At 74.3% G+C, this 56,302-nt stretch carries 52 protein-coding genes, 1 rRNA gene and 1 riboswitch (1 of these 54 cut by a window edge); of the genes, 16 read left to right on the top strand and 37 right to left on the bottom strand.

Annotation, left to right across the window (positions count from 1 at the left end; translation table 11 throughout):
* From IE106_RS25400 to IE106_RS25380, 5 genes are all read right to left on the bottom strand, one after another.
* Window positions 1-1,000: the 5' portion of a sugar ABC transporter permease gene (locus IE106_RS25400; RefSeq protein ID WP_189537543.1), read on the bottom strand. Its footprint begins 200 nt before the window's first position; only the first 1,000 of its 1,200 coding nucleotides appear in the window; its start codon is at window positions 998-1,000; its stop codon lies beyond the left edge, outside the window.
* On the bottom strand, window positions 997-1,779 hold the full coding sequence (locus IE106_RS25395; protein ID WP_189537542.1) for an ATP-binding cassette domain-containing protein: 783 nt from the start codon (window positions 1,777-1,779) through the stop codon (window positions 997-999). The genes IE106_RS25400 and IE106_RS25395 overlap by 4 nt, the downstream gene beginning before the upstream one ends.
* Window positions 1,780-1,805: 26 nt before the next feature.
* Window positions 1,806-2,930 carry a sugar ABC transporter substrate-binding protein gene (locus IE106_RS25390; protein WP_189537541.1) on the bottom strand — a complete coding sequence of 375 codons (1,125 nt, stop codon included), beginning with the start codon at window positions 2,928-2,930 and terminating at the stop codon, window positions 1,806-1,808.
* Between the two features lie 5 nt (window positions 2,931-2,935).
* Entirely contained in the window at window positions 2,936-5,563 is a 2,628-nt protein-coding gene (locus IE106_RS25385; protein WP_373295978.1) for a SpoIIE family protein phosphatase, read from the bottom strand.
* Between the two features lie 137 nt (window positions 5,564-5,700).
* Entirely contained in the window at window positions 5,701-6,444 is a 744-nt protein-coding gene (locus IE106_RS25380) for an acyltransferase (RefSeq protein WP_189537540.1), read from the bottom strand.
* Between the two features lie 141 nt (window positions 6,445-6,585).
* Between IE106_RS25380 and IE106_RS25375 the strand changes: the two genes are divergently transcribed.
* Complete coding sequence (locus tag IE106_RS25375) at window positions 6,586-7,122, top strand: gamma carbonic anhydrase family protein (protein WP_189537539.1); 537 nt, start codon at window positions 6,586-6,588, stop codon at window positions 7,120-7,122.
* A gap of 37 nt (window positions 7,123-7,159) precedes the next feature.
* On the opposite strand, the gene IE106_RS25370 is transcribed toward IE106_RS25375, so the two are convergent.
* Both IE106_RS25370 and IE106_RS25365 read right to left on the bottom strand, forming a co-directional pair.
* Window positions 7,160-7,843, bottom strand: a complete 684-nt coding sequence (locus IE106_RS25370; protein WP_189537538.1) for a DedA family protein — start codon at window positions 7,841-7,843, stop codon at window positions 7,160-7,162.
* A 171-nt stretch (window positions 7,844-8,014) separates the two neighbouring features.
* On the bottom strand, window positions 8,015-8,467 hold the full coding sequence (locus IE106_RS25365) for a DUF4442 domain-containing protein (protein WP_189537537.1): 453 nt from the start codon (window positions 8,465-8,467) through the stop codon (window positions 8,015-8,017).
* 93 nt (window positions 8,468-8,560) lie between these two features.
* On the opposite strand from IE106_RS25365, the gene IE106_RS25360 reads away from it, so the two are divergent.
* Window positions 8,561-9,595, top strand: coding sequence for a DUF8017 domain-containing protein (locus tag IE106_RS25360; RefSeq protein WP_189537536.1), 1,035 nt, complete (start codon window positions 8,561-8,563; stop codon window positions 9,593-9,595).
* Between the two features lie 85 nt (window positions 9,596-9,680).
* The gene (locus tag IE106_RS25355; RefSeq protein WP_229840763.1) at window positions 9,681-10,982 is read left to right on the top strand and encodes an MFS transporter; all 1,302 of its coding nucleotides are present in this window, start codon (window positions 9,681-9,683) and stop codon (window positions 10,980-10,982) included.
* 109 nt (window positions 10,983-11,091) lie between these two features.
* Here the strand turns inward: IE106_RS25355 and IE106_RS25350 are convergent, their stop codons facing one another.
* Together IE106_RS25350 and tuf are read right to left on the bottom strand one after the other, a co-directional pair.
* Window positions 11,092-11,937: a spermidine synthase gene (locus IE106_RS25350; RefSeq protein WP_189537534.1), complete on the bottom strand. Its 846-nt coding sequence runs from the start codon at window positions 11,935-11,937 to the stop codon at window positions 11,092-11,094.
* Between the two features lie 28 nt (window positions 11,938-11,965).
* Window positions 11,966-13,141 carry an elongation factor Tu gene (gene tuf / locus IE106_RS25345; RefSeq protein ID WP_189537533.1) on the bottom strand — a complete coding sequence of 392 codons (1,176 nt, stop codon included), beginning with the start codon at window positions 13,139-13,141 and terminating at the stop codon, window positions 11,966-11,968.
* A 310-nt stretch (window positions 13,142-13,451) separates the two neighbouring features.
* Here tuf and IE106_RS25340 point away from each other — a divergent pair, with 310 nt between their 5' ends.
* The 4 genes from IE106_RS25340 (at window position 13,452) to lnt (ending at window position 17,490) form a co-directional block, all read left to right on the top strand.
* Entirely contained in the window at window positions 13,452-14,168 is a 717-nt protein-coding gene (locus IE106_RS25340) for a TVP38/TMEM64 family protein (protein WP_189537532.1), read from the top strand.
* Between the two features lie 104 nt (window positions 14,169-14,272).
* Window positions 14,273-15,145: an undecaprenyl-diphosphate phosphatase gene (locus IE106_RS25335; protein ID WP_189537531.1), complete on the top strand. Its 873-nt coding sequence runs from the start codon at window positions 14,273-14,275 to the stop codon at window positions 15,143-15,145.
* 73 nt (window positions 15,146-15,218) lie between these two features.
* Entirely contained in the window at window positions 15,219-15,410 is a 192-nt protein-coding gene (locus IE106_RS25330; protein WP_189537530.1) for a hypothetical protein, read from the top strand.
* A gap of 472 nt (window positions 15,411-15,882) precedes the next feature.
* Window positions 15,883-17,490 (top strand): apolipoprotein N-acyltransferase, encoded by a 1,608-nt coding sequence (gene lnt, locus IE106_RS25325; RefSeq protein WP_189537529.1) that lies wholly within the window; start codon window positions 15,883-15,885, stop codon window positions 17,488-17,490.
* Here the strand turns inward: lnt and IE106_RS25320 are convergent.
* Window positions 17,411-18,319 (bottom strand): Gfo/Idh/MocA family protein, encoded by a 909-nt coding sequence (locus IE106_RS25320; RefSeq protein ID WP_189537528.1) that lies wholly within the window; start codon window positions 18,317-18,319, stop codon window positions 17,411-17,413. The genes lnt and IE106_RS25320 overlap by 80 nt on opposite strands.
* 122 nt (window positions 18,320-18,441) lie before the next feature.
* On the opposite strand from IE106_RS25320, the gene IE106_RS25315 reads away from it, so the two are divergent.
* Window positions 18,442-18,906: a hypothetical protein gene (locus IE106_RS25315; RefSeq protein WP_189537527.1), complete on the top strand. Its 465-nt coding sequence runs from the start codon at window positions 18,442-18,444 to the stop codon at window positions 18,904-18,906.
* A gap of 42 nt (window positions 18,907-18,948) precedes the next feature.
* On the opposite strand, the gene IE106_RS25310 is transcribed toward IE106_RS25315, so the two are convergent.
* The 8 genes from IE106_RS25310 to IE106_RS25275 form a co-directional block, all read right to left on the bottom strand.
* A complete protein-coding gene (locus IE106_RS25310; RefSeq protein ID WP_189537526.1) occupies window positions 18,949-19,476 on the bottom strand; it encodes a hypothetical protein in 528 nt (175 codons plus the stop codon).
* Between the two features lie 430 nt (window positions 19,477-19,906).
* Complete coding sequence (gene ung, locus IE106_RS25305) at window positions 19,907-20,590, bottom strand: uracil-DNA glycosylase (protein ID WP_189537525.1); 684 nt, start codon at window positions 20,588-20,590, stop codon at window positions 19,907-19,909.
* Between the two features lie 95 nt (window positions 20,591-20,685).
* A complete protein-coding gene (locus IE106_RS25300; RefSeq protein WP_189537693.1) occupies window positions 20,686-22,263 on the bottom strand; it encodes an ABC transporter substrate-binding protein in 1,578 nt (525 codons plus the stop codon).
* Between the two features lie 119 nt (window positions 22,264-22,382).
* Complete coding sequence (locus IE106_RS25295) at window positions 22,383-23,150, bottom strand: SDR family oxidoreductase (RefSeq protein ID WP_189537692.1); 768 nt, start codon at window positions 23,148-23,150, stop codon at window positions 22,383-22,385.
* 20 nt (window positions 23,151-23,170) lie between these two features.
* On the bottom strand, window positions 23,171-23,932 hold the full coding sequence (gene fabG / locus IE106_RS25290; RefSeq protein ID WP_189537524.1) for a 3-oxoacyl-ACP reductase FabG: 762 nt from the start codon (window positions 23,930-23,932) through the stop codon (window positions 23,171-23,173).
* A 157-nt stretch (window positions 23,933-24,089) separates the two neighbouring features.
* Entirely contained in the window at window positions 24,090-24,473 is a 384-nt protein-coding gene (locus IE106_RS25285; RefSeq protein ID WP_189537523.1) for a DUF3037 domain-containing protein, read from the bottom strand.
* Window positions 24,470-25,342: a HipA family kinase gene (locus IE106_RS25280; RefSeq protein WP_189537522.1), complete on the bottom strand. Its 873-nt coding sequence runs from the start codon at window positions 25,340-25,342 to the stop codon at window positions 24,470-24,472. The genes IE106_RS25285 and IE106_RS25280 overlap by 4 nt, the downstream gene beginning before the upstream one ends.
* A 292-nt stretch (window positions 25,343-25,634) precedes the next feature.
* Window positions 25,635-26,252 carry a hypothetical protein gene (locus tag IE106_RS25275; RefSeq protein WP_189537521.1) on the bottom strand — a complete coding sequence of 206 codons (618 nt, stop codon included), beginning with the start codon at window positions 26,250-26,252 and terminating at the stop codon, window positions 25,635-25,637.
* A gap of 307 nt (window positions 26,253-26,559) precedes the next feature.
* Between IE106_RS25275 and IE106_RS25270 the strand changes: the two genes are divergently transcribed.
* A complete protein-coding gene (locus tag IE106_RS25270; RefSeq protein WP_189537520.1) occupies window positions 26,560-28,743 on the top strand; it encodes a S9 family peptidase in 2,184 nt (727 codons plus the stop codon).
* A 135-nt stretch (window positions 28,744-28,878) separates the two neighbouring features.
* Here IE106_RS25270 and IE106_RS25265 read toward each other — a convergent pair whose 3' ends face one another.
* Window positions 28,879-29,784 (bottom strand): LysR family transcriptional regulator, encoded by a 906-nt coding sequence (locus IE106_RS25265; protein ID WP_189537519.1) that lies wholly within the window; start codon window positions 29,782-29,784, stop codon window positions 28,879-28,881.
* Window positions 29,785-29,858: 74 nt separating this feature from the next.
* Between IE106_RS25265 and IE106_RS25260 the strand changes: the two genes are divergently transcribed.
* Window positions 29,859-30,872 (top strand): DMT family transporter, encoded by a 1,014-nt coding sequence (locus IE106_RS25260; protein ID WP_189537518.1) that lies wholly within the window; start codon window positions 29,859-29,861, stop codon window positions 30,870-30,872.
* Here the strand turns inward: IE106_RS25260 and IE106_RS25255 are convergent.
* A complete protein-coding gene (locus tag IE106_RS25255) occupies window positions 30,863-32,197 on the bottom strand; it encodes an aminotransferase class I/II-fold pyridoxal phosphate-dependent enzyme (protein WP_189537517.1) in 1,335 nt (444 codons plus the stop codon). The genes IE106_RS25260 and IE106_RS25255 overlap by 10 nt on opposite strands.
* Before the next feature lie 35 nt (window positions 32,198-32,232).
* Between IE106_RS25255 and IE106_RS25250 the strand changes: the two genes are divergently transcribed.
* Window positions 32,233-32,937, top strand: coding sequence for a pyridoxamine 5'-phosphate oxidase family protein (locus IE106_RS25250; RefSeq protein WP_229840762.1), 705 nt, complete (start codon window positions 32,233-32,235; stop codon window positions 32,935-32,937).
* Between the two features lie 135 nt (window positions 32,938-33,072).
* On the opposite strand, the gene IE106_RS25245 is transcribed toward IE106_RS25250, so the two are convergent.
* The 3 genes from IE106_RS25245 to IE106_RS25235 form a co-directional block, all read right to left on the bottom strand.
* On the bottom strand, window positions 33,073-34,056 hold the full coding sequence (locus IE106_RS25245) for an EamA family transporter (RefSeq protein WP_189537515.1): 984 nt from the start codon (window positions 34,054-34,056) through the stop codon (window positions 33,073-33,075).
* A gap of 41 nt (window positions 34,057-34,097) precedes the next feature.
* Window positions 34,098-34,661 (bottom strand): Clp protease N-terminal domain-containing protein, encoded by a 564-nt coding sequence (locus tag IE106_RS25240; RefSeq protein ID WP_189537514.1) that lies wholly within the window; start codon window positions 34,659-34,661, stop codon window positions 34,098-34,100.
* Between the two features lie 441 nt (window positions 34,662-35,102).
* Entirely contained in the window at window positions 35,103-35,717 is a 615-nt protein-coding gene (locus tag IE106_RS25235) for a PadR family transcriptional regulator (RefSeq protein WP_189537513.1), read from the bottom strand.
* Between the two features lie 403 nt (window positions 35,718-36,120).
* Here IE106_RS25235 and IE106_RS25230 point away from each other — a divergent pair, with 403 nt between their 5' ends.
* Both IE106_RS25230 and IE106_RS25225 read left to right on the top strand, forming a co-directional pair.
* Entirely contained in the window at window positions 36,121-36,858 is a 738-nt protein-coding gene (locus IE106_RS25230; RefSeq protein WP_189537512.1) for a dienelactone hydrolase family protein, read from the top strand.
* 357 nt (window positions 36,859-37,215) lie between these two features.
* Window positions 37,216-38,025, top strand: a complete 810-nt coding sequence (locus IE106_RS25225; protein ID WP_189537511.1) for a PhzF family phenazine biosynthesis protein — start codon at window positions 37,216-37,218, stop codon at window positions 38,023-38,025.
* A 66-nt stretch (window positions 38,026-38,091) separates the two neighbouring features.
* On the opposite strand, the gene IE106_RS25220 is transcribed toward IE106_RS25225, so the two are convergent.
* Together IE106_RS25220 and IE106_RS25215 are read right to left on the bottom strand one after the other, a co-directional pair.
* On the bottom strand, window positions 38,092-38,862 hold the full coding sequence (locus tag IE106_RS25220; protein ID WP_189537691.1) for a CPBP family intramembrane glutamic endopeptidase: 771 nt from the start codon (window positions 38,860-38,862) through the stop codon (window positions 38,092-38,094).
* Window positions 38,863-38,993: 131 nt separating this feature from the next.
* Entirely contained in the window at window positions 38,994-40,514 is a 1,521-nt protein-coding gene (locus IE106_RS25215; RefSeq protein ID WP_189537510.1) for a glutamate-cysteine ligase family protein, read from the bottom strand.
* A gap of 482 nt (window positions 40,515-40,996) precedes the next feature.
* Here IE106_RS25215 and IE106_RS25210 point away from each other — a divergent pair, with 482 nt between their 5' ends.
* Window positions 40,997-41,590, top strand: a complete 594-nt coding sequence (locus IE106_RS25210; RefSeq protein ID WP_189537509.1) for a hypothetical protein — start codon at window positions 40,997-40,999, stop codon at window positions 41,588-41,590.
* A 313-nt stretch (window positions 41,591-41,903) separates the two neighbouring features.
* Window positions 41,904-42,110, top strand: coding sequence for a DUF5999 family protein (locus IE106_RS25205; RefSeq protein ID WP_308427902.1), 207 nt, complete (start codon window positions 41,904-41,906; stop codon window positions 42,108-42,110).
* A 116-nt stretch (window positions 42,111-42,226) separates the two neighbouring features.
* Here the strand turns inward: IE106_RS25205 and gcvP are convergent, their stop codons facing one another.
* Window positions 42,227-45,112, bottom strand: a complete 2,886-nt coding sequence (gene gcvP / locus IE106_RS25200; RefSeq protein ID WP_189537507.1) for an aminomethyl-transferring glycine dehydrogenase — start codon at window positions 45,110-45,112, stop codon at window positions 42,227-42,229.
* A 182-nt stretch (window positions 45,113-45,294) separates the two neighbouring features.
* A riboswitch (glycine riboswitch) is annotated at window positions 45,295-45,392 on the bottom strand.
* Window positions 45,393-45,505: 113 nt separating this feature from the next.
* Between gcvP and IE106_RS25195 the strand changes: the two genes are divergently transcribed.
* Window positions 45,506-45,871, top strand: coding sequence for a PRC-barrel domain-containing protein (locus IE106_RS25195; RefSeq protein WP_189537506.1), 366 nt, complete (start codon window positions 45,506-45,508; stop codon window positions 45,869-45,871).
* On the opposite strand, the gene IE106_RS25190 is transcribed toward IE106_RS25195, so the two are convergent.
* From IE106_RS25190 to rrf, 11 genes are all read right to left on the bottom strand, one after another.
* Window positions 45,799-47,277, bottom strand: a complete 1,479-nt coding sequence (locus IE106_RS25190) for a DNA polymerase IV (protein ID WP_189537505.1) — start codon at window positions 47,275-47,277, stop codon at window positions 45,799-45,801. The genes IE106_RS25195 and IE106_RS25190 overlap by 73 nt on opposite strands.
* A gap of 65 nt (window positions 47,278-47,342) precedes the next feature.
* Window positions 47,343-47,936 carry a MerR family transcriptional regulator gene (locus IE106_RS25185; protein ID WP_189537504.1) on the bottom strand — a complete coding sequence of 198 codons (594 nt, stop codon included), beginning with the start codon at window positions 47,934-47,936 and terminating at the stop codon, window positions 47,343-47,345.
* A 234-nt stretch (window positions 47,937-48,170) separates the two neighbouring features.
* Window positions 48,171-48,644, bottom strand: a complete 474-nt coding sequence (locus IE106_RS25180; RefSeq protein ID WP_058941224.1) for a bifunctional nuclease family protein — start codon at window positions 48,642-48,644, stop codon at window positions 48,171-48,173.
* Window positions 48,645-48,697: 53 nt separating this feature from the next.
* Window positions 48,698-49,447: a transcriptional regulator FtsR gene (ftsR, locus tag IE106_RS25175; RefSeq protein ID WP_189537503.1), complete on the bottom strand. Its 750-nt coding sequence runs from the start codon at window positions 49,445-49,447 to the stop codon at window positions 48,698-48,700.
* A 42-nt stretch (window positions 49,448-49,489) separates the two neighbouring features.
* Entirely contained in the window at window positions 49,490-50,404 is a 915-nt protein-coding gene (locus IE106_RS25170) for an FHA domain-containing protein (RefSeq protein ID WP_189537502.1), read from the bottom strand.
* Window positions 50,405-50,573: 169 nt separating this feature from the next.
* Entirely contained in the window at window positions 50,574-51,362 is a 789-nt protein-coding gene (locus tag IE106_RS25165) for a DUF881 domain-containing protein (protein ID WP_189537501.1), read from the bottom strand.
* A 5-nt stretch (window positions 51,363-51,367) separates the two neighbouring features.
* Window positions 51,368-51,700, bottom strand: coding sequence for a small basic family protein (locus IE106_RS25160; protein WP_010469069.1), 333 nt, complete (start codon window positions 51,698-51,700; stop codon window positions 51,368-51,370).
* Window positions 51,697-52,626: a DUF881 domain-containing protein gene (locus IE106_RS25155; RefSeq protein WP_189537500.1), complete on the bottom strand. Its 930-nt coding sequence runs from the start codon at window positions 52,624-52,626 to the stop codon at window positions 51,697-51,699. The genes IE106_RS25160 and IE106_RS25155 overlap by 4 nt, the downstream gene beginning before the upstream one ends.
* Window positions 52,627-52,725: 99 nt before the next feature.
* The gene (locus tag IE106_RS25150; RefSeq protein ID WP_189537499.1) at window positions 52,726-55,221 is read right to left on the bottom strand and encodes a mannose-1-phosphate guanyltransferase; all 2,496 of its coding nucleotides are present in this window, start codon (window positions 55,219-55,221) and stop codon (window positions 52,726-52,728) included.
* Between the two features lie 113 nt (window positions 55,222-55,334).
* Entirely contained in the window at window positions 55,335-55,943 is a 609-nt protein-coding gene (clsA, locus tag IE106_RS25145; protein ID WP_189537498.1) for a cardiolipin synthase ClsA, read from the bottom strand.
* 149 nt (window positions 55,944-56,092) lie between these two features.
* A 5S ribosomal RNA gene (gene rrf / locus IE106_RS25140) occupies window positions 56,093-56,209 on the bottom strand.
* Between the last annotated feature and the right edge of the window lie 93 nt (window positions 56,210-56,302).

Genomic DNA, 56,302 nt, shown 5'->3' with positions numbered 1-56,302 from the left:
CGCCGATCACGGCCGCGGCGATCACGTTCATCAGCAGCAGGCTCGACCCGGACGTCTGGCTCACCGACGTGATCCGTGAGGCGAGGAACAGCCCGCCGACCGCGGCCATGGTCCCGGACAGCATGAAGACGGACACCCGCACGCGGACGACGTCGATCCCGGCGCGCCGGGCCGGTTCGCCGCCGCCTCCGAGGGCGTACACCTTCCGCCCGTAGCGGGTGCGGCGCAGCACCAGGTCGAGGCCGCCGACGACGAGGAGGAAGGCGAGCAGGGCGAGCGGCAGGCCCTGGAACCGGTTGAGCACGTGCGCGGCGGAGAAGGCGACCAGCGCCACCGCGCCGGTGCGCACCGCGATCTCCGCGAGCGGCCGGTGCGACATGCCGGCCGCCCTGCGCCGGCGCCGGTCCCGGTAGTACACGAGGAAGCACAGGACCGAGCCGGCCGCCGCCAGGCCGTAGGCGGCGGCGACCTCGTGGAAGTAGTGGCCGGTCAGCTTGCCGATGAGGCTGTCCTCGTCGAGGTTGACCGTGCCGCCGGCGCCCAGGACGTACAGCATCAGGCCGTTCCAGCCGAGGAGCCCGGCGAGGGTGACGACGAAGGCCGGCGCGCCCACCCGGGCGATGAGGAAGCCGTGCAGGGAGCCGACCGCCGCGCCGGAGAGCACGGCGATCACGACGGCCAGCCACTCCGCCATGCCGTGCTGCACGTTGAGCACGGCGAACAGCGCCGCGGCGAGGCCGCTGACGGACCCGACCGACAGGTCGATCTCGCCGATCAGCAGGACGAAGACGACGCCGACGGCGATCATCCCGGCGCCGACGATGTCCACGCTGAGGTTGGACAGGTTCCGCGGCGCGAGGAAGTTGCCGTTGAGGATCTGGAAGACCGACCAGATCACGAGGACGCCGACGACGACGGGCAGGACGCCCGGCTCGCCGCCTCTCAGCCGCCGGCCGGCCGCCTCGGTGCCGCTCCTGAGGGCCCGCCGGAGGCCGTTCACCGCTCCCCCCGCCGTGCGTGCGCGGTGCGGCGGGTGGCGCCGGGGGGACTGGTGACGCCGGTGATGGAGGAGATGATCTGCTCCTGCGAGGCGGTGCTGACGTCGAAGAAACCGTTGTTGCGGCCGAGGTGGAGGACGGCGACGCGGTCCGCGACGGCCTTGATGTCACCCATGTTCTGGCTGATCAGGAGCACGCCGACGCCCCGGTCGCGGAGCATCTCGACGAGGTCGAGGAAACGGCTCGTCTGCTGGACGCCGAGGGCCGCGGTGGGCTCGTCGAGGAGCAGCAGCCGCGGTTCCCCGACGAGCGAGCGGGAGATCGCGACGGTCTGCCGCTGCCCGCCCGACAGGGTCGCCACCCGGGCCCGCAGGTCGGGCACGTGGATGGCGAGCGAACCCAGCAGGTCGCGGGTGCGGCGCTCCATCTCGACCTCGTCGAGGAGGCCCGCCCGGCGCAGCTCGCGGCCGAGGAACAGGTTGCCGACCACGTCGAGGTTGTCGCAGAGCGCCAGGTCCTGGAAGACCGTGGCGATGCCCAGGGCGTGGGCCTCGTGGGGGCGTCTCACCCGCACGGTGCGGCCCTCCCACCGGACGACCCCCTCGTCGGCGGGGCTGACCCCGGCGATCACCTTGACGAGGGTGGACTTCCCGGCGCCGTTGTCGCCCATCAGGGCGACGATCTCCCCGGCCCTGATCTCCAACTCCACGTCGGCCAGCGCCTCGACGGCACCGAAGCGCTTGCGGATGCCGCGCAGGGCCAGCAGGGGCGGGACCGGCACCGACGACCACCTCCTTCTCCGCCCGATTACACGGTGAGTCCGGCCTTCGCGCACGCCGACGCGTACTTCGGAGTACAGATCTGCGCGATCGTGTACATCCCGTCCCTGACGACGGTCTCGCGCACGGTGGCCGCGGTGACGGGCACCGGGGTGAAGCGGATCGCCGGCACGCCCCGTACGGTGGCCTCGCCGCCGCCCTGCGGGGGGATGGCGTTCGGCGGGTCCCCGCGGCCGAGCGCGACGGCCATCTCGGCGGCGGCCTCGGCCATCGGCTTGAACGGCTTGTACACCGTCATGTACTGCTCGCCGGCGATGATCCGCCGGATGGCGGTGAGGTCGGCGTCCTGCCCGGTGACCGGCGGCAGCGGTTCGACGAAGTTGGCCTTCAACGCGGCGATGACGCCGCCGGCGAGCCCGTCGTTGGCGGCGTACACGCCGTCGATGCTCCCGGCCCCGAGCGCGGCGATGGCGCCGGACATGTTGGCGTGGGCGGCCTCGGGGCGCCAGCGGTCGGTGTCGTACGCCTTGGCGATCCTCACCCTGCCGTTCAGGACCTCGAGCGCGCCCCGCTCCAGCGCGAGGGCGTTCGGGTCGGCCGGGTCGCCGTTCATCATCACGACCTGCCCGCCGTCCGCCTCGGCGCCCATGGCCCTGAGCAGCGCCTCGGCCTGGAGTCGGCCGGTCTTGCGGCCGTCGAAGGAGACGAAGCCGGAGACCGGGCCGTCGGCGAGGCGGTCGTACGAGACGACGGGGATGCCGGCGCCGGCGGCCTTGGCCACCGCGGGGCCCAGGGCCCGGGAGTCCACGGGGTTGAGGAGCAGGGCGTCGACGCCCGCGGTGATCATCGAGTCGACCTGCTGCTTCTGGACGGCGACGCCGCCCTGGGCGTTGGCGTAGTCCACGGTGCAGCCCGGGCAGACCTGGCGGATCTTCGCCTCGATCAGCGGCCGGTCGAAGGTCTCCCAGCGCGCGGTGTGGGTGTCGGGCAGCAGCAGCCCGATGCGGGGCGTGAACTCGGTGTGCGTGGGGCTCGGGCCGCTTTCCAGGTGCGCCTGTTCGGCGGTGCCGCATCCGGCGAGCGCGACGGCCAGCGCCGCCGCGGCCGCGGCCCTGCGCGGACGGCCCCGCCCACGGGGTTTCGCGCGAAGCACCCTCCTCACCTGCCTTCCCGTCCGAAGCCGTGCGGGACCGGGACGGCGGCCGGGGCGGCGGCGTCCGGTCCGGGGCCGCGGGTGACGACGAACTCGCTCCACACCTGCTTCCCGCCGCTGACCGGCACCGATCCCCACGACGCCGACATGGCCTCCACCAGGAACAGCCCGCGGCCCCCGGTGGACTCCCAGTCGGCCATCACGGGCTTGGCGGGGGCCCGCGGCGAGGCGTCGGTGACGGCGATGCGCATCCGGTCCCCGGCGAGCGTCAGGTCGAGGCGTACGGCCCCCTGGGTGTGGACCAGGGCGTTGGTGACGAGTTCGGAGACGACGAGCAGGGCCGCGTCCGCCTCCTCGGCGACGCCCCAGCCGCGCAGGGTGCGGGCGGTGAAGCGGCGGGCGTGCATGACGGCGTCGGGCAGCCGCCACACGGTCCACCCGGTGCGGATGGGCGGGACCCCCATCCCGTCGTAGCGCATGAGCAGCAGGGCGATGTCGTCGTCGCGGCGGGTGCCGTCGCCCAGGAGCTGGTCGGCCATGCGGCCGGCGTCGCCCGGGTCGGCGCCGGCGAGCAGGTCGCGCATCCGAAGCATGCCGTCCTCCAGGTGGAGGCTGGAGGACTCGACGAGGCCGTCCGTGAGCAGCGCGAGGACCGTGCCGGGGGCGAGGCCGACGGCGGTGATGGGGTAGTCCGCGTCCGCGAGGACGCCGAGGGGGAGGCCGCCCTCGGTGGCGACCTCCTCCGTCGTGCCGTCCGGGTGGCGCAGCAGCGGGGCGAGGTGGCCGGCGCGGACGAACCAGGTCTCGCCCTCCTCCATGTCGAGCTCGACGTAGCAGCAGGTGGCGAAGAGATCGGTCTCCATGCCGACGAGGAGCCGGTTGGCGTGCGAGACGACGACGTCGGGCGGGTGCCCCTCGACCGCGTACGCCCTGATGGCGGTGCGGATCTGGCCCATGATGGTGGCCGCTCCGGCGCTGTGGCCCTGGACGTCCCCGATGACGAGGGCGACGCGGCTCTCGGAGAGCGGGATCACGTCGTACCAGTCGCCGCCGACCTCCAGGCCGACCATCGCGGGCAGGTAGCGGGCGACGGCCACTCCCCCGGCCAGCGCGGGGAGCCTGCGCGGCAGCAGGCTGCGCTGGAGGGTGGTGGCCAGCTCGTGCTGGGCGTCGAAGGCGTGGGCGCGGCGCAGGGCCTGCCCGACCAGGCCGGCGGTGGCGGTCAGCAGGGACCGCTCCTCGGCGCCGAACTCGTGCGGCTCGTCCCAGCCGGCCAGGCAGGCGCCGATGACGCGGCCCTCGGCGGGGAGCGGCAGGAGGGCGAGGCCGCCGGGCCCGACCCCGGCGAGGGCCGCTTCGAGCTCCGCGCCGGCCGGGACCAGGCCGACGCGCACCTCCCGGAGCGCCGCCGCGAGCGTGGGCAGGGAGCGCAGCGGGGTGTCGGGCCACTCGGAGCGCCATTCGGAGCGCCAGATCTCGGGCCAGGCGGCGGGCTCGGGCGGGTCCAGGACGGTGACGACGAGCCGGTCGGCCTCCAGGCCGGCGACGGCGACGCGGTCGGCGCCGACGAGGGGGTCGCGCAGGGCGCCGACCACGACGCGGGCGACGTCGCGGGCGGTCATCGTGGCGGCGAGGGACGCGGACAGCCGTTGGACGAGGGACACCTCGTCGGTGTCGGGGCGCAGCGACGAGGCGTCGACGACGATGCCGAGGACGCGCTCGGGGCGTCCGGTGGGGTCGTTGAGGACGCGGGACCGCAGCCGCAGCCAGCGCAGGTCGCCGGTGGGCCGGCGGACGCGGAACTCCAGCTCCCGGCTGGCCGAGGTGGTCTTGCCCGGTTCGACCAGGGACATGAGGACGGGCAGGTCGTCGGGGACGGCGTGGGCCAGGAGCGTCTCGACCCGGCCGTCGAAGCCGGCGGGGTCGATGTCGACGAGTTCGAGCATCCGCGCGTCGGCGCTGATCCGCCCGGTGTGGAGTTCGAGGGTGAACGACCCGAGCCGTTCCGCGTCCAGCGCCTGCCCGGGCATCAGCTGGTACGCGACCTGCGAGCCCTCCCGGCGCGGCACCGATCCGGCCGGCACGACCCCGCCCGCGCCGCCCGCGACCGTGTAGGCCGTCCCCGGCTCGCCGCCCGCCTCGAGGCGGGCGGCGACCTGTTCGGCGTACAGCTCCATGAAGCCGCGCCGGTCGGTGTCGAAGCCCCGGCCGGTGCCGTCGACGACGACCAGGCAGCCGAGCCGCCGGTCGTCCGTGCCGACGGGCAGCACGCCCAGCGCCGCGTCGGGCGCCAGGGACGCGGGCACGGCCTCCCGGCGGGCGGTGAGCTCGGCGGCGGTGGGCCACAGGGCGCGGCCGCTGCGGAAGACGTCGGCGACGGCGGAGCGCCCGGACACGGCGTACCCGCCCGGCCAGCCGGGCAGGGCCCCGGAGTCCCCGGCCGGCCCGGCGAGGCGCAGTTCGCGGCCGCCCTCGCTGGGGACGTACACGGCGGCCAGGGCGGCCCCGGCGAACATCAGCGCGCGGCCGGGCGGCCGGGCGGCGTCGTGCGGCCGTGTGGCGCCGGGGGCCCCGCCTGCGAGGTCAGCCCGCAGTCCCGGAGCCCCAGCCGCGGCGCCGCCTTCGCTGGACACTTCGCCATCACACCTCACCCTCCATACTGGGCGTCCGCGCAGGACGGGGGCCAGTCAGGCGGTCCGGCGGGGTGGTGCGGGGCGGTGCCCCGGCCGTGGCCCGCGGTCGCGGCGGGCGCGGGGGCCGGTGGGCGCGGTCAGCGCCCTTCCCAGTGCGCCAGCGCGGCCAGCTGCGCGGCGGTGACGTGCTCGGGGATCGGGACGGGCGGGGGCGTGCGCAGCGGGGGCTGCCAGCCGTTGTCCCGGTCCCAGCGGCGTACGACGCGGGCCGGCGCCCCGGCGACGACCGCGTGGTCGGGCACCTCGCCCCGGACGACCGCCCCGGCGGCGACCACGACGTTCCGGCCGATCCGGGCACCGGGGAGGACCACCGCGCCGGTGCCGAGCCAGCAGCCGGGGCCGATCTCGACGGGCGCGGAGCGCGGCCACTGCCGGCCGATCGGCTCGTGCGGGTCGTCGTAGCTGTGGTTGGTCGAGGTGACGTAGACGTAGGGCCCGCAGAACGTGTTCGCGCCGATGGTCACCGGCGCGTCCGCCACGACGTGGCTGCCGCGCCCGAGGACGACGCCGTCGCCGAGGGTCACCACCGGGTCGGGGCCGAGGTCGAGGCCGGGCAGCATGCCGGCGCTGAGCGTCACCTGCTCGCCGATGATGCAGCAGTCGCCCAGTTCGATCCACGCCTCGCCGAAGACCGTGCCCTGCGGGAACGCGAGCCGGGTGCCGGCACCGATCCGGCGGAACCTCAGGGGCCCGGGGCGGTCGGCGGTGACGGACCCGGTCTCCTGCACCCAGCGCCAGCCGCGGTGGACCGCGGCGGAGAGCACGCGGCGGCGCCACGCGGCGAGCGGCGAAAAGGAGAACACGTTTCCGTTCCTGGGCACCCGGCCACGGTAGTGGGCGGGATCACCGCCGGTCAGGGAGCGGCGCTGTGATGTTCGCCCCACCGGCGAAGCGGCGCCCGGCGTGGCCTACGGTTCCCCCCGGGCGGGACGACCGGCCCCAGTGCACGAGGGAGCAGCGCGATGACGGAACGACCGTTGATCACCGCCGTGGGCGGCAAGGAGCCGGAGGTGGACCGGGCCGCGTTCGCCGCGCCCACCTCCGTCGTGGTCGGCGAGGTCACGATGGGCCCGGGGTCCAGCGTCTGGTACCACGCCGTGCTGCGCGCGGACTGCGGGCCGATCGTCCTCGGCGCGGACAGCAACATCCAGGACAACTGCACCGTGCACGTCGACCCCGGCTTCCCGGTGACGATCGGCGAGCGCGTGTCGGTCGGCCACAACGCCGTCCTGCACGGCTGCACCGTGGAGGACGACGTCCTGGTCGGGATGGGCGCGACCGTGCTCAACGGCGCGCACCTCGGCGCGGGCTCCCTGGTCGCCGCGCAGGCGCTCGTCCCGCAGGGCATGCGGGTCCCGCCCGGTTCGCTCGTGGCGGGTGTCCCCGCGAAGGTCAGGCGGCAGCTGACGGACGAGGAGCGCGAGGGCATCAAGGTGAACGCCGCGCTGTACCGGGACCTGGCCCGGGCCCACCGCGAGGCGCACGCCGCGGGGGCCTGACCGGTACCCCCGCGGCGTGCGCCCGGCGCCGTCCCCGTCAGTCGGCCGCGGCCGCGGCGGGGACGGCGTCCTGGTGCGGCCCGGCGGCCGCGGCGGCGCGCTCGGCCTCGGACTTCTCGGTCGCCTTGCGGGCGCGGTGCCTGAGGACGAGCATCGAGGTGAGGCCCACCGCCACCGCGAGGACGAGGCCCAGCCAGGAGAACCGCTTCAGCCACGCCTCGGCGACGACGCCCACGGAGTAGATCACCGCCGTGGTGCCGCCCGCCCAGAGGATGCCGCCGAAGACGTTGGCGACGAGGAACTTCCAGTACGGCATGCGCAGCACGCCCGCCAGCGGTCCGGCGAAGATCCGCAGCAGGGCCACGAACCGGCCGAAGAAGACGGCCCACATGCCCCACTTCTCGAAGGACCGCTCGGCCAGCGCGATGTTGGCCTCGCTGAAGTGCTTGGGGAACTTCCCACCGAGCCAGGCCAGCAGGGGCCGCCCTCCCTTGCGGCCGATGGCGTAGCCGATCGAGTCGCCGATGATCGCGCCCGCCGTGGCGCAGGCCCCCAGGACGTACGGGTCGATGTCCCCGTGCTGGGAGGCGAGGAGCGCGGAGCTGACGAGGACGATCTCGCCCGGCAGCGGGATGCCGAGGCTTTCCAGCCCGATCACCACACCCACCAGGATGTAGATGCTGACCGCGGGGACGGTCTCGAGCCACTCCTGGACGTGCAACGCCGGTTCCTCCGTATCGACGAGTGACCTCTGGGGCCAGGCAGCCTACCGGGTCACGGGGACAGGCCCCGGCTCGTGTGAGCCGGGGCACGGGAGGAGACGCCGGCGCGCCCGGCGGGGTTGCCCGCGCCGGGCGGCGGGCCGGCGCGGGGGGGGGCGGCGCGGGGCTGGTCAGGCGTGGGGGCGCAGGGTCCAGGTGATGGTCATCTCACCCGTGACGGCGCCGTCCTCGCGCGTGATCTCCACGAGGACCGGGAACTCGGGGCGCTGCCCGGCGTCCAGCTCGGCCACCACCTCGGCGCGGGGGCGGCCCAGGGTGGCGGTCGCGGTGACGACGCCCAGGGCGAGCTTCCGGTAGCCGATCTCCGCCTTGACGGCGAGCGGGACGGCGCGGCCCATCTGGTCCCCGAAGGCGCCGATGACGATGGCGCCGCTGGCCGACTCGCCGAGCGTGAACATCGCGCCGGCGTGGGGGCCGCCGACGTGGTTGTGGAAGCCCTCCTGGTCGGGCAGGCGCAGCACGGCGCGCTCGGCGGTCGCCTCGACGACCTCCAGGTTCAGGGTCCTGGCCATGGGGACGGTGGCCAGCAGCATCTCGCCGATGTTCGGCGTCGTGTCGGACATGCGCCCGAAGTTACCAGGCAGTAGTTTCGGCGTGAACCCTTCGCGGGGGCCGGGCGTGGCACCCGTCACTCCCCCCCTCTATGGTTACAGCCCATGTGGCCAGGACAGCAGCCGCCCGGGGGCGAGCAGAACCCGCAGGACCAGAACGCGCCGAACCCCTACCAGCAGCCGGGGTACCCGCAGCAGAATCCCTACCAGCAGCCCGGGTACCAGCAGCCCGGCTACCCGCAGCAGAACCCGTACCAGCAGCCGACCGTGCCGCAGTACGCGGTGCCCGGGCAGCCGCCCGGACCGCCGGTGCCGCCGGACGGCGACCGGAAGAAGACGACGGTCGTCGCGATCGCCGCGGCCCTCGTCGTGCTGGCCGCCGCCGGCGTGACCGGCTACCTGGTCCTCGGCGACGACGGGAAGCAGCAGACCGCCCAGGGCGGCTCGGCGCCGTCCCAGAGCGCGTCCGCGCCGTCGGCGCCGGTCGAGCCGCCCGCGCAGGCGCCCTCCGGCAACCCGCGTGACGGCTCGACGGCGCCCAAGCCGTCCGTCCCCGGCTGGAAGGTCGTCCACAACCCCAAGCGGGACACCCTCTTCGACATCCCGCCGGACTGGGAGGCGCTCGGCTCGGGCGTGGCCACCGGCTTCGAGGACGAGAAGGCCGGCGACGGCTCGCCCGTCGTCACCATGTCCGCGCCCGGCCGCTACAAGAGCGAGTGGTGCACGTACGACGACGACAAGGACGGCACCGCCGACAAGTGGAGCCTCGCCACGGCCGGCACGAAGGGCGGCCAGGGCGCGAAGGACACCGCCGAGGCCGCGTACAACGAGGCCGGCAGCTGGGTGTGGGCGGGGTACGCGCAGACCGAGCCCAAGGGCACCATCAAGATCACCAAGGCCGTGCCGTACACCACGAAGTCCGGCCTGAGCGGCCACGTCGCCACGGCGACCGCCCTCAACACCAAGCACGAGAACAAGTGCGACACGGACGGCAAGTCCATCGCGTTCTCCTTCAAGAACGCCAAGGGCGACTTCGTGTCCTGGGTCATGTACGCGAACACGGGCATCAAGGACGAGGTGCCGCAGGAGACGATCCAGAAGATCCTCAGCACCGTCCGGCTGGCCGAGACCGCTTCGTAGGGAACCGGCCGGATCCGTCGGGCGGCCCCGTTCCTGACGGTCAATCCGTTTGTCGGCGGGGGGCTCCACCGGAGATAGTCCGGATGTGAAGACCCCCGCCTCCTCCCGCCTCCGCCCCGGGTCCCGCCCGGAGTGGGCGGGGCGCAACTACGTCCTGCTGACCGCCGCCGCCGTCGTCACCAGCCTGGGTTCCCACGGCGCCCTGGTGGCGGCGGCGTTCGCGGTGCTGGACTCCGGTGGCGACGGTGGCGACGTGGGCCTGGTCGCCGCGGCCCGCACGCTGCCGCTCGTCCTCTTCCTCCTCGTCGGCGGAGCCGTCGCGGACCGGCTGCCGCGGCACCGCGTCATGGTCGCCGCCAACGCCCTCAACTGCGTCTCGCAGGCGGCCTTCGCGGTCCTCGTGCTCACGGACCGGGCGCAGCTGTGGCAGATGATGGTGCTGACCGCGCTGTGCGGCACGGGGCAGGCGTTCTTCAGCCCGGCCGCCGAGGGCATGCTGATGTCCAGCGTCGAGGGCGAGCAGGCAAGCCGCGCCTTCGCGCTGTTCCGCATGGCCATGAGCAGCGCCGCCATCGGCGGGGCGGCGCTCGGCGGGGCCCTGGTCGCCGCGTTCGGTCCGGGCTGGGTCCTCGCCGTCGACGCGGCGGCGTTCGCCCTGGCGGGCGCGCTGCGGGCGTTCCTGGACGTGAGCCACATCCCCGCGCGCGTCCCCGGGAGCGGGCTGCTCGCCGACCTGCGCGAGGGGTGGGACGAGTTCGTCAGCCGCCCCTGGCTGTGGGCGATCGTCGCGCAGTTCTCCGTCGTCGTCGCCGTCGTCGGCGCCGCCGAGTCCGTGTACGGGCCGCTGGTCGCGCGGGACGCGCTGGGCGGCGCGCGGCCATGGGGCCTGGCCCTGGCCGCGTTCGGCGTGGGGACGCTCGGCGGCGCGCTGCTGATGATGCGCTGGAAGCCCCGCCGGCTGCTGCTGATGGGCACGTTGTGCGTGTTCCCGCTGGCCCTGCCCTCGGCGGCGCTGGCCGTGCCGCTGCCGGTGGGCGGCCTGGCGGCGGTGATGTTCGTGTCCGGAGTGGCGATCGAGGTGTTCGGCGTGGCGTGGATGACCTCGCTGCACCAGGAGATCCCGGAGGAGAAGCTGTCCCGGGTCGCCGCGTACGACTGGTTCGGCTCGACCGCGATGCTGCCCCTGTCGACGGCGGCCGCGGGCCCGGTGGCGGACCTGTTCGGACGGTCGCGGGCCCTGTGGGGGTGCGCGGCGCTGATCGTGCTGGTGACGGCGCTGGTGCTGCTCGTCCCGGACGTGCGGAACCTGACGCGCCGTACGAAGCCGGTCGCGGCGGACCGGCCGGAGGAGCCCTCCGGGGCGCCGTCGGGGTCGGCGGCCGCCTAGGCACGAGACGGCGGGCCCGCCCCGGGGGCCGCGGGCTCGTGGGCACGGGCGACGGCGGTACCCGGCGCCCACCGTCAGCCGCCCGGCGCCCGCCGTCGGCCGTCCACCGTCAGCCGATGCCGAACGCGCCGCCGGGCGGCTCGGGCGACGGCACGGCGTCCACGTCCCGTACCACCGCCGCGCCGCCGGTGAGCCGCGCCAGGGCCGGGCCGTGCTCCACCCGCGCGGGGAACGCGTCGGCGGCCGCCCGCCGGGCCAGCCGGGCCGTGTCGACCGGCGCGTGCGAGGCGACCAGCACCACGTTGCCGAACCGCCGCCCCCGCAGCACCGCCGGCTCGGCGATCAGCGCCAGCTCCCCGAACACGGCCGCGAAGGTGGCCAGTTGGGAGCGGAGGAACCCGAACGGCGCCCCGTCCGCCAGGTTCGCCGCGTAGCAGCCGTCCGGCCGCAGGACGCGCTCCACCCCGCGCGCGTACTCGACGGACGTCAGGTGCGCGGGCACCCGCGAGCCGCCGAACACGTCCCCCACCACCAGGTCGGCCGAGCGCGCGGGCGCCGCCTCCAGCCACGCCCGCGCGTCCGCGCCGTGCACGGTGATCCCCGCCCCGTCCGGCACGGGCAGCCGCTCCGCGACCAGCGCGAGCAGTGCCCGGTCCGCCTCCACGACGTCCTGCCGGGAGCCGGGCCGGGTCGCCGCGACGTACCGGGGCAGGGTCAGCGCGCCGCCCCCGAGGTGGACGACGTCGAGCGGGGCGCCCTCGCCGGCGGCGGCGTCCACCACGTGGGCGAGGCGCCGTGCGTACTCGAACTCCAGGTGCGTCGGGTCGTCGAGGTCGACGTACGACTGCGGCGCGCCGTCGACGGTCAGCAGCCAGGCCCGCTCCCGGTCGATGTCCGGCATGAGCTTGGCGGTGCCGCCGTCGACGGCGCGGAGTACGGGTACGGGCTCGTTCACCGTCCCATTCTCCCCGTCGGGCCGCGGGCTAGAGCACCTCGCTCACGGTGCCCGCGCCGACCGTGCGGCCGCCCTCGCGGATCGCGAAGCCGAGGCCCGGCTCCAGCGGCACGTCACGCCCCAGCTCGACGGTCATGGTGACCGTGTCGCCGGGCCGGGCGACGCCCGCCTCGCCCAGGTCGACGTCGCCGACCACGTCCGCGGTGCGGATGTGGAACTGCGGCCGGTAGCCGGTCGACACGGGCGTGGTACGGCCGCCCTCGCGGGCCGACAGGACGTGCACCCGCGCGGTGAAGCGCCGCCTGGGCACGACGCTGCCCGGCTCGGCCACCACGTGGCCGCGGCGGACCGCGTCGCGCGGCACCCCGCGCAGGAGCAGCGCCACGTTGTCGCCGGCCTGCGCGGCGTCCATCGGCCTGCCGAACGTCTCCAGGCCGGTGACCACGGTCCGCGTGCCGGTGCCGAGCACCTCCACGCGGTCGCCGACGCGCACGGTGCCGCGCTCGACGGCCCCGGTGACGACGGTCCCCCGCCCGGTGATGGTGAGGACGTTCTCGACCGGCATCAGGAACGGCGCGTCCACGTACCGCACCGGCGTCGGCACGTACGTGTCGACCGCGTCGAGCAGCGCCTCGATCGACGCCGTCCAGCGCGGGTCGCCCTCCAGGGCCCTCAGCCCGGAGACGCGGACGACCGGTACGGAGTCGCCGCCGTAGCCGTGGGCGGTGAGCAGCTCGCGCACCTCCAGCTCGACGAGGTCGGTGAGCTCGTCGTCGCCCGCGTCCGCCTTGTTGAGGGCCACGACGATGTGGTCGACGCCGACCTGCCGGGCGAGCAGGACGTGCTCGGCGGTCTGCGGCATGATCCCGTCGAGCGCGGAGACGACGAGGACGGCCCCGTCGAGCTGGGCCGCGCCGGTCACCATGTTCTTGACGTAGTCGGCGTGGCCGGGCATGTCGACGTGGGCGTAGTGGCGGGTGTCGGTCTCGTACTCGACGTGCGCGAGGTCGATGGTGATGCCGCGCCGCGCCTCCTCGGGCGCCCGGTCGATCCGGTCGAACGCGACGTAGGAGGTGGCGCCACCGGAGCGCTCGCTGAGGACTTTGGTGATGGCCGCGGTGAGGGTGGTCTTGCCGTGGTCGACGTGACCCATGGTGCCGATGTTGAGGTGCGGCTTGGTGCGCACGTAGGCCGTCTTGGACATGACGGAGTGGTTCCTCTCCGGAACTCGAAGCGACGGGGACCCCTCGGCCTTGCCGACCCTCCCCCTGCGGGGTCCGCCGGACTGTCCGGGAAGGGTCAGCTTCGGGCGCCGTCCAGGACGATGGCGGCAGCCTTCGGCGCGTCCGCGACGGCGGACGGCGCTGCGAGGAAGGCGTACCGGAACATGTCCACGATCCTGTCGTGGCGGGCCGTGCGCGTCGAGTGGTTTTCCGCGGGCCTGCGGGCCGGGGGCGGGCGGAGTGCGGCGCCGGTCACGGTGGGCGCGCGGCGCCGTCGGTTACGCTCCCCGGATGCTCGAGCCCGCCGTCCGGCCCCAGACCGGTCTCGCCCCGCGCCGTTCCCGCGTCCTGTTCTCCCCCTGGTCGCGGCTGTCCCTGCTCGTCTGCCTGCTCGCGGGCGCCGGGGCGGTGGTCGTGGCGTACGAGCCGCACCGGCTCCTCGCGGGCGGGGGCTGGCCGCCGCAGGTGGGCGGTGCGGGCGCGGTCGTGCTGTTCGGGGTCGCGTACGGGCTGTGCACCGCCGCGTTCGTGCCGCGTCCCGTGCTGAACCTGGCGTCGGGCGCGCTCTTCGGTACGCAGGCGGGGCTCGCCGCGGCCGTCGCCGGGACCGTCCTCGGGGCGGGCATCGCGTTCGCGCTCGGCCGCGCCCTGGGCCGGGACGCGCTGCGCCCGCTGCTGCGGGGGCGCTGGGCGGAGGCCGCGGACGGGCAGCTCAGCCGGCACGGGTTCCGGTCGACGCTGGCGATCCGGCTGTTCCCGGGGGTGCCGTTCGCCGCGGCCAACTACGGCGCGGCGATCTCGCGCATGGGGTACGCGCCGTTCCTGCTGGGCACGGGGCTGGGCTGCGTACCGAACACGGCGGCGTACGTGGTCGCCGGGAGCCAGGCGGCGGCCCCGACCTCTCCGGCCTTCCTCCTGTCGGCCGGGTTCATCGTGGTCAGCGTCGCCGCCGGGGCGGTCGTGGCCTGGCGCAAGCGGCACCGGCTGCGGTCGGCGCCCGCGTCCTGACACCGCTCCACGACACCGGATGATCACCGTCCGTTCACCGTGAGGCGATACGCTGCACCGAATCCACCGACCGCACGCGTACATTTCGGGACGGCCCTGGCCCCATGAATTGGTTCGAATCGCTCATCCTCGGACTCGTCCAGGGGCTGACGGAGTTCCTCCCCATCTCCTCCAGTGCCCATCTGCGCCTCACCGCCGCCTTCGCGGGCTGGCAGGACCCGGGGGCCGCCTTCACGGCGATCACGCAGATCGGCACCGAGACGGCCGTCCTCATCTACTTCCGCAAGGACATCAGCCGCATCGTGTCGGCCTGGTTCCGGTCGCTGACGGACAAGTCGATGCGCTCCGACCACGACGCCCGGATGGGCTGGCTGGTGATCGTCGGATCGATACCGATCGGTGTGCTGGGCGTCACCCTGAAGGACCACATCGAGGGCCCCTTCCGCGACCTGCGGCTGATCGCCACGACCCTGATCGTGCTGGGCATCGTGCTGGGCGTGGCCGACCGGATGGCGGCACGCACCCAGGAGGGCGGCCGGCACCGGGCGGCGCAGGAGCGCAAGACGCTGCGGGACCTGGGCGTCAAGGACGGCCTGATCTTCGGCCTGTGCCAGGCGATGGCGCTGATCCCGGGCGTCTCCCGGTCGGGCGCGACCATCAGCGGCGGCCTGCTGATGAACTACACGCGTGAGGCGGCCGCCCGCTACTCCTTCCTGCTGGCCATCCCCGCCGTGCTGGCCTCGGGCGTGTTCGAGCTGAAGGCCGTGGGCGAGGGCCACGTGTCGTGGGGCCCGACCGTCTTCGCGACGGTCATCGCGTTCGGCGTGGGCTACGCGGTCATCGCGTGGTTCATGAAGTTCATCACCACCAAGAGCTTCATGCCGTTCGTGATCTACCGGATAGTGCTCGGCCTGGTGCTGTTCGCCCTGATCTGGCTGGGTGTCCTCACCCCCGACGCGGGTCAGCCGACGCACTGACGCCGCCGTGGCAATCGTCACGGTGCGTGGCGGGTCACAGCGGATCGTCCGATGTGCGCACTAGTCTGGTCGCATGTCCAAGCCCTCGTTCGACCCCTTCGACCCCGCCGTGCCCGTCCCCGACGCCGACGCCCTGAACCGGGCGATCCGCGAGTTGTGGGCGCGCTCGGACGGGCGCCTCTCGGCGGACGAGCAGCGGATCTACCAGGCCCTCGTCGTGAAGTGGGCCGCCGCGCAGCAGGGCGGTGTCGACACCGCCGCGTGACGCCCGCCGTCGCGTGACCCCCGCCGCCCCGGGGCGGCGCCCCGTACGGGCGCGCCCCCGCACCCGGACGGAAGGGGGGCCGCCGGCAGGGGGGGTTGGCCGGCGGCCCCTGGTCCCGGGGGTTCTCCTGCCCGGGCCCGTATGTACGACAGTGCCGCACCCCACACGCCCCAGGGGAGGGCGCGCGCCCGGCGTCCGCACGTGTCCCTTTCACACCCCGTGTGAAGCGCGCGCCGGATCCCCCGCCGGTCCCCCGGCGGCGCGGCCCCGTCCGCTTCCTCCGCCGCGCCCGCCCGCGCCGCACCCCCGGTAGCACCCGCCGACCGTCCCGGGCGGGCCCGGCCGTCGCCGGGGCGGGCCCCGGCCCCTCGCCACCGGGCCGAAAGGCATGGGGCGCGCGCCGGGCGCACTGTCCGTGGAGTGATCCCCTCCGTCACACTGGAGTTCCGGACCCCCGGGCGAGGAGGCGCGGATGCGGTTGCTGGCCGAGCACGGTGAGGTGGCCGCGCGCCTGCGGTCGTCCCGGTGGGGGCGCGGCGCGGCCGCCGTCCTCGCGGGTGCGCTGCCCGCCCTGGCGTTCCCGGCGCCGTCCCTGTGGTGGCTGGCGTACGTGGCGCTGGTGCCGTGGCTGCTGCTGCTGCGCGCCGCGCCGACCGGCCGCCGGGCGGCGCTCGACGGGTGGCTGGGCGGGACGGGCTTCATGCTGGCCGTGCACCACTGGCTGATGCCGAACCTGCACGTCTTCCTCCTGGTGCTGGCGGCGCTCCTGGGCCTGCTGTGGGCGCCGTGGGGATGGCTGGCGCGGGAGGCGCTGCGGGGGGCGCCGATGTCGTGGGGGCGGGCGGGCGCCGCGTGCGCGGTGGTGCCGTCGGGGTGGCTGATGGTCGAGGCCGTCCGCTCCTGGGAGGGGCTGGGCGGTCCGTGGGGGCTGCTGGGCGCCAGCCAGTGGCAGGTCGCGCCCGCGCTGCGGGTGGCGGCGCTGGGCGGGGTGTGGTCGGTGACGCTGCTGGTGGTGGCGGTCAACACGGCGGTGGCGCTGTTCGTGGCGGTCCCCCCGGCGCGCACGGCCGCGGTCGCGGCGCTGGCGGTGTGCGCGGTCACCACGGGGTCGGCGTGGGTGTGGCCGGCGCCGCCGGAGCCGGTGGGCACGGTACGGATCGGGGTCGTCCAGCCGGGGGTGATCGGCGGACCGGACGGTCCCGCGCTGCGGTTCTCCCGCGGCGAGGAGCTGACGCGTTCGCTGGCGGGCCGGGACGCGGACCTGGTCGTGTGGGGCGAGAGCAGCGTCGGCGCCGACCTGGCGACCCGGCCGGACCTCGCCGACCGGCTGGCGGAGCTGTCGCGGCACGTCGGCGCCGAAGTCCTGGTGAACGTCGACGCGCGCCGCTCGGACCTGCCGGGCATCTACAAGAGCAGCGTCCTCGTCGGCCCCGGCGGCCCGACCGGGGACCGGTACGACAAGATGCGGCTGGTGCCGTTCGGCGAGTACGTCCCGGCACGGGCCGTACTGGGGTGGGCGACGTCGGTGGGCCGGGCGGCGGACGAGGACCGGCGGCGCGGCACCGCGCAGGTCGTGATGACGGCCGGGGGCGGCGGGGAGCGGCCGCTGCTGGTGGGGCCGCTGGTGTGCTTCGAGTCGGCGTTCCCCGACATGAGCCGCCGGCTGGCGCGCGACGGCGCGCAGGTGCTGGTCGCCCAGTCGGCGACGTCGACGTTCCAGGACAGCTGGGCACCCGGGCAGCACGCGTCGCTGGCCGCGCTGCGCGCCGCCGAGACCGGCCGGCCGGTGGTGCACGCGACCCTGACCGGGGTGAGCGCCGTCTACGGGCCGGACGGCTCGCGCATCGGCGCCCCGCTCGGTACGGACCGCGGCGCCGCCGCCGTCTACGAGGTGCCGCTCGCCGGCACGACGACGCCGTACGTGCGGTTCGGCGACTGGCCCCTGTGGGCGGCACTCGCCGTCCTCGCGGGCGCGGCGGGCGCCGCCGGGGCGCGGGCGGTCAGACGGCCGCCTGCTCCAGGGACTCCCGCACGACCCGCTCGCACAGTTCGTGGGTCCGCAGGGCGTCCCGGGCGCTGAGCACCTCGCCCGCCCGCACGGCGTCGAGGAAGGCGAGGGTGACCTGCTCGATGCCGCGCTGCCGCGCGACGGGCACCCAGTCGCCGCGCCGCCGCACGGTCGGCTGGCCCCGGTGGTCGACCACCTCCGCCAGGTTGACGACCTGGCGCTTGGTGTCCTGCCCCGAGACCTCCAGGACCTCCTCGGTGGAGCCGCTCACGCGGTTCATCATCCCGATGGCCGTGAAGCCGTCCCCGGAGAGCTGGAGCACCACGTGGTGCATGAGCCCGTCGCGGACGCGCGCGCGGACGTCGGTGTGCTCCACCGGCCCCGGGAGCAGGAAGCGCAGGGTGTCGACGACGTGGACGAAGTCGTCGAGGACGAGGGTGCGGGGCGCCTCGGGGAGGCCGACGCGGTTCTTCTGCAGGAGGATCAGCTCGCGTGGGTGCTCCCGGCACTGCGCGTAGGCGGGCGCGTGGCGGCGGTTGAAGCCGACGGCGAGGGACACGCCGCGCCGCTCGGCGAGTTCCACGAGGCGGCGGGACTCGTCGAGCTCGTACGCGAGGGGCTTGTCGACGTACGTGGGGACGCCCGCCTCCAGCAACCGCGTCACGATCTCGGGGTGGACGCCCGTCGGGGCGTGCACGAACGCCGCGTCGAGCCCGGCGGCGAGCAGGCCGTCGAGGTCCGTGTGGCGGCGCCCCCCGGGAACGTGGTGGGCGTCCGCCACCCGCTCCAGGGTGGCGGGGGTGCGGGTGTGGAGGTGCAGTTCGACGCCGGGCCGGGTGGTGAGGACCGGAAGGTACGCCTTCTGCGCGATGTCGCCGAGCCCGATGCAGCCCACCTTCACGGGGGTCTCCTCTCACGTGGTGCCGTCCGCCCCGCAGCATACGTGTGGCGTGCTTCACCCGTGCGTGCGGTAACCGCCGGTACACGCGGTGCGGCGGGTGTCCCGGGCGGCACAGTGGGCCGGTGCGAGAAACAGCGAGGGGCAGGCTCGGCGGGAGCGGCGGGGCGCTGTGCGTCCTGATGGGTGTGGTGGCGGTGACGCTGTCGGGCTGTGTGTCGGTGGCGCCCGGCTCCGTCCCGGCGGAGCCCCCGGCGGCGGGGGCACCGACGCGCGCGCCGGTGCCGCAGGTGGCCGAGGCGCGGCCGCGCGAGGCGCTGGAGAGCGCCGCCCCCGCGCCGGCGCCGCCGCCCCGGCCCGCGGCGGCGCGGCAGCGGACGGACGAGGCCTCCGGGAAGTCGGCCGGGGCGCGGCCCCGGCCGCGCGCCACCGTACGCCCGGCCGCTCCGGCCCCGACCCCGGCCTCGGCACCGGTGCCGGCGCGGTCGGCGGCCGCCGTGCCGGACGTGTGCGGGCTGGTGGAGCGGCACAGCGCGTGGCGTCTGGGCGGCGCCGGGGGCCGTACGTGCCGGGAGGCGACGCGCCGCTGACGCGGGGCCGGTCCTTCGGGGGGCCGCCGGCGGCGGCGCGGTTCAGGCGCCGCTCTCGCGCAGGCGGCGGTCGAGCCGGTCGATGGCGGCCCGGACACCCGCGCCGTACCCGTCGTCGCCGAGGGCGGCGGAGGCGGCGCGGGCCCGGTCGAGGTGGGCGCGCGCGTCGTCCGGGCGGCGCAGGCCCAGGTAGTCGGCGGCGAGGTTCAGGTGGAGCGAGGGGTACAGGGCGCGCAGGGCGGCCGTGTCACGGCGGGCGGGCCGCTCCTCGCCGGGCTCCTCGCCGGGCTCTTCGCCGAACGCCCCGCCGAGCGCCTCGGCGGCGGTCAGCGCCCGCAGGTCCCAGGCGAGTTCGACGTCGGGGTCGTCCTGGGCGTCCGCCATGTAGTGGGCCAGGGTGCAGCGGTGCAGGGGGTCGCCGTCCGTCCCGATCCGCTCCCACAGCGCGTGGAACCGGTTGCGGGCCTCCTCGCGGTCTCCCCCGTGCAGCAGCATCGTCGCCTGGCCGATGCCGGTCATGACCTCGTCGTCGTCCGCGGTGCCGGTCGTGACCGCCTCGTCGTCCGCCATGTGCCGGCCTCCCTCGTCGTCGTACCCCGACGCTAGCCGCCGGGGCGGCGGATCTCGGGCAGACGCAGCCGACACCGCCGCGCGGAACCGCCCCGGGCCGCCGGGCCGCCAGGGAGGGGGCGTCCACCGGGCGGTGGCGTCGTGCGGTCCGGCCGGGGAAGCGGCGGGCGCGGCCCGCGGGCGCCGCGCCGTCGTCCGCGAAGGCGCCGCCACCCGGGGGAGCCAAGCCGGGGGCCCGGCCGGGGCGGCGGCGAGCCGGCCCTGACCGGCGCCGGGCCCGTCCGGCACCGCGGCCCGCTCGCCGGGCGGGCGGAGGGGCCGGGGCACCGTCCGCCGCCGGGCGCACCGCCGCGGCCCGGCGCTCCGGCCGGCTGGGCCGTACGCCGTTCGAGGACGGATCCACGGGCCGCCGGGGCCGGCGGCCCGCCGCTCAGCCGAGGTCGGGGATGCGCCAGTCGATCGGCTCGTGGCCCTGCCGGGCGATGGCCTCGTTGATCTGCGTGAAGGGACGGGAGCCGAAGAACTTCTTCGCGGACAGCGGCGACGGGTGGGCGCCCTTCACCACGGCGTGCCGCGACTCGTCGATGAGGGGCAGCTTCTTCTGCGCGTAGTTGCCCCACAGGACGAACACGGCGGGGTCGGGGCGGGAGGCGACGGCGCTGATGACGGCGTCGGTGAACTTCTCCCAGCCCTTGCCCTTGTGGGAGTTGGCCTCGCCGGCGCGGACGGTCAGCACGGCGTTGAGCAGCAGGACGCCCTGCTCGGCCCACGGCATGAGGTAGCCGTTGTCCGGGATCGGGTGGCCGAGCTCCTCGTGCATCTCCTTGTAGATGTTCCGCAGGGAGGGCGGGGTCCTGACGCCCGGCCGGACGGAGAAGCACAGACCGTGCCCCTGGCCCTCCCCGTGGTACGGGTCCTGGCCCAGGACGAGGACCTTGACCTTGTCGTACGGGGTGGCGGCGAGCGCGGCGAACACCTCGTCCCGCGGGGGGTAGACCGGCCCCTTGGCCCGCTCCTCCTCGACGAACTCGGTGAGCTGCTCGAAGTACGGCTTCTGCAGCTCGTCGCCGAGGACGCCGCGCCAGGACTCGGGCAGCATGGCGGTGTCGGTCACGTCAACAACCTCCGGTGTGGGATCGCTTGTCGATCACAGAACCTACCTGCGATCACTGACAACCGATCCCACCGGCCTTCCTCGGGCAGCCGTGTTCACCAGCTGGTCTTGCGGTGCAGCTCCCACAGCTGCATGACGGTCTGCGGGTCGAGGGCCCGCTCGCCGCCGCCGATCTCCTCGCTGGCCGCGACGTACAGCTTGCCCTGCCACAGGGGCAGCAGGCGGACGTCCTCGACGAGGATCTGCTGGGCCCGCTCGAACTGGTCGGTGACCGCGGCGCGGTCGCTCTTGCGGCGCGACTCGGGCAGCAGCTGGTCGGTGATCTCCGGCTGCTCGTACGGTGCGGCGTGGACGTTGTTCTTGCCGACGAACGGCGCGATGAAGTTGTCCGGGTCCGGGAAGTCGGGGAACCAGCCGCGGCCGAAGACCGGGTAGTCGCCCTTCTGGTAGGCCGTCTGGAAGTCCTTCCAGGGCTTGCCGACGAGGGTCACCTCGAACAGGCCGGAGGCGTCCAGCTGCCGCTTGATCTCGGCGAACTCGGCGGCCGTGGAGGAGCCGTACCGGTCGGTGGTGTAGCCGATGGTCAGCTTCACCGGCTTGTCGATGCCGGCCTTGCGCAGGATGCTCTTCGCCTTGGCGACGTCCGGGTCGCCGTAGTGGTCGAAGAACTTGGTGGTGTGCCCGGCGATGCCCTTCGGGACCATCGAGTACAGCGGCTCGGCGGTGCCCTGGTACGCCTTGGCGACGAGGGCGCCGCGGTCGATGACCTGCGCGACGGCCCGGCGGACGGCGGGCTTGCCGGCCTGCGGGTCGTCGGGGTTGAAGACCAGGTAGTGGATGGTCGCGCCGGTCGACTCGACGATCTGGAGGCCCTCGTTCTCGGGCTTCTTCTCGCTCAGGTCGACGACCTCCTCGGCGGTCAGGCCGCGGTAGGTGGCGTCGATCTCCTTGTTCTTCAGCGCGGTGACCATCGCCTCGGAGTCACCGAAGTAGCGGATGGTGACGGCGGTGTTCTTGCGGTCGGCGAACCCCTTGTACGTGGGGTTCTTGAGCAGCTCGGCCTCCGCGCCCTCGGTGTACTTGCCGAGGGTGTACGGGCCGGAGCCGACCAGCTTGCCGTCCTCGCGGAGCTTGTCCGCCGGGTACGAGGCGGGCTCGACGATCGACATGGCGGGCGTGGCGAGGACGAAGGGGAAGGTGGCGTCCGACTCCTTGAGCCGGAAGATCACCGTCTTGTCACCGCTCGTCTCGATCTTGTCGAGGGCCCCGAGGAGTCCGTTGGGGCCGCCCTCCGCGTTGATCGTGCGGATCCGCTCGATCGAGTGCTTGACGGCCTCGGCGTCGACCTTGGCGCCGGAGGAGAACTGCAGCCCGTCGTGCAGGTCGCACTGGAACACCCTGCTGGCGCCGTCGGTGAACTTGCAGTCCGCGGCGTCCGGCTGGGGTGTGGTGCTCCCGGTGGGGAAACTCAGCAGCGTCTGGAAGACATTCCGGTACAGCTCCCAGGAACTGTCCCACGCGGCCGCTGGGTCGAGGGTGGTCGGAGAACTCGTCGTGCCCACGACGATCTTGCTTTCCGCCTCGGCTTCATCACCTGCGAAGAGACTGCATCCCGCCAGCAGGGATATGGACGCAAGGGCTGCAGCTGCCTGCAGGCTGGTCCGGTTGAACACGTGCACACGCTCCTCGTTCAGCCATGGTCGGCCGACCATACCGCAGCACCCCGCCAGGTCAATCAGGGAGACCGGCGGGGCACTTGAGGCATTAGGCGGCCAATCAGGCGCAATCCACCTCAGCCGACTCCGGCATTGAGGAAAATTCCCCCATCGATCACCAGGGTCTGTCCGGTGATCCAGTCCGATTGGTCGGATGTGAGAAAAGCGGCGGCGCCCCCGATATCCGCGGGCACGCCGAGCCTGCCGAGCGGATAGGCGGCGGTCACCTCCGCCTCGCGGCCCTCGTAGAGCGCCTCCGCGAATTTCGTCTTCACGACAGCCGGGGCGATCGCATTGACTCGGACAATCGGGGCGAATTCATGGGCGAGCTGCAGCGTGAGGTTGATCATCGCCGCCTTGCTCATCCCGTACGCCCCCACGAAGGGGGAGGCGGCGACGCCGGCGACCGACGCGATGTTCACGATCGCGCCGCCGTTCTCCTTCTGCCAGGCCTTCCAGGTCTGCTGGGCGAAGCCGAGCGCCGAGATGACGTTGGTCTCGTAGACCTTGCGGGCCACGTTGAGGTCGAGGTCGGCCATCGGGCCGAAGACGGGGTTCGTCCCGGCGTTGTTGACCAGGTAGTCCACGCGGCCGAAGGCCTCCATGGTCCGCTCGACGGCGATCGCCTGGTGGGCCTCGTCGTGGGCCTTGCCGGCGACGTGGACGGCGCGGTCGGAGCCGAGCCGTTCGACGGCCTCCTTGAGGGCCTCCTCGCCGCGCCCGGTGATGCAGACCCGGTCGCCGCGCGCGACGAGGGCCTCGGCGATGCCGTAGCCGATGCCCCGGCTGCCGCCGGTGACGAGGGCGACCCGGCCGGTCGGCTCGGGCAGTTCGCTGGCGTTCATGTCGTCGTCCACCCGCCGCTTCAGTTGAGGGGTCCGCCGGCCACGTACAGGACCTGGCCGGAGACGAAGCCGGCGTCGTCGCCCGTGAAGAAGGCGATCGCGTTCGCGACGTCCTCGGGGCGGCCCACGCGCTGGACGGGGATCTGGGTGGCGGCGGCGGCCTGGAACTCCTCGAAGCCCATGCCCACGCGCGCGGCGGTCTGCGCGGTCATCTCGGTGACGATGAAGCCGGGCGCGACGGCGTTGGCGGTGATGCCGAACTTGCCGAGCTCCTTGGCGAGGGTCTTGGTGAGGCCCTGGAGGCCGGCCTTGACGGCGGAGTAGTTGGCCTGGCCGCGGTTGCCGAGGGCGGAGGACGAGGAGAGGCTGACGATCCGGCCGAAGCCCGCGTCGACCATGTGCTTCTGGCACGCCTTGGCCATCAGGAACGCGCCCTTGAGGTGCACGTCCACCACCGTGTCCCAGTCGGACTCGGACATCTTGAACAGCAGGTTGTCGCGGAGCACGCCCGCGTTGTTGACGAGGATGGTGGGGGCGCCGAGCTCGTCGGCGACGCGGGCGACCGCGGCCTCCACCCGGGCGCCGTCGGAGACGTCGCAGCCGACGGCGAGGGCGGTGCCGCCGGCCGCGGTGATGGTGTCGACGGTGTCCTTGCAGGCGGCCTCGTCGAGGTCGAGCACGGCGACGGCGCGGCCCTGGGCCGCGAGCCGTACGGCGGTCGCCGCGCCGATGCCGCGCGCCCCTCCGGTCACGACGGCCACGCGCTGCTGGGTGGTGGACATGCTGGTTCTCCTCGCCCTTGAGTCCCTGGGGCCGCCCGCCCCGCTCCTGCCGGAGTGGTGAGCGACCGCTTAGTACCTTCAGCAGGACGAGACGCTAGAAGCCCTGGCACCCGGTGTCAACGGCCCACGGACGGGGTGCCGGGGATCACGTGGGGCGTCAGCGGACCAGCAGGTCCAACAGCCGTTCGACCTCCGCCTCCGGATCCGCGGTGAGTCCGGTGTGCACCGGGCCGGGCTGGACGACGGTGGAGCGGGGCGCGACCAGCCAGCGGAACCGCCGCCCCGCGTCCTCGCGGCGGGCCTGTCCGGCGTCGCCGCCGCCGCGGCAGATCCCCTCCACGGCGCGCAGCGCGGCCCGTACGCCGGTGACGTCGGCCTGCGGGTCGAGCGCCGCCAGCTTCCCCTCGTCCAGGTGGGTCCGCGCGGCCACGAAGGCCTCGGCGCGGCAGTAGACCACCACGCCCGCGTTGAAGCACTCCCCGCGGTCGACGCGCGGGACGACGCGCAGCAGGGCGTATTCGAAGACGTTCCGCTCGGTCACTCGCCGCCGTCCTTCTGCTTGCTCTGTACGGTCGTGCCGCTCCCGGCGGTGCGGGGCCGGGGGGCGAGGCGGTCGGCCAGCCAGCCGGGGGCCCGCGAGGGCCTGCGCTCGGTGCGCTCCCCCACGGTGACGCGCTCGTGGATGGTCGCGGCGCGCGGCAGCAGCACCTCGACGTAGGCGCGCCGCACGGCGTCGGGCGCGTCGAAGCCGGGCTCGTCGGCCAGCCACGCGTCGGGCACGTCGGCGGTCACCTCGGTCAGCAGCTCCTCGGTGACGAGCGGGGCCAGTTCGGCGGCGGCCGCGGCCACGTCGGGGCCGTACGTGGCCAGGACGTGGTCCGAGGCGTCGTACGGCTTGGCGGCGGAGGCCGGGGCGCCGGGCCAGTTGTGGTGCCAGATCATGGTGGCGCCGTGGTCGATCAGCCAGGGGTCGCCGTGCCAGACCAGCATGTTGGGGTTGCGCCAGGACCGGTCGACGTTGTTGATCAGCGCGTCGAACCAGACCACCCGGCCCGCCTCGACCGGGTCCATCTCGTAGGCGAGGGGGTCGAAGCCGAGGGAGCCCGGCAGGTAGTCCATGCCCAGGTTCAGCCCGCCGCTGGCCTTGAGCAGCTCCTGCACCTCCTGGTCCGGCTCGCCCAGGCCGATGACCGGGTCCAGCTGGATGGTGACGAGGTCGGGCACGCGCAGGCCGAGGCGGCGGCCCAGCTGACCGCAGATCACCTCGGCGACGAGCGTCTTGCGGCCCTGGCCGGCGCCGGTGAACTTCATGACGTACGTACCGAGATCGTCGGCCTCGACGATGCCGGGGAGCGAGCCGCCCTCACGCAGGGGTGTGACATAGCGGGTCGCCGTGACCTCTTTCAGCATTTTCCCAGGTCGCCCATCTCTTCAACCTCGCACTCCACGGCCGGATTCGCCGGGGGCGCCGCAGCGGTGGTCACCTGCCGGCGACCCGGGGGGCGGTCGGCATGCCGATCCCCTCGCTCCCCCGGTGGTGCGCCGACGGCGGCGCGCGCCTTGCTGCCGGCCTCCGACATGAAGGGGCATAGTAACCGAGGGTGATCACGGACGAGGAGCGCCCGAGCCGCCGCGCCGGGCCGCGCCGGGACCTTCGGCCTCCGGCGCGATCGGGGCGCGGGCGGGGCGCGGGCGGGGCGCCTCACCTGCGGTGGGGTGCCCGGCCTTCACGGTCGCGCAGGGTGTACCCGCCGTCGACGACCTTCGCGTCGGCGGCGGGTGCCATGCACGCGGTGAGGAGCGGCTCGCCCTTCCCGGTGGCCCCGGAGAGCCCGATGCGGGCCTCGCCCTTCTCCGGGACGAGGAAGCTCACGCCCATGCGGGTGTGCGGGTCCAGCAGGGTGAGCCAGGGATGGCCGGGGCTGGCGCGGACCAGGCGGCCGGTGACGGTGGCGGTGGGGCCGCCGGTGGTCAGGCAGTCGACCTCGAACTCGCCCCAGTAGAGCGTGCCGCCCTGGGAGTGCGAGATGCGGAAGGTGCCCCAGGAACGCCGCGGGACACTGCCCGCGGCGTACGTGGAACGGGCGTCGACGGACACCCGCACCTCCTCGTCCGCGACGGGGTAGTCCATGCGCGCGTCCCCCTTGAGCGAGGAGACGGTGACGGCCTCCCGCGCGCGGGGCGGGGCCGGGGCGGCCGCCGCGGCGGCGGTCTTCCGCACGGAGGGCGGAGAGGGGGCGGGCGCCGCGGCGGCGGCGGGCGCGGCGACGGCGGCCGCGACGGCGAGGAGGAGGGTGGCGCGCAGGGTCCTGTGCGGCATGTGGGGCTCCGATCGAGGGGGGCCGGGGTACCCGTCGATCGTCGTCGGCGCCGGCACCGGCCGGCATCGCTCGCGGGGAGGGCCTCCCTCCGCCGCGCGGTGGAGGCGGGGGGTGCCGGGGAACACCGCCGCCCGGCGGAGACGGGTGCGCCGGCCGGCGGAAGGGGGGCCGGCGCCGCCCGCCTCGCCCCCGCCGGTGACACGGCCTCGGGGAGGCGCCGTGCCCGGCCGCCGGCGCGGCGGTCGCGTTCCCCGCGGGCGCGGCCTCTCCCCCGGCGGGGAGGCCCGGGCCTGTCATGCTCCGCCCATGACTCCTCCGGCTCCCCCGCCCGCCGCCCCCTTCCCCGGCCCGTCGCCGGTAGCAGCCGGCTTCCCCCGTCTCTTCGCGCGCACCCGGCGGTTCTCGCTGGGCGTGCCGGGCCGGTTCACCGTCTCGCCGGACGGGGCGCGGGTGCTGTTCGTGCGGACCGGGTCGGGCACCGACCCGGTGGGGCGGCTGTGGCTGTTCGGGGACGGCGCGGAGCGGCTCCTCGCCGACCCGGCCGCGCTGGGCGGTCCGGGCGACGACGGACTGCCGGAGGAGGAGAGGGTCCGGCGCGAACGGGCCCGCGTCACGTCCTCGGGGATCACGGGGTACGCGACGGACCGGGCGGTCCGGCTGGCGGTGTTCACGCTCGGCGGCGCCCTGTGGGCGGTGCGGACGGACGGCGGGGCGCCGTGGCGCGTGCCGACGGCCGGCCCGGCCGTGGACCCGCGGCCCTCCCCGGACGGCTCCCTCGTCGCGTACGTGACCGGCGGCGCCCTGCGCGTGGTCGGGACGGACGGGGCGGACGACCGGCCGCTGGCCGTGCCCGAGGCGCCGGACGTGGTGTACGGCCTGGCGGAGCACGCGGCGGCCGAGTCGATGGGCCGGCACCGCGGGTACTGGTGGTCGCCGGACGGGGACGCCCTCCTGGTCGCCCGCGTCGACCAGGCGCCCGTGGCCCGCTGGTACCTGGCCGACCCGGCGGACCCGGCCCGGCCGCCGCGCGTCCTGCGCTACCCGGTGGCGGGCACCGCGAACGCCGGGGTGACCGTCCACGTCGTGGCCCTCGACGGCCGGCGCACACCGGTGCGCACGCCGGCCGGGGCGGACGCCGAACGGCACCCGGAGGGCGCCTGGACGGACCGGCGCTTCGAGTACGTGACGGCGGCCGGCTGGGACGCGCACGGCCCGTACGTCCAGGTCCAGACCCGGGACCAGCGCACGGCCGCGGTGTTCGCCGTCGACCCGGCGACGGGCGCCGTACGCCCCCTGCACACGGCGCACGACGAGGCGTGGGTGGCCCTCGTCCCCGGGACGCCGCTGCGCACGGCCTCGGGCGCGGTGGTCGTGGCGGACGTCCGGGACGGGGTGCGCGCGGTGCGCGTCGGCGAGGCGGTCTCGCCGCCCGGCCTCCAGGTCCGGGAGGTGCTGGGCGCCGTCGGGGAGCGCGTCCACGTCACCGGCGGCGAGGATCCGACGGAGACCCACGTGTGGGTGTACGAGCCGGAGGGCGGCGCCCCGGGCGGCCCGGGGGCGTTTCGCCGGGTGAGCCGGGAGCCGGGGGTGCACACGGCCGCGGTCGGCGGGGACACGGTCGTGCTGGAGGGCCTGACCTTCCGGGGCCGCTCGGTGACGGTCCTGCGCGGCGGGGAGCCCGCGGGCCGGATCGCGGTCCTGGCCGAGTCCCCCGGGGTCCGGCCCCGCGCCGTCCCGCTGTCGCTGGGCGAGCGGGAGGTGCGCGCGCACCTGCACCTGCCGTCCTGGTACGACCCGGCGTCCCGGACGCGGCTGCCGGTGCTGCTCAGCCCGTACGGCGGGCCGGGGCTGCAGCTGGCGGTGCGGGCGTACGGCTGGTGGAGCGCCGTCGCCCAGTGGTTCGCCGAGCAGGGGTTCGCCGTGCTGCTCGCCGACGGGCGCGGCACGCCGGGGCGCGGCCGGGACTGGGAGGTCGCGGTGCGCGGCGACCGGCTGGGGCCCGCCCTGGAGGACCAGGTGGACGCGCTGCACGCGGCGGCGCGGCGGTACCCGGCCCTGGACCTGGGGCGGGTGGCGATACGGGGCTGGTCGTACGGCGGGTACCTGGCGATCGGGGCCGTCCTGCGCCGCCCCGACGTGTTCCACGCCGCGGTCGCGGGCGCCGCGCCCACGGACCGGCGGCTGTACGACACGCACTGGGAGGAGCGGTTCCTGGGCCACCCGGACGTGGAGCCGGAGAACTACACGCGGTCGTCGCTGCTGGGGCAGGCGCACCGGCTGGCCCGGCCCCTGATGCTGGTCCACGGGCTGGCGGACGACAACGTGGTGGCGGCCCACACCCTGCGGCTGTCCGCGGCGCTGCTCGCCGCGGGGAGGCCCCACACGGTGCTGCCGCTGCCGGGGGCGACGCACCTGGTCACGCGGGAGGAGGTGGCGGGCGGTCGACTGCGGCTGGAGGCGGAGTTCCTGAAGAGGGCGCTGCGGGGGTGAACGGCCCGCCGCCCCGGCCCGTACCCGCGGAAGGACGGACCCCGGGACGCGCGCCCCGGTGGACGCGGCCGGGTCGCCCACCGCGGAGGGGGCTCCGTCCTGCTCGGGTGACGTCCCCTCCGCGGGTACGGGGTCTCAGCCCTCGACGGCGGCGCCGGCCTCCCGCAGGGCCTCCACCGCCGCCCTGATGGACGGGCGCCGGTCCGCGTCCGTGCGCCACACGGCGTAGATGTGCCGGCGCATCTGCTGGCGTACGGGGACGAGGACGACGCCCTCGGGCACGGGTCCGCGGCCCAGCCGGGGCGTGACGCACACCCCGAGGCCGGCCTGGATCAGCGCCAGCTGCGTGTGGTGCTCGCCGGCCAGGTGGGTGATGCGCGGCTCGATGCCCTTGGAGCGCAGGGTGAACACGAGCCAGTCGTGGCAGAACTCGCCCTCCGGCCAGGAGACCCAGTCGTCGTCGGCGAGGTCCTCCAGGTCGACCTCCGTGCGCCCGGCGAGGGGGTGGCCGGCGGGCACGGCCACGTCGGCCGCGTCGTCCAGGAGGGCGGCCTGGGCGAGCCCGCCGGGCACGGGGAGGCGCTTGTTGCTCCAGTCCAGCACCACGGCGAGGTCCACGTCCCCCCTCAGGACGTGGCGGATGCCATGCTCGGGCTCCAGCTCGCTGCTGCGTACGCGCAGCTCGGGGTGGCCGGCCCGCAGCGTGGTGATGGCGCGGGGGAACAGGCCGCGTGCGGCGGTCGGGAACCCGGCCAGCCGCACCTCCCCCACCACCCGGCCGCGCTGGGCCTCGATGTCCGCCTGGGCGAGCGCCACCTGCGACAGGATGCGCGCCGCGTGGCCGGCGAGCAGCTGCCCGGCGTCGGTGAGGCGTACGCCCCGGCCGTTCTTCGCCACCAGCTGCTGGCCGACCTCGCGCTCCAGCTTGGCCAGCTGCTGCGAGACGGCCGAGGTCGTGACGTGCAGCCCTTCGGCGGCGCCGCTGACCGAGCCGTGCCGGGCGAGGGCGTCGAGGATGCGCAGGCGCTCCAGGTTCAACATGTAAGCAATGCTAATCGGATTATCAAAGAAAATCTCACTTGTTCTAAGAAGTCATGGGGTACAGGCTGGCCGCCATGAGCACCGCGACCCCGTCCCGCGCCCCTTCGCCGCCCTCCCCCGCCCCGGCGTCCGCCCCGGCCGGCGCCGCCACCCGCGCGCCGCGTGTCGGCTGGAGGGTGCGCTTCGCGGTGCTGGCCGTCGTGTGGGGCTTCAGCTTCCTGCTGATCAAGGTGGGCACGTCGGCGTACGCGCCGTTCCAGGTGACGTTCGGGCGGCTGCTGTTCGGCACGCTGGTGCTCGCCGCCGCCATGGCCGTCCGGCGGACGGGCCTGCCGCGCGGCGCCCGCACGTGGGCGCACCTGACGGTGGCGGCGTTCTTCCTCAACGCCCTGCCGTTCTCGCTGTTCGCCTTCGCGGAGCTGACGATCCCATCGACCCTGGCGGGCATCTGCAACGCCACCTCGCCGCTGTGGGGCATGGTCCTGTCGCTGGTCGCCCTCTCCGAGGACCGCCCGACGCGCCGCCGGGTCGCCGGTCTCGGCCTCGGTTTCCTCGGCGTCCTCACGGTGCTCGGCGCCTGGCAGGGCTTCTCCGGCGTGGACGGCGCGGGCACCGCCATGGCGCTGCTCGCCTCGCTGAGCTACCCGGTCGGCTGGATCTACGTGCGGCGCACGCTGGCCGGCCGCAGCGAGTCGCACCTGTCGCTGACCGGCGCGCAGCTGATGCTCGCGACGGCGCAACTGGCCGTCGTGACGCCGCTGTTCACCAGCATGCCGACGGCGTTCCCGCTGGTGCCGCTGCTGGCGGTGGTCGCGCTCGGCGCGCTGGGCACGGGCTTCGCGATGCTCGTCCAGTACGGGATCGTCTCCGAGGTCGGCCCGACCACGGGCCAGATGGTCACGTACTTCATCCCGGTCATCGCCACGGCCGCCGGGGTGACGCTGCTGGACGAGCCGCTCACCTGGAACACCCCGGTCGGCGCGCTCGTCGTGCTGGCGGGCGCGGCCCTCACGCAGAGCCGTGCCGGCGCCGCTCCCCGCACCCCCCGGCCCAGGCGGCGCGGGGAGCGGCGGCCGGCTCAGCGGTAGGAGCGCACCGGCCCCGGCGCCGTCGCCGCGGCCACGGCCTCGGCGAGGGGCCGGATGTCGGCGCCCGTCAGGTCGGACACGGTCAGCCGGATCCCGGGCGGCGACGCCAGCCGGAACCGCGCGCCCGGCGAGACCGCCCACCCGGCCTGCAGCAGCCGCGTCACCACGCCGGTCTCGTCGGCCACCGGCACCCAGACGTTCATCCCGCTGCGCCCGTGCGCCTCGACGCCGTGCTCCGCCAGCGCCCGGACCAGGGCGTCGCGCCGCTCCCCGTACGAGCGCGCCACGGCCTCCCGGTCGACGGCGCCGGTCTCCCAGAGGTGGACGACGGCGCGCTGGAGGAGCCCGCTCACCCAGCCGGGGCCCAGCCGCTGCCGGCCGAGGACCCGGTCGACGGTGACCTCGTCGCCGGTGAACGCGGCGACCCGCACGTCGGGCCCGTACGCCTTGGCGACCGACCGGACGAACGCCCACCGGTCGGTGACCCCGCCCAGCGGGTGGAGCGGCGCGTCGACGAAGCCGTGCCCGTGGTCGTCCTCGACGAGCAGCACGTCCCGGTGGCGGCCCAGCACCTCCCGGAGCCGTACGGCCCGTTCGGCGCCCACCGCGGCGCCGGTCGGGTTCTGCGCCCGGTCGGTCACGACGACCGCCCGCGCCCCGTCGTCCCGCAGCGCCCGCTCCACGTCGTCCGGCAGCGGCCCCTCGTCGTCGACCCCGACGGGGACGACCCGCAGTCCCAGCGCCGGCACGAGGTCGAACACGCTGCCCCAACCCGGGTCCTCGACCGCCACCGCGTCGCCGGGCCGCAGGTGCGCGGCAAGGACCCGCTCGATGGCGTCCAGCGCTCCGCTGGTCACGCCCACGGGCCCGGCCGGCACTCCGTCGGCGTCCAGCGCGGCGCGCGCGAGCCGGGCGAAGTCCGCGTCCACGGGCGGCTCCCCGTACATCACGTGCCGCGCGTCCTCGCGGCGCGCGGCGGCGGCCAGCGCCGGCCCGAGCGGCGGCAGCAGGGACGGGTCGGGGTTGCCCTTGCCCAGGTTCCGCACGCCCTCGGGCGCCTCGATCCGCACGGCGTCCCGCACGGTGGTGACCGGGCGGGGTCGCACCCGGCTCCCCCGCCGGCCGGCGGTCTCGATGACGCCCCGCTCGCGCAGGGTCCGGTACGCGGCCGCGACGGTGTTCGGATTGACCCCCAGCTCCACCGCCAGCTCCCGCATCGGCGGGAGGGGTTGGCCGGGTGGAAGGTCACCCGCGCCGACCCCGCGCTCGACGCTGGCCGCGATCTCCGATGCGCGGCGCCCACTGATCCGATACTCTCCTAGCACAAAGATAATTATGCACTAGTGCAATGGAGGCCGCAATGTCGGAGACCGCCACGTCCGCAGGCCCGGCGCCGGAGGCCCCCGGCGCGTACGGGCCGACGGACCTCACCGTCCCCACCCGCGGCCGCCCGAAGGCGTCGTACGACCGGGCGCTGGTCCACTCGATACTCGACGAGGCGTACGTCTGCCACCTGGGCTTCGTCCGCGACGGCCGCCCCGTCGTGCTGCCCACGCTGTACGGGCGCGTCGGCGAGCGCCTGTACGTCCACGGCTCGACGGGCTCGCGGCCCCTGCGCATGGCGGGCGGCGGCCCCGCGGCCGACCCGGGCCTGCCCGTGTGCCTGACGGTGACGCACGTCGACGGCCTGGTGCTGGCCCGCTCGGCGTTCCACCACTCGGTCAACTACCGGTCGGTCGTGGTGCACGGAACCGCCCGCCAGATCACGGACCCGGACGAGAAGCTGGCCGCGCTGGACGCCCTGGTCGACCACGTCGTGCCCGGCCGGTCGGCGGACTCGCGGCCCGCCGACGCCAAGGAGCTGGCCGCGACCGCCGTCCTCGCCCTCGACCTGGCGGAGGTGTCCGCGAAGGTCCGCACCGGCGGCGTCAACGAGGACCCCGACGACCTGCGGCTCCCCCACTGGGCCGGGGTGATCCCGCTGGTCACGCGGTACGGCACGGCGATCCCCGACAAGGACCTGGACCCGTCGGTCGCCCTGCCCGGTTACCTCGCCGCGCTCTGACCCCTCCGCCCACGGGGCGCGCGGGGCACGGTGAGGCCGAGTCGTGGGAGCCGCCCGTGCCCCGCCCCGGAAGCACGCGGCCACCGGCACGGCCGCTCGCGTACGCGCCCCCGCGCGGTGGCCCGGCCGGTGCCGCTACGCGGTGGCCCGGTCGACGGGCGAGCGCTCGCCGTCCACCGCGGGGCCGGAACCCGCCACGGGCTTCGAGGGGGCCCTGGGCGTGGACGACTGGGCGATGAAGGCGCCCACGAGGACGAGGGCGCCGCCCACGACCTGCGGCGCCGACAGGTGCTCGCCGAGCAGCACCCACGCGAGGACGGTCGCGATGACCGCCTCCAGGCAGGCCACGACCCCGGCGACCTGCGGGGAGAGCCGGCGCACGGAGACGACGCCGGTGACGTACGCGAGCACGGTCGCGACGAACACGATCCAGCCGAGCAACAGCCAGGCGGGCGCGGCCGTGCCGCCCAGGTCGGCGGTGCCGGCGAGGACGCCCCAGTCCATGCCCCAGGGGCGGGCCACGGCGGTGAGGACGGCGGCGCCGACCAGCAGCCCGTACGCGATGACGCCGAGCGGGTCGACGGGCCGGGCCTCGTCGCCGCCCTGGTCGGACAGGACGAAGTAGCCGACCTGGCAGCAGGCGGCGCCGAGCGCGAGGGCGAGCCCGAGCACGTCGAAGCCGAGCCCGGACCACACCTCGACCACGCAGGCGAGGCCGGTGACGGCGAGGACGACGCCGAGGGCGGCGGCCCGGGTCACCGGGCGGCGCTGCACGTACCGGACCCAGCCGAGGACGAGCGCGGGCGCGAGGTACTCGATGAGCAGGGCGACACCGACGGGGATGCGGGACAGGGCGGCGAAGTAGAACGCCTGGACGCCCGCGACGGCGAGGAGGCCGAAGCCCGCGAGGAGGGCCGGTTCGCGGCGCAGCAGGTCGCGGTGGCGCCAGGCGACGGGCAGCATGACGAGCGCGGCGCCCGTGACCCGTAGCCACACCACGTGCAGCGGGTCGAGCCCCGCCTCGATGAGCGGCTTGGCCGCGACACCTGATCCACCGAACGCGAACGCCGAGGCCAGGGCGAGTCCCAGGCCGGCGCTCCTCACCTGAGACGCGTGCATCGCCCCATGATGACAGGACCGTGTCAGGAGCGTAAAGGCGGTCACGCCTGTTGGGACGGATGCTCGATCCGGGCGGTCAGCCGGGCCCGGTCGACGCCCGCGCGGGCCAGCACCTGTACGGCACGGCAGTCGGGGACGGCGGTGAGTCCGGCGAGCAGGTCGCGCGGGTGCGCCCGCGGTTCGCCCCGCGTCCGCGCCCGGGCGAGGGCCGCCCCCAGCGCGGCGACCGCGGCGGGCGACCAGCCGGGCGGGTCGGCCGGCGCGGGCGGCGGGAGCGGGGCGGGCCGTGCCGGACCGGGGTCGAGGACCACGGCGCCGGAGTCCTCGACGGTGCCGTGCCAGCGCAGGCCGTAGCCGATGCTGCGCTGGACGAGGTAGGCGAGGACGCGGGCGGCCCGCGGTCCGCCGAGGGCGGCGCGGACGTCCGGGTCGGACTCGACGAGCGAGTGGAGGAGGTGGGCGGTGTCGATCTGCCGGTCACCGTCCCGCGCCGCCCTGCGCCGCGCGCCGGCGACGACGGCGGCCAGTTCGGCGGTGAGCCGGTCCTCCGGCCCGGGGCGGTGCCCGGGGGGCTGGGAGGGGAAACGCGAGGTGGAGCTCTGCACCCACCCACCTCATCAGGTGGGAGCCCTTCGGGGCATCCCCGTGAGGAAGCATGTCGCGTCCCACACAGGGTGGGGATCGGGCTCCTCCCCCTCGTCCTCAGGGAGGAGATCGGAGAAGTGGCCCCCGGGGGCGCGCGCCGCCTTGATCCACGCCCGGCGGGCGGTCCGGGCCGCGGCGGCTCGTCCGGCCTGCGGACCGCCCGCCCCACGGACGCCCCGGCTCGCGGCCGATGCGGCCCGCGGAGGCCCCTCCCCCGTACGTGTTCCGCCCCGTCCGCGCCGCTCGCCGCGGACGGACGGCGGCACACCGACCGGGGGTGTGTGCCGGGAGTACGCGCCGGGAGCGTACGCCGGGCGGTACGTTCCGGGCGACCCTCCCGCGCCCCCTCGGGGCCCGCCCGCGGAGGGCGGCGGGCCCCGACGCCCTCGGCCGCGCGGGCCTCAGTCCTCGTCGGCCAGGATGAGGTAGAGCTTCTTGCGGGCGTCGTTGATGACGCCGAGGGCCTTCTGCCGCTGTCCGGCCGAGCCCGTCTTCCACACCTGGCCGAACGCCTCCAGCAGCCCAAAGCCGGCCTGCCGGATCTCGTTCATGGCCTCCCAGTCGATGCCCTTGCCGGCCTCCTCCCAGGGGGCCTCGGGAGCGGACTCGGCCTCCTCGCGCCCGCTGTCGGTGAGCGCGAAGAGCTTCTTGCCGCCTTCGCTGCGGCTCTCGATCAGCCCCTCGTCCTCCAGCAGCTGGAGGGTGGGGTAGACGGAGCCGGGGCTCGGCTTCCAGGCGCCGCCGCTGCGCTCGGCGATCTCCCGGATCATCTCGTAGCCGTGCATGGGGCGGTCCTTCAGGAGCGCCAGGATCGAGGCCCGGACGTCCCCGCGCCGGGCCCTGCCGCCGCCGCGCCCCCGCCCGCCGAACGGCCCGCCGAACCCGGGGCCGCCGAAGCCCGGACCGAAGGGCCCGAAGGCGGCGCGCCGCCCCTCGAACTCCCCGTGGCCGTGCCGGCCGGGGCCGCAGTAGCCGTGTCCCCGGCCCTGCTCGTGCTCGTGTCCCTGTGAACGCATCACTGCACCCCTTCTATCGTTGATCCATCACGATGCTTCAACGATATATCGGAAGAAGTCGTTCGGCAATGCTCCCGGACGGATCTCCGGTGACCTGCGCAGGAAGTCCTGGCCGATCGCCGGGGAAGGCCGGTCACAGCCGGTTCGGGCCGGCGAAGGCCGGCCGCTCGGCCGTCCGTGCCGGACGAGGGCGACCGTCGTGGGGCTGTCGCCCCGCCGGGCCGGCCCGTCGAGCCGTTCGTCGGCGGCGTGTCGTTCCGCCGGGCGGGACCATCGACGAGCCGGCTGCCGGCGCTCCCCCGAGCGCCGGGCCCGCCCCGTCTTCCGGAGGGACGCCCGCGCCGTTCAGCCGGCGGCGGAACACCGGCCTAACCGGGCTGGACGATCACTACAGTCCGGCCCCATGACGACGATCACGACACGTACGGTCGAGTACCCGGCCGACGGCCTGACGATGGTCGGGCACCTCGCGCTCCCCGCCGGTGCCGACCGCCGGCCCGCGGTGCTGCTCGGACCGGAGGGCATGGGGCTCAGCGACGTCGAGCGCCGCCGGGCCGACGCTCTCGCCGAGCGGGGATACGTGGCGCTGGCCTTCGACCTTCACGGCGGGCGCTATCTGGGTGACCCCGAGGAGATGCTGGCCCGTTGCCTGCCACTGCTCGCCGATCCCGACCGGATGCGGCGCATCGGCCACGCGGCGCTCGACGTGCTCCGCGCCGAGCCGCGGACCGACCCCGACCGGATCGCCGCCGTCGGCTACGGCACCGGGGGCGCCGTCGCGCTGGAGCTCGGGCGCGACGGCGTCGACCTGCGCGCGATCGGGACGGTCAACGCGCTGACCACGGGCCGGCCGGGCGAGGCGGCGCGCATCCGCTGCCCGGTGTGGGCGGGAGTGGGGTCGGAGGACCCGATCATGCCGCCCGCGCAGCGGAACGCGTTCACCGCCGAGATGCAGGCAGCGGGCGTCGACTGGCGCCTCGCGGTCTACGGCGGCGCCCTGCACGCCTTCCACCACCCGCCGGTCGACCACCCCACCGTCCCCGGCGTCGGCTACCACCCGCGGCACGCGCAGCGCGCCTGGCGCGACGTCGTCGACCTGCTCGCCGAGTGCCTGCCCGTGACGGACGCCCCGGGGGCATGACCCGGGCGACCGGGCCGGCGCCAGGACCGGTCGGCGTCGCGCACGGACGGCCTCCCGCCCCACACCCCTACCGGGTGCGCATCCCCGCCAGACCCAAGCGATCGACGTACGAGCGTGCCGCTGACGGAAAAGGGCAGCTCGAAGGCCGCGAGGGCAGGCCCTTCGAACACACCGGCGGGTGCCCCGCCGCATCCCCCGCCCACCTGCACGCCGAAGGGCCGACCCGCGGTGGCACGAACGGGCGTCGACCGTCCCCCGGTGGCGGTCGGTCGACGACCACTGCCGCAGGTCATTCAGGTCCAGATCCCGCGCATTGGCCTTGGCCCGCGGCTTCGGCGGCCGTCTACGGTCGTGCCCATGCGGATTCGTATCGTCGACGCCTTCACCGACCGCCCCTTCTCCGGCAACCCGGCGGGCGTCCTGCTCCTCGACGCCTTCCCCGACGACCACTGGCTCCAGGAGGTCGCCGCGGAGGTCAACCTCTCCGAGACCGCCTTCGCGCACCCCCTCCCGCCCGGCGGCGACGCCGACTGGGCGCTGCGCTGGTTCACCCCGGCCGCCGAGGTCGACATGTGCGGGCACGCCACGCTGGCCACCGCCCACGTGCTGCACACCACCGGCCGGGCCACCGGCACGGTGCGCTTCGCCGCGCGCTGCGGCGTCCTCACCACGACGGTCGCCGCGGACGGCACGATCACGATGGACTTCCCCACCTCCACGCTCACCCCGACCGAGCCGCCGGCGGGCCTCGCCGACGCGCTCGGCGCGGAGGTCGTCTCGGTCCACGACACGGCCGCCCACATCGGGGACCTGCTGGTCGAGCTGCGGGACGAGGAGGCCGTGCGCGCCCTGGCACCGGACCTCCCGGCACTGGCCGGGCTGTCCGACCGGGGCGTCATCGTCACCGCCGCGGCCACGGACCCGGAGTGCGGCCACGACTTCGTGTCGCGCTGCTTCTTCCCGCGCCTGGGCATCGACGAGGACCCGGTCACGGGCAGCGCGCACACGGCGCTGGCCCCCTTCTGGTCGGCCCGCCTCGGCCGCGCCGAGCTGACCGGGCTGCAGGGCGGCGGCCGCACCGGGGTCGTCCGCACCGCGCTGCGCGGCGAGCGGACCCTGCTGACCGGTCAGGCGGTCACCGTCATCGAGGGCGACCTGCGCGTCTGAGGGCCGGCGGGCCGCACGGCGCCCGCCCCCGCGCGCCCCGGCCCCACGGCGCGGCCCCGCCCGGGATCACGCCGTGGGCAGCCACCCCACCCTGCCGGCGAGCAGCGCGTACCCGACGAAGGCCACCACGTCGAGCAGCGCGTGCGCCACGACCAGCGGCCCGACCCGCCCCCACCGCCGGTACAGCAGGACGAAGACGACGCCCATGACCAGGTTGCCGACGAACCCGCCGATGCCCTGGTACAGGTGGTACGAGCCGCGCAGCACCGAGCTGGCCGCGAGCGCCGCCGTCGGCGACCAGCCGAGCTGGTCGAGCCTGCGCAGCAGGTAGCCGACGACGATGACCTCCTCCACGACGGAGTTCTGGATCGCCGACAGGATCAGCACCGGGTGCTTCCACCACTCCCCCGGCAGCGACTCGGGCACCACCGTGAGGTTCATCCCGGCCGACCGCGCCACCAGGTAGAACGCCAGCCCGGCGCTGCCGATCACCGCCGCGACCAGCACTCCGCGCCCCAGGTCGGGCCAGGGCCTGCGGCGGTCGAAGCCGATCGCGCGCAGCCCGGCGCCCTCGCGCAGCAGCAGGTGCGCGACGAGGACGACCGGCACGAGCGCGGTGGCGAGGGAGAACAGCTGCCAGGCGAGGTCGAGCCACGGACGGCCCGGCGCGTACGAGCCGTTGAGCGTCGCCGCCTGGTCCTTCAGACCGCCCGGCTTCGTCAGCGACCCCACGAAGCTGATCAGGGACGAGACCGCGCTCGCGCCGAGTGACAGGGCCAGCACGATCAGCGTCTCGGACCGCAGGGTCCTGTGCCGCTCCCGTGCCGCCGGCGGCACGGCCGCGCCGGCCGTCCGCTCCTGTGCACCTGTCCGCACGCGCGCCTCCCCTCGTGGATCCCGCGCCGTCCAGCTTGCCCGACGGCCGCGCGGCGCGCGCGGAGGGGTCCCCCGCGAAGCCCCGGCGCCCCTCAGCCGGTCCGCTGCGGGTACGTTCCAGGGGAGCGCACGGGCCAGGTGTGGACCGGCTCGCCGGCCAGCGCCAGCTCGCGGTAGCGGCGCGCGGTGGCGGCCAGCGCCGCCTCCCGGTCGAGACCGGCCTCCTGGGCCAGGCGGAACGTTTCGACCTGCCACGAGGCGCCGTTGAAGCGCCGGCGGCAGCGCTCCTCGACGATGCCGAGGTAGCGGTCGCGGTCGGCGGGCTCGATGCCCCACGCGTCCAGCCCGGCGGCGGCGAGCGGCAGCAGCTCGTCCCGTACGAGCTTCACCGCGGGAACGGCGGCGGTGCCCCCGCGCCCGGGCCGGGGCCAGCGCAGCTCGGCGTCGATGCCGTGCCGGCAGGCGGCGTCGAAGTTGTCGGACGCCTCCGCGAAGGACATCCGCTTCCACACCGGCCGGGGGTCCTCGGCGAGGGAGCGCACGAGGCCGTAGTAGAAGGCGGCGTTGGCGACGACGTCGTCGACGGTGGGTCCGGCGGGCAGGACCCGGTTCTCGACGCGCAGGTGCGGGACGCCGTCCACCACGCCGTACACGGGCCGGTTCCAGCGGTACACGGTGCCGTTGTGGAGGACGAGCTCCTGCAGGGACGGCACGCCGCCGTCGCCGAGGACGCGCAGCGGGTCCTCGTCGTCGCAGAGCGGCAGCAGCGCGGGGAAGTAGCGGAGGTTCTCCTCGAACAGCTCGTACGCGGAGTCCACCCACCGCTCGCCGAACCAGGTGCGCGGCCGTACGCCCTGGGCCTGGAGCTCGGGCGGGCGGGTGTCCGTGGCCTGCTGGAACAGCGGCGGCCGGGTCTCGCGCCACAGTTCCCGGCCGAAGAGGAACGGCGAGTTGGCACCGGTCGCGATCTGCACGGCGGCGACCGCCTGCGCCGCGTTCCACACGTCGGCGAAGCGTGCCGGGGTGACCTGGAGGTGGAGCTGCACGGAGGTGCAGGCGGCCTCCGGGGTGATGGAGGCGGCCGTGCAGCCGAGGCGCTCCACGCCGTCGATCTCCAGCGTGAAGTCCTCGCCGCGGGCGGCGACGATCTGGTCGTTGAGGAGCATGTAGCGGTCGACGTCCGAGAGGTGGACGAGGTCCACGTCGTGGCGGGTGAGCGTGGGCAGGATGCCGATCATCATGACGCCGGCGCCCAGTTCCTCCGCCTTGCGGTGGGCGTATCCGAGACCCGTGCGCAGTTCCTCGGCGAGCTGTGAGAAAACATGCCCGGCGAGCCGGTGCGGAGCCACGTTCACTTCCAGGTTGAACATTCCGAGTTCCGTCTGGAAATCACTGCTGGCGATGCGCTCCAGTACCTGCGCGTTCATCATCCGGGGAAGCCCGTCGGCGCCCACGAGATTCAGCTCTATCTCAAGCCCCATCAGATTCCTGGGACGGTCGAAGCGCCCCTCCGCGAGCAGCCGCTCCAGTGCCTCCAGGCAGTCGCGGAGTTTCCTGCGGTACCTCTGCCGATCGGCCGGTCCGAACCCGGCTGCCACGACCTTCTCCCCCATCGAAGCGTCCCTCCTCGAGTGGGCGGCAGGTGGCACCGCCGCTCGGTCAGGGACGATGATGCCCCGCCCCGCCGATCCGTAACGCCCCCGCGGCGAGGGCTTTGCCACTAGGCTGGCCCGATCGGGCGCCCGGCACATTCCGGGGGCATGGCGTGGCTAGCAGATCCCGCCGGACGACGTGGTGGGAAAAGCCGACGAGATTCGGCCGTCCATGCGGTGGGCGACATTGCAGGCAGTGGCTTCGGCGCCGGGGATGATTCAGCGGAAATTACCACTTCCCCGAGACGCGTTGCGGCCTTGACGGGATTATCGGGAACGGTTAGCGGAAACACGGCGTGAACATTTGTCGTATAAACTCCGCCCACGAGGCTGAGACCCCGGCGCCCCGGCATGGCGTCCCGGCGCCCACGGCCCCGTCGCTGACAGCGCCGTCCGCACCCACGCACGCTCCCCCCTGTCTCTTGAGTGAGAGGCGACCCACCATGCCGCTCCACGTCTCCCAGGCGCCCGCGCCTGCTCTGCACAGCGTCCTCGCGGCCCTCGGCTCCCCCGCCCTCCGCGAGGCCAGCACTCCCGCACTGCGCTCCGCCGAGGGACCCCTCAGCGCGGAACTGCCGCTGCCCCTCCACGTCCTCGGCGTCACCGCGCCGGCGGACGGGCCCGCGGGCGCGCCCGCCACCCGGCTCGCGGGGTGGCGCTTCCTGATCCGCGGCGGGGAGGTGACCCTGGCGGCCGCGGACACCCTGCGCACGGCGGGCGGCTGGACCTTCTCGCACTTCTTCGAGGGCCCCTACCTCACCTCCACGGAACGGGCGCTGCGCCAGGCCGAGGCGTCGGGGTCGCCGTGGCAGCCGCGCCTGCTGTCGGTGCCCGAGCTGTACATGCTGACGCTGTGGCTGCACGGCGACCCGGACGCCGACCCCGCTTTGGGCGCGCCCGACCCGGCGGACGTACTGATCCCGCTGGCCCCCGCGCCGCCCGGGATCGCCGCGCACCGCCCGCACCGCGTCGCGGACCTGCTGCCGCGGCTCGCCGTACGGCTCGCGCCGCCGCCGCTGCTCGGCTCGACGGCCTGACGCCGCGTCACACACCGCGCGCGACGGTGCCCCGCGCCCCTCGGGGAGCGGGGCACCGTCGCGCGCGCCTCCTGGCCCACCCGGACTAGTCCACCGTGACCACACCGAACCACCCGAAGGGACAGGGGGGTTGTGTTGAACCATCCGTGCGGGTGATACGTCCTTTCCCAGTAGGAAGCGCTGCCGCGAAATCCCTGCGGAAACAGGCCCGTGGGGCAACACTGGGAACGGACCGATCGAAAGACGGGGGGCGGCCATGGACACCGCGTCGAGCCGCAGAGCAGACTCCACACCGCAGCGAAAGAACCCAGCCATGTGCCAGCACCAGCCACCCTGCCCGACCGCCGACTCACCCGACCGGGAGGCCGCCCGTGTCGTGGCGCACCACCCGGAGCAGGGCTGGAGCCTGCTGTGCAACGGCGTCCTGCTCTTCGAGGACACGGGCGAGCTGCTGCCGGACGGGCAGGTCATCGCCCCGCACCGGCCCCTGACGGCGGCGCGGATCGCGAGGGCCGCCTGACCGGAGCCGGCGCGGGGCGGCCGTACGGACGGGCGGCACGGCGCGACGTCGAGGGGCCGGTGCGGAGGCGACCGCCTCCGCACCGGCCCCGACGTCTACCGCGTCCGCCGCACCTCTCAGGCGTCGTACTCGTCCAGCGGCGGGCAGGAGCACACCAGGTTGCGGTCGCCGAAGGCGCCGTCGATCCGGCGCACCGGCGGCCAGTACTTGTCCGCGGCCGAGACGCCCGCCGGGAAGACGGCCACCTCGCGGCTGTAGGCGTGGTCCCACTCGCCGCCGAGCGCGGCCGCCGTGTGCGGGGCGTTGCGCAGCGGGTTGTCGTCGGCCGGCCACTCGCCGGACGCGACCTTCTCGATCTCGGCGCGGATCGCGATCATCGTGTCGCAGAACCGGTCGAGCTCCGTCAGGTCCTCGCTCTCGGTCGGCTCGATCATCAGCGTGCCGGCGACCGGGAAGGACATGGTCGGCGCGTGGAAGCCGTAGTCGATCAGACGCTTGGCGATGTCGTCGACGCTGACGCCGGTCGCCTTCGACAGCGGCCGCAGGTCGATGATGCACTCGTGCGCGACGAGGCCGCCCGGACCGGTGTACAGCACCGGGAAGTGCGGCTCCAGGCGCTTGGCCACGTAGTTCGCCGCGAGGACGGCGACCTGGGTGGCGCGCTTGAGGCCCTCGCCGCCCATGAGCCGTACGTACGCCCAGGAGATCGGCAGGATGCCGGCCGAGCCCCACGGCGCCGCCGAGATCGGGCCGACGCCGGTCTCCGGGCCGGCGGCCGGCTGGAGCGGGTGGTTGGGCAGGTACGGGGCGAGGTGGGAGCGGACCGCGACCGGGCCGACGCCGGGGCCGCCGCCGCCGTGCGGGATGCAGAACGTCTTGTGCAGGTTCAGGTGCGACACGTCGCCGCCGAACTCGCCGGGCTTCGCCAGGCCGACGAGCGCGTTGAGGTTGGCGCCGTCGACGTACACCTGACCGCCGGCCTCGTGGACCTGGGCGCAGATGTCGGCGACGTGCTCCTCGAAGACGCCGTGCGTCGACGGGTACGTGATCATCAGCACGGCGAGCTCGTCGCGGTACTGCTCGATCTTGGCGCGCAGGTCCGCGACGTCGATCTCGCCGTCGTCGGCGGTCTTGACGACGACGACCTTCATGCCGGCCATGACGGCGGACGCGGCGTTGGTGCCGTGCGCGGAGGACGGGATGAGGCACACCGTGCGCTGGGTGTCGCCGTTGGCGCGGTGGTAGGCGCGGACGGCGAGGAGGCCCGCGAGCTCGCCCTGCGAGCCGGCGTTCGGCTGGAGGGACACCTTGTCGTAGCCGGTGACCTCGGCGAGGCGGTCCTCCAGCTCGTGGATGAGCGTGAGGTAGCCCTCGGCCTGCTCCGCCGGGGCGAAGGGGTGCATCTGGCCGAACTCGGGCCAGGTGACCGGCTCCATCTCGGTGGTCGCGTTCAGCTTCATCGTGCAGGAGCCGAGCGGGATCATGCCGCGGTCCAGCGCGTAGTCGCGGTCGGCGAGCTTGCGCAGGTAGCGCAGCATCGCGGTCTCGGAACGGTGCGCGTGGAAGACCGGGTGGGTCAGGTACGCGTCGGTGCGCAGCAGCGACTCGGGCAGCGCGTCGGCGGTCTCGGCGTCCAGCGCCTCGACGTCGCCGCTCACGCCGAAGGCGGCCCACACGGCGGCGAGCTGGGCGCGGCCGGTGGTCTCGTCGCAGGCGACGGAGACGTGGTCGGCGTCGACCAGGCGGATGTTGACGCCGCCCTCGCGGGCTCCGGCGACGACCTCCGCGGCCTTGCCGGGCACTCGCGCGGTGACGGTGTCGAAGAAGTCGCCGTGGACGACCTCGACGCCCCCGGCGCGCAGGCCGGCCGCGAGGATCGCCGCGTACCGGTGGGTGCGCCGGGCGATCTCCTTCAGGCCCTCGGGGCCGTGGTAGACGGCGTACATGCCGGCCATGACGGCGAGGAGCACCTGGGCGGTGCAGATGTTGCTGGTGGCCTTCTCGCGGCGGATGTGCTGCTCGCGGGTCTGGAGCGCGAGGCGGTACGCCTTGTTGCCGTCCGCGTCGACGGAGACCCCGACGAGGCGGCCGGGCAGGCTGCGGGCGAAGGTGTCGCGGACGGCCATGTAACCGGCGTGCGGGCCGCCGAAGCCCATCGGGACGCCGAACCGCTGGGTGGTGCCGACGGCGATGTCGGCGCCCAGCTCCCCGGGCGGGGTGAGCAGGGTCAGCGCCAGCAGGTCGGCGGCGACGGTGACGACGGCGCCCAGCCCGTGCGCGGCGTCGACGAGCGGCTTGAGGTCGCGGACGGCGCCGGAGGCCCCCGGGTACTGGAGCAGGACGCCGAAGACGCCGCGCTCGGCGACCTCGGCGGGGATGCCGTCGCTCAGGTCGGCGACGACGACCTCGACGCCGGTCGGCTCGGCGCGGGTCTCGATGACGGCGATCGTCTGCGGCAGGGCGTCGGCGTCGACCAGGAAGACGCCGTTCTTGACCTTGCCGACGCGCCGGGCCAGGGACATGGCCTCGGCGGCGGCGGTGCCCTCGTCGAGGAGGGACGCGCCGGAGGTGGGCAGGCCGGTCAGGTCGGCGACGACGGTCTGGAAGTTGAGCAGCGCCTCCAGGCGGCCCTGGGAGATCTCCGGCTGGTACGGCGTGTACGCCGTGTACCAGGCCGGGTTCTCCATGACGTTGCGGAGGATGACCGGCGGCGTGAACGTGCCGTGGTAGCCGAGGCCGATCATCGGGGCCAGGACCTGGTTGCGGTCCGCGAGGGAGCGCAGCTCGGCGAGGACCTCGGCCTCGGTGCGGGCCTCGGGCAGGCCCAGCGCCTCGGCGCTCTTGATCACGTCCGGCACCGCGGCCGCCGTGAGCTCGTCGAGCGAGCCGTAGCCGACCTGCGCGAGCATCTTGGCGCGCGCCTCGGCGTCGGGGCCGATGTGGCGCTGCTCGAAGGGGGTGCCTCGCTCGAGCTGGGAGAGCGGGATGCGGTTGGCGGTCATGTACGGGGGCCTCCTGGTCGTAGCGACCTGCGAGGGGCACCTCGGCGCGGGTGCCCGGACGGCCTCCCCCTCTGTCATCTCAACCTGAGAGCTTCGCCGCGCACCCCGACGAGGGATGGCACGGCTTTCACCGTCGGTGAGGGTGGGTGCCGTCCGACGCCCGCCCTGCTTTCCAGAGTGACCTCGTCCGTGCGGTACGGGGGCCTGAGAGATTCCGGGGAGGATTTGCTCCTTCGGCGCCTCCGGACGACTCTCCGGAGGACTCTCCCGCACGGGGTCAGCAGCCGTAGCCAGCCTACCAGCGAGGCTCCGGGCCGATCCCACGAGTGGCCGAGGTCACCGTTGTGCTCTTTCGTGGTGTCCACGGACCCGTTGCGACCGACTGGAGGAACCGTGCAGACCGGCATCGACCCGCGCAGCCTGATCGGACGCAAGGCGTTCGACCGCGACGGCCACAGGATCGGCACGGTGGACGAGGTGTACCTGGACGACGCGACGGGCGTCCCCGAATGGGCGGCCGTACGGACGGGCCTCTTCGGCCGCGACGCGTTCGTCCCGCTGGGGCCGAGCGAGCTCACCGACGCCGGCCTGCGCGTCCCCTACGAGAAGGCCCTCGTCAAGGACGCCCCGGACTTCGGGGTGGGCCGGCACCTCTCACCGGAGCAGGAGCTCCAGCTGTACCTGCACTACGGCCTGGCCCTGCCGTCCGCGCCCTCCGCGGACAGGGACCCCGGCACACCGGCGGGCGGGAGCGGCTGACCGCGGCCCGGCACCAGCGGCAGCGGGTCCGACGGCTCCAGGTCCGGGTCGTCCGTCCGGAAGGTCCGCACCCTGCCGGGCGCCGACCCCGGCTCCTCGAACCGCACGGTGACCCGACCGAGCCCGCTGCCCTGCACCCACCCGGGCCCGTACGCGGCGTGCCGCACATCGGCCCCGGCGGCCCACCGCCGCTCCTCCGGCGCCGGCTCCCCGCCGCCCGCGGCCACCGCGCCGACCCCGCCGGCCGGCCCCGGCCCCGCGTCCGCCGGCGTCCGCTCCGGGCCGCCGGCGCCCTCCCCCGGCGGCGCGCCGTCGGACACCGGGGCCGCGTCGGCCGACGCCTGGGCGAACAGGTCCTCCTGCGTGAAGCCGGCCAGCCCGCTGACGCCGACGCCGAGCAGCCGCACCCCGCCCGTCGTGTCGACGGCGTCGAGCAGCCGGGCGGCGGCCTCCCGCACCACGACGGGGTCGTCGGTCGGGCCGCGCAGCGTCTCGGAGCGGGTCAGCGTCGAGAAGTCGTACCGCCGCACCTTCAGCACCACCGTGCGCCCCGAGCGGCCGGCGTCCCGCAGCCGGCGCACGCAGCGCTCGGCGAGCCGCTCCACCTCCCACCGCACCCGCGCCCGGTCGTGCAGGTCCACGTCGAAGGTGTCCTCCACGGAGATCGACTTGGCGTCCCGCTCGGCCACCACGGGCCGGTCGTCGCGGCCGAGCGCCATCGCGTACAGCGACGCCCCGTGCGCCCTGCCCAGGAGCCGTACGAGCTCGTCCTCACCGGCCTCGGCCAGGTCCGCGACCGTCGTCATCCCGGCCCGCCGCAGGTGCTCCCCGGTCGCCGGCCCGACACCGGGCAGCGTCCGCACGCCCATGGGCGCCAGCAGCGCCCGCTCCGTCCCCGGCTCGATGAGCACGAGGCCGTCCGGCTTGGCCTGCTCGGAGGCGATCTTCGCCAGCATCTTGGAGCCCGCCAGCCCCACCGACCCCGTCAGCCCCGTCACGGCGCGGATGTCCCCGCGCAGCCGCTCCCCGACCGCCCGCGCCGCCTCCCCGTCGTGCGCGGCGCCCCCGGCCTCCAGGTCGACGAACGCCTCGTCGAGGCTGAGCGGCTCCACCAGCGGCGACAGCCGCCCCAGCAGCTCCATGACCTGCCCGCTCACCGAGCGGTACACGGAGAAGCGCGGCACCAGGTAGGCGGCGTTCGGCGCCAGCCGCCTGGCCTGCGCCATGGGCATCGCCGACCGCACGCCGAACCGCCGCGCCTCGTACGACGCGGTCGCCACGACCCCCCGGGGCCCCAGGCCGCCCACGATCACGGGCTTCCCGCGCAGACTGGGCTTCGCCGCCTGCTCCACGGCGGCGAAGAACGCGTCCATGTCCAGGTGCAGGATCGTCGGCGCGGCTCTCACACCACCGATGCTGCCCCACGCCACTGACAATCGCCCGCACGCACGTACGACTGCGGGCGTGCCGCTCAGACGGCCCTGTCGCGCCTGCGACGGGCCAGTTCGTCGGTCGGGTTCTGCCCGACGAGGGTCTCGCCGGTGTCCACCCGCTCACCGTGCAGCTGCGACAACGCCGTCTCGACGTCCCGCCACACCACACCGACCGCGATCCCGAAGATCCCCTGCCCACCCTGGAGCAGGTCCACGACCTCGTCCGGCGACGAGCACTCGTACACGGTCGCGCCGTCGCTCATCAGCGTCATGCGCTCCAGGTCGCGCAACCCCCTGCCGCGCAGGTGCTGCACGGCGGCCCGGATGTTCTGCAGGGCGACCCCGGTGTCCAGGAACCGCTTGACGATCTTCAGGACGACGACGTCGCGGAAGCTGTAGAGCCGCTGCGTGCCCGATCCGTACGCCGGCCGGACACTCGGCTCGACCAGCCCCGTACGGGCCCAGTAGTCGAGCTGCCGGTACGTGATGCCGGCGGCCGCGCACGCGGTGGGGCCCCGGTATCCGATGACGTCGGTCGCCGGCTCGGCCGCACTTCCGTGAAGCGGATACGGCCCGCTCCCTACCGGACTCCGTCCGGGGAGACCCCCTGCCGTACCGTCGCCGCTGCTCATCACGCCGACCCTCCGTCCTTGACCTGCCACATCGACGGTAGGCAGTCCCCAGGGGTGCGTCAACGATCGCCACACTCGCCACGCCGAGTGATAATCACCCTGAGAGTGGTTTGACGTGTCCCGATTCCGGGAAACGCTACTCGAATGCGCCGAAAACGCGGCGAGCGCCCCTTGAGCGCCGGGGGAAGACCGCCTCCGCGCGCCCCGGGCACACCGGGCGCGGCGCGGCCGCGGTCACTGGTTGCTGGTGCCGAAGTCCTCGGGAGAGATCTGGTCGAGGAACTCGCGGAACTTCTCCACCTCGTCCTCCTGCTCGTCCGGGATCGCGATCCCGGCGTCGTCGAGGACACCGTCGCTGCCGAAGATCGGCGTTCCGGTACGCAAGGCCAGCGCTATGGCGTCGGAGGGCCGGGCACTCACTTCGACACCGCTGGCGAAGACCAGCTCCGCGTAGAAGACCCCTTCGCGCAGGTCCGTGATCCGGACCTCGGTCAGCTCCTGGCCGACGGCCTCGAGCACGTCCTTGAAAAGGTCGTGGGTGAGCGGCCTGGCAGGGGTCATGCCCTGCTGGGCGAAGGCGATCGCCGTCGCCTCCCCCGGGCCGATCCAGATCGGGAGGTAGCGGTCGCCTCCCACTTCACGCAGGAGCACGATCGGCTGGTTGGACGGCATTTCCACCCGGACACCGACAACATCGAGCTCGTTCACACAGCAACCCTAGGACGTGCCGCACCGGTTTGGATAGTCGGGCTCCCCCAAGGTCAGGGGAACCGGACTCCGAGGGCCGCCCTGACGAGGGCCGCGTGCAGCCGGACGGACAGTGCGGCCAGCTCCCTCGCGGTGGCCTCGGCGTGCGCCCGGGTCTGCGGGTTGCGGTGCCGGCGCAGCGGCGCGACGACCTGCTCCACCAGCCCCGCCTCACGTTCGGCGGCGGCCCGCACCGCCCGCAGGTGGCGCGGTTCCAGGCCGTACCGGCCCAGCTCGGCGACGAGCTTCGCGACCGTCACCGCCTCGGCGTCGTAGCCGCCGTCCGCCGCCGGCGCGACCAGCCCGTACGACTCCCACTCGGCGAGCTGCTCCTCGCTCGCCTCCGCGGCGGCGAGGAGCTCGGCACGGCCGACCCTCGCGGCCGCGCCCGGGTCCGCGTCCGGCTCCCACGGGCTGCCGCCGTCCGGCGGCTCGCCGCGCGGGCCCTGGACGGGCAGGGCGACCCGCTCGCCGCGGGCCAGGGCGTCCAGGTGCTCCCGGATGACCCTCAGGGGCAGGTAGTGGTCCCGCTGCATCCGGAGGATCAGCGCCAGCCGCTCCACGTCGTGCGGGCTGAACTTCCGGTACCCGGACGCCGTCCGCTGCGGCTCGACCAGCCCCTCCGCCTCCAGGAACCGGATCTTGGAGATGGTGACCTCGGGAAACTCCTCCCGCAGCTGCTTGAGGACCGTACCGATGCTCACCAGCCGGTCACCCGCGCCGGCGGTGCCGTGACCGGCACCGCCCGTCGGTGTTCGCCGCATGGACCTTCCCTGGGGTCCCCCCAGACACCGTCTGGGGGAGGGTCAGACGCCCCGCTGGCTCGTGTAGAAGACCAGTCGGTACTTGCCGATCTGCACCTCGTCACCGTTGGTGAGCTGGACGGCGTCGATCGGCTCACGGTTGACGTAGGTGCCGTTGAGGCTGCCGACGTCCGCGACGGTGAAGCTGCCGTCGGCCGCCCTGCGGAACTCCACGTGACGACGGGACACGGTCACGTCGTCCAGGAAGATGTCGCTCTGGGGGTGACGGCCCGCGGTCGTCAGATCACCGTCGAGGAGGAAGCGGCTGCCGGAGTTCGGCCCGCGCCGCACCACGAGCAGCGCCGATCCCAGCGGCAGCGCGTCCACCGCGGCCTGCGCCTCGGGCGACAGCGACGGCAGCGCCGTCTGGCCGGTGGCCTCGCTGTCGTACGCCTCCAGGCCCGAGATGGAGATCGTCGACGTCGTCTCCGACGCGCGCTCCGCGGGAGCGCCACCCCGCAGCGGTGCCCCGCAGTTGGAGCAGAACCGACTCGCCTCGGCATTGCGGTGTCCGCACCGCGTACACACCGGCATGGACCCATCCTCCCGCCGCGGCTCGGCCGCGTGGACGCTGGTCGCGTACGGATCGGAACCTATGCGGCCGGGACCGGCAGGGTCAACAGAAGACGCGCCCTGTCCGCCCGTAATGTCACCACCCGGACCAGCGACCTCGTCACGGAAGAGGGGACGCCCGGCGCCCTGCTCCTCCTCGCTCTGACCATGCCGCGGCGCGCGATGCCTGGCGTTGCCGCCGTCCTCGCGTGCACTCTTGCCGAACAACTTCGCAAACAACTTCACGGGCGATTCCCCTTGAACGAAACAGACCCGCCCGTGGGGCAGGACGAACCCTGATTGAACACACCTGCCGACCCGGACACCATCACAACGTCCGTATCCTCCGGACAGTTTCCACCACACACCCCGCTCTTCGTACGGCGACCCCCCGCAACATCCCGGCCCGGGCGATCGATCCTCCGACGCCTCCACGGTCCCTCGGTCACGGAAGCCACCCCCGCTGCTCCGCCTCCCCTGTCCGGCCCGGTCCCTCGGGCATTCCCCCGCCGTGCGGCCCCCATGCACCTCGGCCTCACTGCGATGACGACCGAGCGTAGTCAGGCCGCTCCGCCGGTCGCAAGGCATCGACAACGATCTTCTCCGAGCGGGTCACGGTGGCCGTGGCCTGCTCCTTCTCCAGGGTCTGCACGATTCCGCCGGGGATGTTCAGCGCGGGCTCCAGGTCCTGCGGCTTGCCGATGACCTGGAAGCGGTACGGCGCGGTGATCTTCCGCCCGTCCACCTCGACGGCCCCGGCCCGCCCGGAGAAGTACGAGTCGGCGACGACCCGCACGTCGTTGACCTGGATCGCCTCGGCGCCGGCGGCCCGCAGCTCCTGGATCGTGTCGAGCAGCTTGTCCGGCTCGACGGCCGTCAGCGGGTCCTCGACGGTGAACGTGATGCCGGGGCCCTCGGCGGCCACGGTACCGGCCAGGACGCCCAGCTGACGCTCCCTCTCCTCGGTCTGCTTGCGGGCCTCTTCGGCCTGGTTGGAGCTGTTCTCCAGCTCCCGGCGCTGCGCGTCGAGCCGGGTCTTCTCGTCCTCGAGCCGCTGGCTGCGGTCGTCCAGCTCGTCCAGGATGCGCACCAGGTCCTCCTGGCGGGCGCCGCGCAGCGCGCCGTCGTCGCTGGTGGAGCGCACCTGGATGGCGAGGCCCAGGCCCAGGACGAACAGCAGCAGGGCGACGACGAGTTGCGCGCGGGTCACCCGCGGCGGCCACAGCCCGGCGGCCAGCCGCTGCCGGCCGGTCATCTCCGCGGTCTCCGTTCGCGCCGCCTCCGGCTGCCGCGGCTCGTGCGGGGTGAAATCTTCGCTGCTCATCGGCCTCACGCCCGGAACACGTGCCGCCGGATGGCGGCCGCGTTGGAGAAGATCCGGATGCCGAGGACGACCACGACACCCGTGGACAGCTGCGCGCCGACGCCCAGCTTGTCGCCGAGGAACACGATCAGCGCGGCCACGACGACGTTCGACAGGAAGGAGACCACGAAGACCTTGTCGACGAAGATCCCGTCGAGCATGGCCCGCAGCCCGCCGAAGACCGCGTCGAGCGCGGCGACCACGGCGATCGGCAGATAGGGCTCGACCACCGCCGGCACTTCGGGCCGGATCAACAGTCCGACCACGACTCCCACGACGAGGCCCAGTACGGCGATCACGATGTGCCCTTCCCTGTGTCGGCCGTGCCCCGTCCGTCGCCCGTGCCGGCTCCGGAGGTCCTCGGCTGTGCTGTGCGTACGATCAGGCTCGGCGCCGCCGGCAGACTGATCCGGTCCTGGGCGGAGACGCTGCTGCGGATGCCGAAGTTCTCCTCCAGCGCGTGCAGGTAGCGGCCGTCCGCGCTGTCCTGGAACCGGGTGCCGAGCCGTTTCCCGTCCCCCACCGCGAGCACCGTGTACGGCGGTACGAGCGGTTTGTTGTCGACCAGTATGGCGTCACCGGCCGCCCTGATCGCGGACAGGGCCGTCAGCCGCTGCCCGTTGATCGCGACGGCCTCCGCCCCGGACTGCCACAGCCCGTTCACGATCCGCTGCATGTCCCGGTCGCGTACGCGCCCCGTGTCGGCGAAGCCGCTGCTCTCGCGCGGCCCGCCGCCGCCCTCCCCGGCGTCCTTCGCGTCGTCGACGACGAGCTTGATCCCCGGGCCGGTCACCTCGGTCGCACCGGACAGCAGCGCCACGAGGGCGCCGCGGTCGCCGCCGTGTTCCTGGAGCGCCGCGCGCTGCCGTTCCCCGACCTCGCCGCGCAGTTCCTCGATGTCCTCTTCCAGGCCGTCCACGGCGGTCGTCTCGGCCTGGATCCGGTCGATGAGCTCCTCGCGCTCCTTGGCCACGACGGGCGCCGATATCTGCGTCTGCGCGGCACCGAGCGTGACCACCGCCGCGGCGAGGACGAGCCCGGCGGCGAGGCCCAGCTTGGCCCGCAGCGTGCGCGGCAGGCCGCCGCCCTCGGCGGCGCGGCGGGCGGTCGCCTCCGCGTACCCGTCGTCGAGCGCGTGGTCCATCACGTTGGTCAGCAGCGACATCGACGCGTCGGGACGCGGAGGCGAGGAACCGGTGCTCCGAACGGGGTGCTGCTGCGACATGCCGCACATCGTCGCATGTCGCGGCGGTTACCGCCGAATGGCCCCACCGGCCTGCCGGACGCGGTCATACGATCGGTCCGGCAGACCGGCGGGCCCGGGTCAGCGCCCGGCGCTGTCCACCACGGCGGCCCACTCGTCGAGGAGCGCCTGGGCGGACTCGTCGTCGGGGCCTTCGGCCCACAGGTGGGTGACGGCCTCGGCCGGGTCGGGCAGGACGAGCACCCACCGCCCGTCCGCTTCCACGACCCGCACACCGTCGGTGGTGTCGACGTGCCGGTCGCCCGCGGCCTCCACGACCCGCCGCATGACGAGCCCCTTGACGGCCCACGGCGTCGCCAGGTCCCGCCGCAGCACGTGGGCGCGGGGGATGCGCGCGTCGATCTGGCTGAGGGTGAGCTGGGTCCGCGCGACGAGGCCGATGAGCCGCACGAACGCGGCGGTCCCGTCGAAGACGCTGCTGAATTCGGGAACGATGAACCCGCCCAGCCCGTCTCCACCGAAGATGGTGGACTCCTCGCGGCCGACCCGGGTCAGGTCGTCCGGCGAGGTGGTCGTCCAGTCGACCTGGGTGCCGTGGTACGCGGCGACCTGCTCGGCGATCCGGGTGGTGGTGACCGGCAGGGCGACCCGGCCACTGCGCCGCTCGGCCGCGACCAGGTCGAGCATGACGAGCAGCGCCCGGTCGTCCTCGATGATCCGGCCGCGTTCGTCGACGAGCGACAGCCGTTCGCCGACGGGGTCGAACCGCACCCCGAACGCGGCCCGCGCGGACGCGACGATCTCTCCGAGCCGTACGAGCCCGGCCCGGCGGGAGTCGGCGGACTCGGTGGGCCGCGACTCGTCGAGGCCGGGGTTGATCGTCAGCGAGTCGACGCCGAGGCGGCCGAGGAGGTTCGGCAGGACGAGCCCCGCGCTGCCGTTGGACGCGTCGACGACGACCTTGAGCCCGGCCTCGGCGATGCCGGTGGTGTCGACGCTGCGCAGGAGGGCGCCGGTGTACTGGTCGAAGACGCTCGACGGGAAGCTGAGGTCCCCGATCTCACCGGGGAACGCCCTGCGGTACTCCTGGCGCGCGTAGACGCGGTCGAGCTTCCGCTGTCCGCCCTGGGACAGGTCGGCGCCGCGTTCGTCGAAGAACATGATGTCGACGGAGTCCGGCACACCGGGGGTGGTCCGGATCATGATGCCGCCGGCGCTGCCGCGCGCGGTCTGCTGGCGCGCCACGGGCAGGGGGACGTTCTCCAGGTCCCGCACGTCGATGGCGCTGGCCTGCAGGGCGGAGATCACGGCCCGCTTCAGGGCCCGCGCGCCTCGGGAGTGGTCGCGGGCCGTGGTGACGGTCGCGCCCTTCTTCAGGGTGGTGGCGTAGGCGCCGGCGAGCCGGACGGCGAGTTCGGGGGTGATCTCGACGTTGAGGATGCCGGAGACGCCGCGTGCGCCGAAGAGGTGGGCCTGGCCGCGGGACTCCCAGATGACGGAGGTGTTGACGAAGGCGCCGGCTTCGATCGTCTTGAAGGGGTAGACGCGGACGTTGCCCTGGACGATCGATTCTTCACCGACGAGGCACTCGTCGCCGATGACGGCGCCGTCCTCGATGCGGGCGGCCCGCATGATGTCGGTGTTCTTGCCGATGACGCAGCCGCGCAGGTTGCTGTGGGGCCCGAGGTAGACGTTGTCGTGAACAACCGCCTTGTGGAGGAAGGCGCCGCTCTTCACGACCACGTTGGACCCGATGACGGTGTGCTCGCGGATTTCGACGCCCGCTTCGACCTTGGCGTAGTCCCCGATGTAGAGGGGTCCGCGCAGGACGGCGTCGGGGTGGACCTCGGCGCCTTCGGCGACCCAGACGCCGGGGGAGATCTCGAAGCCGTCGAGTTCGACGTCGACCTTGCTTTCGAGGACGTCGGCCTGGGCCTTCACGTAGCTCTCGTGGGTGCCGACGTCTTCCCAGTAGCCCTCGGCGACGTAGCCGTAGATCGGCTTGCCTTCCTTCATGAGCTGGGGGAAGACGTCACCGGACCAGTCGACGGGCACGTCGGGCTGGACGTAGTCGAAGACCTCGGGCTCCATGACGTAGATGCCCGTGTTGACCGTGTCGGAGAAGACCTGGCCCCAGGTGGGCTTCTCGAGGAACCGTTCGACGCGGCCTTCCTCGTCGACGATGGTGATGCCGAACTCGAGGGGATTGGGTACGCGCGTCAGGCAGACGGTGACCAGCGCGCCCTTCTCCTTGTGGAAGGCGATGAGGTCGGTCAGGTCGAAGTCGGTGAGGGCGTCCCCGGAGATGACCAGGAACGCGTCGTCCTTCAGTGCCTCTTCGGCGTTCTTGACGCTGCCGGCGGTGCCGAGTGGCTTCTCCTCGTGGGCATAGGTGAGCTCCATTCCGAGCTCTTCGCCGTCACCGAAGTAGTTCTTGACGAGCGAGGCGAGGAACTGGACGGTTACGACGGTCTCGGTGAGTCCATGCCTTTTGAGCAGGCGCAGCACGTGCTCCATGATCGGTCGGTTGGCGACCGGCAGGAGCGGCTTGGGCATGCTTGAGGTCATGGGGCGAAGTCTGGTGCCTTCGCCTCCGGCCATCACGACGGCCTTCATGTCGGAAGCGTCCTCCTTGCAGAGACGACGATCTGGCCGATTTCCCCGTCTTCGCTGTGGTCTTCCGACATCGCGCCGGTGTCGTTTTCACGCTTCGGCACGGAAAGACAGGGTCATTCGGCTGCGGTTTCCGCTTTCACAAGTCGGCGGACCTGGACCACGTAGAGGATCCCTGCCCACCAGTAGAGACTTGTACCCCATCCGGCGAAGGCCCACCCGAAAACTTCAGCGAGTGACGCAAGCCACGTGTCGCCGTCGCTGAGCAGGAGCAACGGGAACGCGTACATGAGGTTGAAGGTGGCGGCCTTGCCGAGGAAGTTCACCTGGGGTGGCGGATAACCGTGGCGGCGGAGGATTCCCACCATCACCAGCAGCATCGCCTCGCGCGCGAGGAGGGCCGCGGTGAGCCAGAGGGGGAGGATGTCGCGCCAGGTGAGACCGACGAGGGTGGACAGGATGTAGAGGCGGTCGGCCGCCGGGTCCAGGAGGCGCCCGAGGCTGCTGATCTGGTTCCACCGTCGGGCGAGTTTGCCGTCGAGGTAGTCGCTGATGCCGCTCAGGGCGAGGACGAGGAAGGCCCAGCCGTCGCTGTTGGGGCCGCCGAGCTCGGGGCGGAGGATGAGCCACAGGAAAAGCGGTACACCGATGAGCCGGGCCATGCTCAGGATGTTGGGGATGGTGAGGACCCGGTCCGTCTGAACGCGAGTCTCCTGAACCTCCACCCGGGGGCCTCCTGTGGGAACGTGCCGATGCTGCCCCCTGACCTTACCGTCAGCGCGGGCCGGCCCGTGCGGGGGGTGAGGTGGCGGTCAACGGCTCCGGAAATGCGGAAAGCCCCGCACCATGAGGTGCGGGGCTTCCCGGAAAATGTGTTCGGCGGCGTCCTACTCTCCCACAGGGTCCCCCCTGCAGTACCATCGGCGCTGAAAGGCTTAGCTTCCGGGTTCGGAATGTAACCGGGCGTTTCCCTAACGCTATGACCACCGAAACTCTATGAAGATGTCGAACTCGACCGACCAGCCAAGAGGCGGGAGTTCGTTACTTCAGAACTGACACAGTGGACGCGAGCAACTGAGGACAA

Source organism: Streptomyces roseolilacinus, assembly GCF_014649335.1.
Taxonomy (GTDB): Bacteria; Actinomycetota; Actinomycetes; order Streptomycetales; family Streptomycetaceae; genus Streptomyces; species Streptomyces roseolilacinus.
This window is presented reverse-complemented; position numbering and strand designations above follow the sequence as displayed.

What these genes read in the sequence shown, in the direction of transcription:
- IE106_RS25375 (WP_189537539.1), top strand. Translation starts at nt 6,586, where the DNA reads ATGACGGAACGACCGTTGATCACCGCCGTGGGCGGCAAGGAGCCGGAG.
- IE106_RS25365 (WP_189537537.1), bottom strand. Translation starts at nt 8,467, where the DNA reads ATGTCCGACACGACGCCGAACATCGGCGAGATGCTGCTGGCCACCGTC.
- IE106_RS25360 (WP_189537536.1), top strand. Translation starts at nt 8,561, where the DNA reads ATGTGGCCAGGACAGCAGCCGCCCGGGGGCGAGCAGAACCCGCAGGAC.
- tuf (WP_189537533.1), bottom strand. Translation starts at nt 13,141, where the DNA reads ATGTCCAAGACGGCCTACGTGCGCACCAAGCCGCACCTCAACATCGGC.
- IE106_RS25340 (WP_189537532.1), top strand. Translation starts at nt 13,452, where the DNA reads ATGCTCGAGCCCGCCGTCCGGCCCCAGACCGGTCTCGCCCCGCGCCGT.
- IE106_RS25335 (WP_189537531.1), top strand. Translation starts at nt 14,273, where the DNA reads ATGAATTGGTTCGAATCGCTCATCCTCGGACTCGTCCAGGGGCTGACG.
- IE106_RS25330 (WP_189537530.1), top strand. Translation starts at nt 15,219, where the DNA reads ATGTCCAAGCCCTCGTTCGACCCCTTCGACCCCGCCGTGCCCGTCCCC.
- lnt (WP_189537529.1), top strand. Translation starts at nt 15,883, where the DNA reads ATGCGGTTGCTGGCCGAGCACGGTGAGGTGGCCGCGCGCCTGCGGTCG.
- IE106_RS25310 (WP_189537526.1), bottom strand. Translation starts at nt 19,476, where the DNA reads ATGGCGGACGACGAGGCGGTCACGACCGGCACCGCGGACGACGACGAG.
- IE106_RS25295 (WP_189537692.1), bottom strand. Translation starts at nt 23,150, where the DNA reads ATGAACGCCAGCGAACTGCCCGAGCCGACCGGCCGGGTCGCCCTCGTC.
- fabG (WP_189537524.1), bottom strand. Translation starts at nt 23,932, where the DNA reads ATGTCCACCACCCAGCAGCGCGTGGCCGTCGTGACCGGAGGGGCGCGC.
- IE106_RS25280 (WP_189537522.1), bottom strand. Translation starts at nt 25,342, where the DNA reads ATGCTGAAAGAGGTCACGGCGACCCGCTATGTCACACCCCTGCGTGAG.
- IE106_RS25275 (WP_189537521.1), bottom strand. Translation starts at nt 26,252, where the DNA reads ATGCCGCACAGGACCCTGCGCGCCACCCTCCTCCTCGCCGTCGCGGCC.
- IE106_RS25270 (WP_189537520.1), top strand. Translation starts at nt 26,560, where the DNA reads ATGACTCCTCCGGCTCCCCCGCCCGCCGCCCCCTTCCCCGGCCCGTCG.
- IE106_RS25265 (WP_189537519.1), bottom strand. Translation starts at nt 29,784, where the DNA reads ATGTTGAACCTGGAGCGCCTGCGCATCCTCGACGCCCTCGCCCGGCAC.
- IE106_RS25260 (WP_189537518.1), top strand. Translation starts at nt 29,859, where the DNA reads ATGAGCACCGCGACCCCGTCCCGCGCCCCTTCGCCGCCCTCCCCCGCC.
- IE106_RS25250 (WP_229840762.1), top strand. Translation starts at nt 32,233, where the DNA reads ATGTCGGAGACCGCCACGTCCGCAGGCCCGGCGCCGGAGGCCCCCGGC.
- IE106_RS25245 (WP_189537515.1), bottom strand. Translation starts at nt 34,056, where the DNA reads ATGCACGCGTCTCAGGTGAGGAGCGCCGGCCTGGGACTCGCCCTGGCC.
- IE106_RS25235 (WP_189537513.1), bottom strand. Translation starts at nt 35,717, where the DNA reads ATGCGTTCACAGGGACACGAGCACGAGCAGGGCCGGGGACACGGCTAC.
- IE106_RS25230 (WP_189537512.1), top strand. Translation starts at nt 36,121, where the DNA reads ATGACGACGATCACGACACGTACGGTCGAGTACCCGGCCGACGGCCTG.
- IE106_RS25225 (WP_189537511.1), top strand. Translation starts at nt 37,216, where the DNA reads ATGCGGATTCGTATCGTCGACGCCTTCACCGACCGCCCCTTCTCCGGC.
- IE106_RS25215 (WP_189537510.1), bottom strand. Translation starts at nt 40,514, where the DNA reads ATGGGGGAGAAGGTCGTGGCAGCCGGGTTCGGACCGGCCGATCGGCAG.
- IE106_RS25210 (WP_189537509.1), top strand. Translation starts at nt 40,997, where the DNA reads ATGCCGCTCCACGTCTCCCAGGCGCCCGCGCCTGCTCTGCACAGCGTC.
- IE106_RS25205 (WP_308427902.1), top strand. Translation starts at nt 41,904, where the DNA reads ATGTGCCAGCACCAGCCACCCTGCCCGACCGCCGACTCACCCGACCGG.
- gcvP (WP_189537507.1), bottom strand. Translation starts at nt 45,112, where the DNA reads ATGACCGCCAACCGCATCCCGCTCTCCCAGCTCGAGCGAGGCACCCCC.
- IE106_RS25185 (WP_189537504.1), bottom strand. Translation starts at nt 47,936, where the DNA reads ATGAGCAGCGGCGACGGTACGGCAGGGGGTCTCCCCGGACGGAGTCCG.
- ftsR (WP_189537503.1), bottom strand. Translation starts at nt 49,447, where the DNA reads ATGCGGCGAACACCGACGGGCGGTGCCGGTCACGGCACCGCCGGCGCG.
- IE106_RS25165 (WP_189537501.1), bottom strand. Translation starts at nt 51,362, where the DNA reads ATGAGCAGCGAAGATTTCACCCCGCACGAGCCGCGGCAGCCGGAGGCG.
- IE106_RS25155 (WP_189537500.1), bottom strand. Translation starts at nt 52,626, where the DNA reads ATGTCGCAGCAGCACCCCGTTCGGAGCACCGGTTCCTCGCCTCCGCGT.
- IE106_RS25150 (WP_189537499.1), bottom strand. Translation starts at nt 55,221, where the DNA reads ATGAAGGCCGTCGTGATGGCCGGAGGCGAAGGCACCAGACTTCGCCCC.